General features: G+C 42.4%; 53 protein-coding genes (1 of these 53 running past the window's edge). 11 read left to right on the forward strand and 42 right to left on the reverse strand.

Annotated elements, in window-relative coordinates:
• Window positions 1-37: 37 nt before the first annotated feature.
• From MHI20_RS18295 to MHI20_RS18335, 9 genes are all read right to left on the reverse strand, one after another.
• On the reverse strand, window positions 38-1348 hold the full coding sequence (locus tag MHI20_RS18295; protein ID WP_008342087.1) for an MFS transporter: 1311 nt from the start codon (window positions 1346-1348) through the stop codon (window positions 38-40).
• Window positions 1349-1393: 45 nt separating this feature from the next.
• Window positions 1394-2596, reverse strand: a complete 1203-nt coding sequence (locus MHI20_RS18300) for a CaiB/BaiF CoA transferase family protein (protein ID WP_017366576.1) — start codon at window positions 2594-2596, stop codon at window positions 1394-1396.
• A gap of 87 nt (window positions 2597-2683) precedes the next feature.
• On the reverse strand, window positions 2684-3064 hold the full coding sequence (locus tag MHI20_RS18305) for a cupin domain-containing protein (RefSeq protein ID WP_024718975.1): 381 nt from the start codon (window positions 3062-3064) through the stop codon (window positions 2684-2686).
• Window positions 3065-3087: 23 nt separating this feature from the next.
• Window positions 3088-4848, reverse strand: a complete 1761-nt coding sequence (locus MHI20_RS18310; RefSeq protein ID WP_072367511.1) for a thiamine pyrophosphate-binding protein — start codon at window positions 4846-4848, stop codon at window positions 3088-3090.
• A gap of 38 nt (window positions 4849-4886) precedes the next feature.
• Window positions 4887-5660 carry a type I 3-dehydroquinate dehydratase gene (gene aroD, locus MHI20_RS18315; protein WP_340940445.1) on the reverse strand — a complete coding sequence of 258 codons (774 nt, stop codon included), beginning with the start codon at window positions 5658-5660 and terminating at the stop codon, window positions 4887-4889.
• A 10-nt stretch (window positions 5661-5670) separates the two neighbouring features.
• Window positions 5671-7104 carry an aldehyde dehydrogenase family protein gene (locus MHI20_RS18320; protein ID WP_340940448.1) on the reverse strand — a complete coding sequence of 478 codons (1434 nt, stop codon included), beginning with the start codon at window positions 7102-7104 and terminating at the stop codon, window positions 5671-5673.
• Window positions 7101-7958 (reverse strand): citryl-CoA lyase, encoded by an 858-nt coding sequence (locus MHI20_RS18325; RefSeq protein WP_082136028.1) that lies wholly within the window; start codon window positions 7956-7958, stop codon window positions 7101-7103. The genes MHI20_RS18320 and MHI20_RS18325 overlap by 4 nt, the downstream gene beginning before the upstream one ends.
• 323 nt (window positions 7959-8281) lie before the next feature.
• A complete protein-coding gene (gene nadE, locus MHI20_RS18330) occupies window positions 8282-9103 on the reverse strand; it encodes an ammonia-dependent NAD(+) synthetase (protein WP_282900886.1) in 822 nt (273 codons plus the stop codon).
• Between the two features lie 195 nt (window positions 9104-9298).
• On the reverse strand, window positions 9299-9895 hold the full coding sequence (locus MHI20_RS18335) for a DUF1989 domain-containing protein (protein ID WP_041508297.1): 597 nt from the start codon (window positions 9893-9895) through the stop codon (window positions 9299-9301).
• An 82-nt stretch (window positions 9896-9977) separates the two neighbouring features.
• Here MHI20_RS18335 and MHI20_RS18340 point away from each other — a divergent pair, with 82 nt between their 5' ends.
• A complete protein-coding gene (locus tag MHI20_RS18340) occupies window positions 9978-11327 on the forward strand; it encodes an amino acid permease (protein WP_340940458.1) in 1350 nt (449 codons plus the stop codon).
• On the opposite strand, the gene MHI20_RS18345 is transcribed toward MHI20_RS18340, so the two are convergent.
• The 7 genes from MHI20_RS18345 to MHI20_RS18380 all read right to left on the reverse strand — a co-directional run bounded on the left by MHI20_RS18345 (window position 11322) and on the right by MHI20_RS18380 (window position 18298).
• Window positions 11322-12080, reverse strand: a complete 759-nt coding sequence (locus MHI20_RS18345; protein WP_039166353.1) for a YqcI/YcgG family protein — start codon at window positions 12078-12080, stop codon at window positions 11322-11324. The two genes, MHI20_RS18340 and MHI20_RS18345, sit on opposite strands and share 6 nt — an antisense overlap.
• 505 nt (window positions 12081-12585) lie before the next feature.
• The gene (locus tag MHI20_RS18355) at window positions 12586-12969 is read right to left on the reverse strand and encodes a UPF0715 family protein (RefSeq protein ID WP_045034612.1); all 384 of its coding nucleotides are present in this window, start codon (window positions 12967-12969) and stop codon (window positions 12586-12588) included.
• Window positions 12970-13088: 119 nt separating this feature from the next.
• Window positions 13089-13718 carry a LysE family translocator gene (locus MHI20_RS18360; RefSeq protein WP_039166356.1) on the reverse strand — a complete coding sequence of 210 codons (630 nt, stop codon included), beginning with the start codon at window positions 13716-13718 and terminating at the stop codon, window positions 13089-13091.
• A 125-nt stretch (window positions 13719-13843) separates the two neighbouring features.
• Complete coding sequence (locus MHI20_RS18365) at window positions 13844-15031, reverse strand: MFS transporter (RefSeq protein ID WP_041508209.1); 1188 nt, start codon at window positions 15029-15031, stop codon at window positions 13844-13846.
• Window positions 15032-15088: 57 nt separating this feature from the next.
• Window positions 15089-16135 carry a Gfo/Idh/MocA family protein gene (locus MHI20_RS18370; RefSeq protein ID WP_024718988.1) on the reverse strand — a complete coding sequence of 349 codons (1047 nt, stop codon included), beginning with the start codon at window positions 16133-16135 and terminating at the stop codon, window positions 15089-15091.
• Window positions 16132-16998 carry an HAD-IIB family hydrolase gene (locus MHI20_RS18375; protein WP_159145373.1) on the reverse strand — a complete coding sequence of 289 codons (867 nt, stop codon included), beginning with the start codon at window positions 16996-16998 and terminating at the stop codon, window positions 16132-16134. Before MHI20_RS18375 ends, MHI20_RS18370 begins: the two co-directional genes overlap by 4 nt.
• A complete protein-coding gene (locus MHI20_RS18380) occupies window positions 16973-18298 on the reverse strand; it encodes a DegT/DnrJ/EryC1/StrS family aminotransferase (RefSeq protein WP_326111455.1) in 1326 nt (441 codons plus the stop codon). Before MHI20_RS18380 ends, MHI20_RS18375 begins: the two co-directional genes overlap by 26 nt.
• 109 nt (window positions 18299-18407) lie before the next feature.
• Here MHI20_RS18380 and MHI20_RS18385 point away from each other — a divergent pair, with 109 nt between their 5' ends.
• On the forward strand, window positions 18408-19397 hold the full coding sequence (locus MHI20_RS18385) for a LacI family DNA-binding transcriptional regulator (protein ID WP_159145371.1): 990 nt from the start codon (window positions 18408-18410) through the stop codon (window positions 19395-19397).
• Window positions 19398-19450: 53 nt separating this feature from the next.
• On the opposite strand, the gene MHI20_RS18390 is transcribed toward MHI20_RS18385, so the two are convergent.
• From MHI20_RS18390 to MHI20_RS18400, 3 genes are all read right to left on the reverse strand, one after another.
• On the reverse strand, window positions 19451-21073 hold the full coding sequence (locus tag MHI20_RS18390; protein WP_041091225.1) for an L-lactate permease: 1623 nt from the start codon (window positions 21071-21073) through the stop codon (window positions 19451-19453).
• A gap of 43 nt (window positions 21074-21116) precedes the next feature.
• Window positions 21117-22064 (reverse strand): L-lactate dehydrogenase, encoded by a 948-nt coding sequence (locus tag MHI20_RS18395; RefSeq protein ID WP_007498309.1) that lies wholly within the window; start codon window positions 22062-22064, stop codon window positions 21117-21119.
• A 217-nt stretch (window positions 22065-22281) separates the two neighbouring features.
• Entirely contained in the window at window positions 22282-23712 is a 1431-nt protein-coding gene (locus tag MHI20_RS18400) for a YfcC family protein (RefSeq protein ID WP_007498311.1), read from the reverse strand.
• 153 nt (window positions 23713-23865) lie between these two features.
• On the opposite strand from MHI20_RS18400, the gene MHI20_RS18405 reads away from it, so the two are divergent.
• Window positions 23866-24993: a M20 peptidase aminoacylase family protein gene (locus tag MHI20_RS18405; protein WP_039166372.1), complete on the forward strand. Its 1128-nt coding sequence runs from the start codon at window positions 23866-23868 to the stop codon at window positions 24991-24993.
• A gap of 51 nt (window positions 24994-25044) precedes the next feature.
• Here MHI20_RS18405 and MHI20_RS18410 read toward each other — a convergent pair whose 3' ends face one another.
• The 15 genes from MHI20_RS18410 to MHI20_RS18480 all read right to left on the reverse strand — a co-directional run bounded on the left by MHI20_RS18410 (window position 25045) and on the right by MHI20_RS18480 (window position 40219).
• Window positions 25045-25767: an SDR family NAD(P)-dependent oxidoreductase gene (locus MHI20_RS18410; protein WP_039166374.1), complete on the reverse strand. Its 723-nt coding sequence runs from the start codon at window positions 25765-25767 to the stop codon at window positions 25045-25047.
• A gap of 85 nt (window positions 25768-25852) precedes the next feature.
• Complete coding sequence (locus MHI20_RS18415; RefSeq protein ID WP_340940479.1) at window positions 25853-26728, reverse strand: alpha/beta fold hydrolase; 876 nt, start codon at window positions 26726-26728, stop codon at window positions 25853-25855.
• 39 nt (window positions 26729-26767) lie between these two features.
• Window positions 26768-27649 (reverse strand): glycine betaine ABC transporter substrate-binding protein, encoded by an 882-nt coding sequence (locus MHI20_RS18420; protein ID WP_024718998.1) that lies wholly within the window; start codon window positions 27647-27649, stop codon window positions 26768-26770.
• Window positions 27649-28494: a glycine/proline betaine ABC transporter permease subunit OpuAB gene (gene opuAB / locus MHI20_RS18425; protein ID WP_024718999.1), complete on the reverse strand. Its 846-nt coding sequence runs from the start codon at window positions 28492-28494 to the stop codon at window positions 27649-27651. The genes MHI20_RS18420 and opuAB overlap by 1 nt, the downstream gene beginning before the upstream one ends.
• Window positions 28495-28504: 10 nt before the next feature.
• Complete coding sequence (gene opuAA, locus MHI20_RS18430) at window positions 28505-29773, reverse strand: glycine/proline betaine ABC transporter ATP-binding protein OpuAA (protein WP_045034621.1); 1269 nt, start codon at window positions 29771-29773, stop codon at window positions 28505-28507.
• Between the two features lie 400 nt (window positions 29774-30173).
• Window positions 30174-31268: a toxic anion resistance protein gene (locus MHI20_RS18435; protein ID WP_340940482.1), complete on the reverse strand. Its 1095-nt coding sequence runs from the start codon at window positions 31266-31268 to the stop codon at window positions 30174-30176.
• 14 nt (window positions 31269-31282) lie between these two features.
• Window positions 31283-32899, reverse strand: a complete 1617-nt coding sequence (locus MHI20_RS18440) for a YceG family protein (RefSeq protein ID WP_100325498.1) — start codon at window positions 32897-32899, stop codon at window positions 31283-31285.
• 70 nt (window positions 32900-32969) lie between these two features.
• Window positions 32970-33785 (reverse strand): HAD family hydrolase, encoded by an 816-nt coding sequence (locus tag MHI20_RS18445; protein ID WP_034647502.1) that lies wholly within the window; start codon window positions 33783-33785, stop codon window positions 32970-32972.
• Window positions 33782-34891, reverse strand: coding sequence for a cysteine protease StiP family protein (locus MHI20_RS18450; protein WP_144668480.1), 1110 nt, complete (start codon window positions 34889-34891; stop codon window positions 33782-33784). The genes MHI20_RS18445 and MHI20_RS18450 overlap by 4 nt, the downstream gene beginning before the upstream one ends.
• A complete protein-coding gene (locus MHI20_RS18455; protein ID WP_340940551.1) occupies window positions 34884-36215 on the reverse strand; it encodes a phosphoribosyltransferase family protein in 1332 nt (443 codons plus the stop codon). The genes MHI20_RS18450 and MHI20_RS18455 overlap by 8 nt, the downstream gene beginning before the upstream one ends.
• Window positions 36199-37392: an HpcH/HpaI aldolase/citrate lyase family protein gene (locus MHI20_RS18460; RefSeq protein ID WP_340940488.1), complete on the reverse strand. Its 1194-nt coding sequence runs from the start codon at window positions 37390-37392 to the stop codon at window positions 36199-36201. Before MHI20_RS18460 ends, MHI20_RS18455 begins: the two co-directional genes overlap by 17 nt.
• 82 nt (window positions 37393-37474) lie before the next feature.
• On the reverse strand, window positions 37475-38254 hold the full coding sequence (locus tag MHI20_RS18465; protein ID WP_008342130.1) for a TerC family protein: 780 nt from the start codon (window positions 38252-38254) through the stop codon (window positions 37475-37477).
• 140 nt (window positions 38255-38394) lie between these two features.
• A complete protein-coding gene (locus MHI20_RS18470; protein WP_007498343.1) occupies window positions 38395-38973 on the reverse strand; it encodes a TerD family protein in 579 nt (192 codons plus the stop codon).
• A 41-nt stretch (window positions 38974-39014) separates the two neighbouring features.
• The gene (locus MHI20_RS18475) at window positions 39015-39596 is read right to left on the reverse strand and encodes a TerD family protein (RefSeq protein ID WP_008342133.1); all 582 of its coding nucleotides are present in this window, start codon (window positions 39594-39596) and stop codon (window positions 39015-39017) included.
• A gap of 20 nt (window positions 39597-39616) precedes the next feature.
• Window positions 39617-40219, reverse strand: a complete 603-nt coding sequence (locus tag MHI20_RS18480) for a TerD family protein (RefSeq protein ID WP_008342134.1) — start codon at window positions 40217-40219, stop codon at window positions 39617-39619.
• Between the two features lie 417 nt (window positions 40220-40636).
• On the opposite strand from MHI20_RS18480, the gene MHI20_RS18485 reads away from it, so the two are divergent.
• The gene (locus MHI20_RS18485) at window positions 40637-41629 is read left to right on the forward strand and encodes an LLM class flavin-dependent oxidoreductase (protein WP_340940493.1); all 993 of its coding nucleotides are present in this window, start codon (window positions 40637-40639) and stop codon (window positions 41627-41629) included.
• 213 nt (window positions 41630-41842) lie between these two features.
• Window positions 41843-42883: an acyltransferase family protein gene (locus MHI20_RS18490; RefSeq protein WP_017358596.1), complete on the forward strand. Its 1041-nt coding sequence runs from the start codon at window positions 41843-41845 to the stop codon at window positions 42881-42883.
• Window positions 42884-42903: 20 nt separating this feature from the next.
• Here the strand turns inward: MHI20_RS18490 and MHI20_RS18495 are convergent, their stop codons facing one another.
• Entirely contained in the window at window positions 42904-43686 is a 783-nt protein-coding gene (locus MHI20_RS18495; protein WP_340940496.1) for a glucose 1-dehydrogenase, read from the reverse strand.
• 112 nt (window positions 43687-43798) lie between these two features.
• A complete protein-coding gene (locus MHI20_RS18500) occupies window positions 43799-44227 on the reverse strand; it encodes a cell wall hydrolase (RefSeq protein WP_008342138.1) in 429 nt (142 codons plus the stop codon).
• A 539-nt stretch (window positions 44228-44766) separates the two neighbouring features.
• Here MHI20_RS18500 and MHI20_RS18505 point away from each other — a divergent pair.
• Together MHI20_RS18505 and MHI20_RS18510 are read left to right on the forward strand one after the other, a co-directional pair.
• A complete protein-coding gene (locus MHI20_RS18505) occupies window positions 44767-45828 on the forward strand; it encodes a DUF4352 domain-containing protein (protein WP_024719008.1) in 1062 nt (353 codons plus the stop codon).
• A 231-nt stretch (window positions 45829-46059) separates the two neighbouring features.
• Complete coding sequence (locus MHI20_RS18510) at window positions 46060-46611, forward strand: hypothetical protein (protein ID WP_340940501.1); 552 nt, start codon at window positions 46060-46062, stop codon at window positions 46609-46611.
• Between the two features lie 56 nt (window positions 46612-46667).
• Here MHI20_RS18510 and MHI20_RS18515 read toward each other — a convergent pair whose 3' ends face one another.
• Both MHI20_RS18515 and MHI20_RS18520 read right to left on the reverse strand, forming a co-directional pair.
• Window positions 46668-47849 (reverse strand): ABC transporter permease, encoded by a 1182-nt coding sequence (locus MHI20_RS18515; protein ID WP_017366551.1) that lies wholly within the window; start codon window positions 47847-47849, stop codon window positions 46668-46670.
• A complete protein-coding gene (locus tag MHI20_RS18520; protein WP_041508193.1) occupies window positions 47849-48589 on the reverse strand; it encodes an ATP-binding cassette domain-containing protein in 741 nt (246 codons plus the stop codon). The genes MHI20_RS18515 and MHI20_RS18520 overlap by 1 nt, the downstream gene beginning before the upstream one ends.
• A gap of 160 nt (window positions 48590-48749) precedes the next feature.
• Here MHI20_RS18520 and MHI20_RS18525 point away from each other — a divergent pair, with 160 nt between their 5' ends.
• Together MHI20_RS18525 and MHI20_RS18530 are read left to right on the forward strand one after the other, a co-directional pair.
• Window positions 48750-49451 (forward strand): LytR/AlgR family response regulator transcription factor, encoded by a 702-nt coding sequence (locus MHI20_RS18525; RefSeq protein ID WP_135226913.1) that lies wholly within the window; start codon window positions 48750-48752, stop codon window positions 49449-49451.
• 11 nt (window positions 49452-49462) lie between these two features.
• Window positions 49463-50428, forward strand: a complete 966-nt coding sequence (locus tag MHI20_RS18530; protein WP_340940511.1) for a sensor histidine kinase — start codon at window positions 49463-49465, stop codon at window positions 50426-50428.
• 35 nt (window positions 50429-50463) lie between these two features.
• On the opposite strand, the gene MHI20_RS18535 is transcribed toward MHI20_RS18530, so the two are convergent.
• Window positions 50464-51393 carry an aldo/keto reductase gene (locus tag MHI20_RS18535; RefSeq protein ID WP_326111478.1) on the reverse strand — a complete coding sequence of 310 codons (930 nt, stop codon included), beginning with the start codon at window positions 51391-51393 and terminating at the stop codon, window positions 50464-50466.
• Window positions 51394-51891: 498 nt separating this feature from the next.
• On the opposite strand from MHI20_RS18535, the gene MHI20_RS18540 reads away from it, so the two are divergent.
• The gene (locus tag MHI20_RS18540) at window positions 51892-52932 is read left to right on the forward strand and encodes a DUF4352 domain-containing protein (RefSeq protein WP_326111480.1); all 1041 of its coding nucleotides are present in this window, start codon (window positions 51892-51894) and stop codon (window positions 52930-52932) included.
• A 48-nt stretch (window positions 52933-52980) separates the two neighbouring features.
• On the opposite strand, the gene MHI20_RS18545 is transcribed toward MHI20_RS18540, so the two are convergent.
• The 3 genes from MHI20_RS18545 to MHI20_RS18555 form a co-directional block, all read right to left on the reverse strand.
• A complete protein-coding gene (locus tag MHI20_RS18545) occupies window positions 52981-54072 on the reverse strand; it encodes an SEC-C metal-binding domain-containing protein (protein ID WP_251211056.1) in 1092 nt (363 codons plus the stop codon).
• A gap of 193 nt (window positions 54073-54265) precedes the next feature.
• Window positions 54266-55204, reverse strand: coding sequence for a response regulator (locus tag MHI20_RS18550; protein ID WP_072367535.1), 939 nt, complete (start codon window positions 55202-55204; stop codon window positions 54266-54268).
• Window positions 55205-55208: 4 nt separating this feature from the next.
• Window positions 55209-56495 (reverse strand): ATP-binding protein, encoded by a 1287-nt coding sequence (locus MHI20_RS18555; RefSeq protein ID WP_144679703.1) that lies wholly within the window; start codon window positions 56493-56495, stop codon window positions 55209-55211.
• Between the two features lie 517 nt (window positions 56496-57012).
• On the opposite strand from MHI20_RS18555, the gene MHI20_RS18560 reads away from it, so the two are divergent.
• A protein-coding gene (locus tag MHI20_RS18560; RefSeq protein WP_008342152.1) for a glutaminase crosses the window boundary here: on the forward strand, window positions 57013-57671 show its 5' portion. 322 nt of this gene lie beyond the right edge of the window; 659 of the gene's 981 nt are visible here — the first part of the coding sequence; the start codon lies at window positions 57013-57015; its stop codon lies off the right edge, out of view.

A 57671-nucleotide genomic window follows, 5' to 3' on the forward strand; every position in this document is an offset into this window, starting at 1 on the left:
AAGAGAACCCAATGAGTTCTCTTTTTCTTACTCTCTATTATTTTAATTGAATCCGTTCAATCTTACCTACAATAAAGATATACGACAACGCTCCGCCTAATGCCACTAGGCTGACGAATAAAATACCGCCGTTGTAAGAGCCTGTCGCCGATACAATGAATCCGATGATCAGCGGGGTGATGATGCCGGATAAGTTAGCAAAAAAGTTGAATACGCCGCCAGCCAGCCCGACCATTTCTCTTGGTGCTACCTCAGACAGCATGGTCCAGGAGATATTAGACAGTCCTTGCGCAAAGGACGCGATGGATAAAATAGTCAGCACAAGCGGGATATTCGTTGTAAAATTCGCTAAAACAATGGTACTTGTCAGAAGCAGACCGACCACAACCGGCAGCTTTCTCGCTACATTGACCGATACACCCTTTTTAAGCAGCCAGTCAGACACATAGCCTCCAAACAGCACTCCAAAGAATGCAGCGATGTATGGCAGGGATGCCGCAAAACCCACTTTGAGAAAGGCCATATTTTTCGCCTCTGCTAAATAGGTCGGAAACCATGTTAAAAAGAAAAAGAGGGTAGACGCAACAGAAAATTGACCAATATAGAGTCCAATCAATTTACGATATTTTAAAAGTGCGGCAAAGTCTGCCCATTTCAGTTTCTCCTGTGATGCCACTGTCAGCCCTTCGCCTTGACGGATCAATTCTAACTCATCTTCATTGATCTTTGGATGCTCTTTCGGTTCGTGATAATACTTGTACCAAAAGAAAGCAAATATAATACCGAGCGCACCAGCAGTGATAAAGACGGTTCTCCAATCGAAAGTTGTCATAATCCAAAAAAGAAGAGGTGTCGCAAATGCAAGCCCCACATACTCTCCAGCGGTATAAACCCCTGTTGCAAATGCGCGTTCCCGCCTTGGAAACCATGTGGTCACAATGCGATTATTCGCAGGAAATGCAGGAGATTCTGTAATTCCGATAAACAAACGGCAGCCAAATAAGAAGGCAAAGCTGTTCGCAAACGCCTGTAAACCGGTGAAAATAGACCAAGTAATGAGTGATATTCCATACGTTACCTTTGATCCAAACTTATCAAGAATAAAGCCGCCAGGGATCTGCATGGCTGTATAGGTCCAGCTAAATGCTGAAAAGATGAGGCCTAATAAGGCAGGGTTTAATTGCAATGAAGACTGAATCGCAGGTGCAACAATGGATACACTGGCTCGATCAATATAGTTAATAGCGGTAATAAAAAACAACAGAATCAAGATGCCGAAACGAGCTTTTGTTGGTTTCGCATAAGCAGGCCGCAAGTCGTTCCCCTTCAGTTCTGAATGCACTTTCATAACCATCCTCCTTTGTTTCCGCAGCGTGCGGATCGGTTGAGTGTCTTAAATGACCCCTTTTTCTTCTAACTGTTTACACTCTTCTTCTGTGAAGCCAAGCATTTTCGTTAAAATGTCATAATTATGTTCACCTAAATCAGGCGCAATATGGCGAATACGGCCGGGGGTTTTTTCAAACTTCGGAATGATTCCAGGCACCTTCACTTTTCCAAGACGTGGATGATGCACCTCGACAATATTTTCTCGTGCTTTAAATTGCGGATGCTCAAAGATATCCCGAATGCTTAGAATCGGACTCACAGGCACACCATGTGTATCTAGAATGTCTAGGACGTCATCTCTTGTTTTGGACGCAATCCACTGCGAGACGATCGCATCCATTTCATCGTTATGCTTCAGTCTGGCTGCATTCACAGAGAATTTCTCGTTCTCTAGTAAATCTAAGCGATTCATCGCCTCTGCCAATCGATTAAAGGTCGAATCTGTACTCGTCACAAGAACCAAATAATGCCCGTCCTTTGTCTCATAGGTACCGGCAGGGCTTGAATGACCGCTTAACCCTGGTGAACGCTCACGCACCTTCCCTAGCTTGTCATATTCTGCAACCAAAAATTCTAACATGCGGAACACAGATTCATAGAGGGCCAAATCTACCATTTGCCCTGTTCCTTCTGGATGTGTGTCACGGTAATACATCGCTGTCACAGTGGCAAACGCCACATAGATTCCTGCGATATAATCCGTAAGGGAAAAGGAAGGGCTGACTGGATGCCGATCTGGAAACCCTTGAATATATGTAAAGCCGCTAAATGCCGTCGCAGGTGTACCAAACCCCGCCTTGTCCTTAAATGGACCGGTTTGCCCATAACCCGAAACTCGAATCATAATTAAACGAGGGTTGATTTCTTTTAATACATCGTACCCAACGTCCCATTTTTCAAGTGTGCCCGGACGAAAATTTTCAATGATCACATCAACCTGCGCTGCAAGCTTTTTAAAAATGTCTTTTGCTTCTTCTTTGTGTAGATCGAGTGTAAGAGATTTCTTATTCCTTGAAAGCCCTGACCATCTCAAAGGTTCACCATCTGCAAAAGGGCCAACATGCCGCAGTGTATCCCCTTTTCCAGGAATCTCGACTTTAATGACCTCTGCACCGAAATCTCCTAGAAGCACCGCGCCGTATGGTGCAGCAATCATCGTTGAAACATCTAATATTTTGATTCCTTCAAGTGGTGTATTCTTATTCATTGCTTGACTCCCTTTCGTTCAATTGATAAAGGGCTAAAATGCTTTCTATTTTAGCCCCTTTTCTTCTTTCTCTCGTGCAAGGTTTCTTTAGTCCTTCGGAAGCTGCCCTTGCGGTGTATAGAGCCAAATCAGCCATAAAGGTTCATCCCCTGTGTTCACATGCTGATGCGAGACACCGTCTGGAATAAACATAAAGTCATTTTGTTTAAATGATTGTCTTTCTCCATCGCAAATGACTTCGCCAGACCCTTTAATCACATAATCAAATTCCTCTGAACCCGGGTGATTGTGCACTGAGCTTGCTTCTCCCGGCTCAAAAATAGTGAGACCTGCCATCATATGCTCTGATCCAACGGTATCTGGTGTGATCGTTTGAAACACCTTCCGAATCATGTTCTCTTCTGGATGATCTAAACCTAACCATAATGGATGACCGTCTTGAAATGGATTTAATACTTTAATTTTCATTGTTGATTCCTCCCTAGTCATGTTTAGTTCACACTGACATGTGAACGTTTTGTATTTGGTGAATAAATATCATTAATGTTCCAATGTCCATCAGTAGGCACAGGATCATTTTTCATCGCTACATCAATGACACATGGTTCCTGAGAAGCAATCGCTTCAGCCAAAGCTTCTTTGAATTCAGAAGCCGCCGTAATTTTGATCCCCTTCATCCCATAACCTCTTGCAATGGCTGCAAAATCAGGCGAATAGCTTTCTCCATCTTTTCTAAAAACAGTGCCGTATGTCGTTTCATAGTGTGCCATTTGCAAGCCGGCGATCGTCCCAAACGCACTGTTGTTCATCACAATCCACACGACAGGAATGTTTTCTTCCATAGCTGTTGCGAGAACAGATGGATTTTGACCGAATCCGCCGTCCCCGACAAGTGATACAACGACACGGTCAGGCTGGGCAATCTTTGCTCCAAGTGCAGCAGGAGCGCCAAATCCCATCGTCGCAAAACCACCTGGGGTTAAAATAGTGCCTGGGGTGAATACAGGAAATTGCTGTCCGACCCCATTTTTATTCCAGCCAACATCGGTTGTAATGAAGGCATCAGGCGGCAATACTTCCCGCACTTCCTGCAAAATACGTTGTGGTTTCATTGGGAAAGACTCGTCTTGAATATTCGTCAAATTGCTCTTCTGAAATTCCTCACGATATACCGCAATATCCTTTTTCAATTGAGGGCGATCCAGACCTTCTGGCAGCCTTTCTTTCGCCACACGATTGAGTACGGTCAGGGCCTGCTTGAGATCTGCTACCGCTCCAATTTCCACAGGATAATTTCGGCCAATTTCATTCGGATCAATATCAATATGAATGAGCTTGGTTGATTGGAAATTGAACGTATACTCCGATTCCCACGAACTCGCATCTGCTTCAGCAAAACGGGTGCCTAAAGCCAATATATAGTCCGCTGCTTTACACTGATCATTGATAAATTTCGTCCCCCAAAACCCTGTCATGCCAAGGGTCATTGGATGATCATCTGGCATCGCCCCTTTCCCCATCAAAGAATGGGCAACAGGGATACTCAAATGGTCAGAAAATGCCTTTAACTCTTCTGCTGCATCGGCTAGTAAAATACCTCCCCCTACATATAAGAGCGGTTTGTCTGCCTGCAGCAATCGATCTAATATCCGATTCGCTGTTTGATCATCAATAGATGGTTTTTCAACGGTGTGTGTATGATGAGCGATTTGTTCAAATAACGACACATCTAATTCTTTTGAGAACACATCCATCGGAACTGAAATCAGGACTGGCCCAGGGCGGCCGCTTTCAGCTAACTGAAACGCTTTTGATAGAATTTCTGGAAATAATTCTGGAATGTCAACTCGCCATGCTCTTTTCACAAACGGGCGATAAATTTCGTATTGAGAAGCATCGGAATGAAGATTGATTTCTTGGTGTGGGTGCTTTCCGTAGTAATGACTTGGAACATCTCCTGCAATAACAACCATTGGAATGGAATCGAGTGCGGCATTCGCTACGCCTGTTGCCGCATTGGTGAGTCCAGGACCTAAATGACTGAGCACAACAGCCGTCTGTTTTTTCGCTCGTGCATAACCGTCTGCTGCATGCGCCGCTATCTGTTCATGTCTGACATTCACAAATTGAATACGGCTTTTTTCTAGCGCTGATAAAAAAGCAATATTCGTATGACCGCACAGACCGAAGATATGCTCAACTCCTCGATTTTCTAAATACTGAATGACCTGTGTAGATATATTCTTCTTCATGTTTCTCTCCTCTCACGGTGCAGCTATGAATCTGCTACTCACTGATTCTTTGAAAACACAATCGATAGAACGGTATTCAAATCCTGTATCGCAACTTGTCCAGGTGCTGAGCTTTCTTTCCCTACAGCAAAGGTCATGATAGACCCAAAGAGTCCACCTACCATTCTTGTGAAGGCGCCATATTCCCCCATCGCCATCGAAATAACGGGGATGGACAGATGCTTGTTCGCCTTGCCCGTCGCAGAAAGCAGTGTCAATGCATCCTCATAGGAATGCGGCATGACGGCGATCTTTGCGATATCGGCGCCAACCGATTCTGCATGGGTGAATAGCTCCACAAGCCGATCCGCCGCAGGGGTACGCTGGAAATCGTGGTACGACACAATCAAGATGACCCCGTTTCTCTTAGCCGCCTGACTGACTTGCTGGATATGCGAGACATCATGCATTAATTCAAAATCAACGGCAGCCACAAGCTGAGTGGCACAAAGCTCGACAAGCAGGGAAACCTTTTCATCCTCTGAGAGTGAGATGCGTTCGCCGCCCTCTTTTTCAGAACGAATGGTGAATAAAAATGGGATGCTATCTGCCTTTTCGATCATCCCTTTTAGGGTGGCGATGACTTGTTCCTTGTCATTGAGGTGATTGAAAAAATCCGCTCGCCACTCTATCACATCAGGCTTCTTCTCAGCTAACACCTCAACTTCAAGAAACAATTCTTCCTTTGTTTGTCCAATGAGCGGCGTACAAATCATCGGCTGGCCGCCTGTCTGCTCACTCTTTACCTTTTTCTGAAAGACATTCACATCCATCCGCCCCCCTTTATAGCCCATTTGGCAGCACAACCATTTTGGTTTCGGTCATCTCCTCGATGGCGAAACGTGGGCCTTCCCTTCCAATACCGCTTCGTTTAATCCCGCCATATGGCCAGTGATCTAGTCTGAAATTCGATGTCCCATTGATGACTACGCCGCCAGTTTCAAGCTCTTTTGCTGCGTGTAACGCAATATCTAGCTGATTCGTAAAGACACCTGCCTGCAAACCATATCGACTATCGTTTGCTTCTTTGATTGCCTCATCCAGCTCCTCATATGGGAGAATGCTGACAACTGGACCGAACACTTCTTCACAGACGACCTTGGCTTGTTTTGGCGGGTTTAGCAAAATAGCCGGTGTGATGCTTGCGCCATTTCGTTGTCCTCCAGATAGAAGCTCGGCACCCATTTTCTCTGCCTCTTGTATCCAAGCCTCCACACGTTTTGCTGCCTGTACATCAACCATACAGCCGATATCACTTTCACTAGACAGCGGATCTCCAACGACGAGCTGTTCTACTTTTTGTTTAAGTGTCTCAGTAAATGTCGACAAAATTTGCTTGTGAACATAAATTCTTTGAACAGAAATACAGCTTTGACCAGAGTTGCTAAAGCCCGTTTTGGCACAAAGAGATGCGGCTTGCTCGATATCTGCATCATGATGAACAATCGTCGCTCCATTTCCTCCGAGTTCCAGCAGTACCTTTTTTAATCCAGCAGAGTTTGAAATATGTTCTCCGCCCACCGCACCGCCAGTAAAAGAAACAAGATTGGTTCTTTCATCAGTGACTAACTGTCTGCCGGCGTCTACTCCTCCAATCACAAGTTGCAGGCTCTTTTCAGGAAACCCTGCTTCAAGCAGGAGCTTAACAAACGCTGTGGCAACAGCTGATGTTTGCGGTGCTGGCTTTAAAATAATGGCATTCCCTGCCGCAAAAGCTGGACCGATTTTGTGACAAATTAAGTTGAGAGGCGCATTAAAAGGCGTAATCGCCAGCACAACCCCAACCGGTACTTTAAATGTCATCGCCATTGCTCTCTGTCCACGGGAAGATACATTGCCAGGAATGGTCTCACCGATTAGTCGATTGGCTTCTTCGGCTGACTGCGCCAGCGTTTCAATTGATCGTGAGACTTCATCTCTTGTATTTTTAAGCGGTTTGCCTAATTCTAAAGAAATGAGTTTTGCAAAATGCTCTTTTTGTTCTTCCAATAAGGCAGCTGCCTTTGTTAGAAGCGTTGAGCGTTCTAATGCTGATATTGCCGCTAATTGTTTTTTAGCTTGCTGCGCAATAGAAAGCGCCTGTTCTATATCTTCTGAGGATGCAAGATAGGATGTACCGATCATTTCCCCAGAGTATGGATTGATAATGTCTTCTTTGACATGGTTTGCATCCAGCCATTCGCCGTTTATATATGATAACGCTTTCAATTCACTCAAATTCTCTCACCCTCCTTCAAGTGACGCGTCCCGACCCCCGCATAACGAACAAGTCTTTCTTCATTCGGACAAGGACCTTTCACTAGGGCACCTTTTGTCAGCTCTTCATATGCATGCGCCACGATGCCCATTCCTCTGGATAAGGAAAAGATGCCTTTTGCCGCTTCAGCTGGAATGTTTAATTCACATTGGATCGCAGCAGATACACCATCTATGTTCATCGTAATTTTTTTCCCTTTTAATTGTTCAAGTTCATGTCTAATCGCCTCAGCTAACCGTAAGTACGTTCCGCTGATATCACCTTGCTGCACATATGTTTGACTCAGCTCATACAGCCGTCTCACTCTCGGATCATCATCATGCAGCTGATGACCGATTCCCGGAATTTTTTCCTTGCGAGCTAACCATGTCTGACATACTTGCTTTGCAGCAGACTTGATATCCTTGTGTTCATCGTAGGCTGCTTTGGCTTCGTATAACATACGCATCGCCTTTTCACCAGCTCCGCCATGAATATCACCTAATAGATTCACCCCTGTTGCAACAGAAGAATTAAACGAAATGCCGCACGTAACCGCCATTCTTGCCGCTGCAATAGACGGTGCTCTTGGCCCATGATCCGCACCTGCGACAAGAACACTTTCAAAAAGAGCTGCCTTCGAATCATCTAGTAATTCACCAACAAGCAGTAAATAAAGCATCTGCGGATACGACAATTCACCAATAAGCTCTTCAATTGGATAGCCCCGAAGTTCAATTGAATTTTTTTGAATATGACTAATCTCAGTCTCCCACCAAGCGCCTCCTTCTTTGTATATTTCCAGTGCACTTCGATTTTTCATTGTGTGAATCATTCCTTTAGCCACTTATTTGGAGATGAACGACTCCTTTATTCCGTCTAGTGGAATTCAATTTCACTTTTTGGAATGTGTTTTCATTGTAAGCGCATTCGTTTTTATCGTCAATCATTTTTTCTGAAAATACTGTCTTTTGATGAGAAATTAAGTGAATCGAACTAATTATTTCACCATTTATTATTCAATTTACCCTTTATTTAGTCAAACAGACTTATGTAGATCGTTCTACTAATTAATGAACCATTTTCGATTCATTCTGTCAAATTCAGCTGAAATTTGACATAAAAAAACCTCTCCATCTTCTGGAGAGGTCACTTATTTTATTTCCACCAGTCATCAAACATAGAAGCGGGTACTTGACGTTTATGTTCTGATTGAACATAACGTTTTTCAATCGCTTCTGCTGCTTGATCTGAAACTGGTTTTCCTTCTAAGTAATCATCAATTTCATTGTACGTAATACCAAGTTCTGTTTCATCCGTTTGCTGAGGCTTGTCATCCAGCAGATCGGCTGTCGGTTTCTTTAAGTATAATCGCTCCGGCGCCTGAAGAGTCTCTAGCAACAACCGTCCTTGGCGTTTCGTTAAACCTGTGAGCGGAAGGACATCTGCGCCGCCATCACCATACTTCGTGAAAAAGCCCGTCACAGCTTCGGCTGCATGATCCGTTCCAATGACAAGTAAGCCTTCCTGTCCACCGACGGCATACTGTGCGATCATTCTCATGCGTGCTTTGACGTTCCCTTTATTAAAATCAGACAGCGCACCGCCTGTTTCCTTTTGATATTGATCACTGAATGCTGTCACGGCAGGTGCGATGTTATATTTCCAAGACTTGTCCGGCTGAATAAATGATAGAGCCAGCTGCGCATCGTCTTCATCTTGCTGCGTGCCATGCGGTAGACGGACTGCAATAAAGACAGCATCCTCTTTTCCTTCTTGACGAAGCTCACTTACAGCGAGCTGAGCGAGACGGCCGGCAAGTGTTGAATCCTGTCCGCCGCTAATACCGAGAACGAATCCTTTTGCACCGGTCTTTTTCAAGTAAGCCTTTAGAAATCCAACCCGTTTTTCGATCTCCTGCTTTGGGTCAATTGAGGGCTGCACATGCAACTCTTGGCTGATCTTTTTCTGCAAACTCATACACTTTTCCTCCTAAGCATCCTCTACATGAAGAGAACAGGTTTTACTTCCATTTCAATTGATTTACCTACGATTTTAGCCACTTTATTATATCATGTTTTGAAAAAAGATATTTTTTAGACGTTCCCCTTTTTCATAAATGATCAAACATTCACAAACGAAATAGACCAAGCCGTTTTGACTGGTCTTTCCTTTTCAATCAATCTCCACCCGGATGGATGTACAGCTTGAGCCATTGCATTTTCCAATGTCGGCAGGACATGCAGACACCGCGACAATGAGGTCCATTTCTGCACGCAGACGAATGTAATCACCAGGGAGCGATTTTGGTAGCTCGACAGACAGTTTTCCTTTCTCATCAATGACTGTATTCATAAACGCATTAAAAGGATAATACATATCCTCCTTTGGAATCCCGAATGGCTCAAAAGCCGTTCTGAGATTATCGTAGCATGTATGCATGACCTCTAGGTGCGTCCTGCCGTATAAGAGCTGATACATTTCTTGCCGGCACGCAGGCATATATAAATCATGACATTCGACTGTATCTTCAATGACCGTAAACATTGGTTTATATAAATTAGAATAAAGCTGATCTCCCTTTTTCACCTTGGAAGAGAACAGGCTATCCATTGTAGCGCCTTGATCAAATTTTTCATAAAAATCCTTTTCATGATAGGCCATCACGTCTGCTACTTGCTGCCCTTCGACATCAACCACTCGCATACATTGTCCTTTTCCTAACCGAAAACCAAGCCCATCCTTTGGTAAAATCACGTATTCTCCGTTCATCACATGCACTCCTTTCCATGTTGACAGTATGCCCAAATCGTCCTCTTGATCATGTATAAAAAAAAGAGGCGGTCACAAGCTAATGCTATTGAATCGGAAAGGTGTTGCACACAAATTGAAAGAAGAACAATCTTTATCTTGGTGGCAGCTTTCTCTTATCGGAGTCGGCTGTACAATCGGCACTGGTTTCTTCCTCGGTTCCAGCATCGCCATTACAAAATCCGGTTATTCCGTCTGCATTTCATTTTTGCTTGCGGCAGTCGGCACATATCTCGTCTTTAAACACCTGGCTGCGATGACAGCCGAGAACCCAGATAAGGGATCATTTTGTTCCTATGCCCGAAAAGCCTATGGGCGCTGGGCGGGTTTTAGTAATGGCTGGGTGTATTGGTTTTCAGAAATGCTGATCACAGGGAGTCAACTGACGGCGATTTCTCTTTTTACTCGTCACTGGTTTCCATCCATTCCACTATGGGTGTTTTCAGCGATTTATTCCGCTCTTGCCCTGCTTGTGATTATCATTGGGCTTTCTTCTTTTCAAAAGACGGAAAATGTCCTTGCCGTGCTGAAAACCGGGGCGATCCTATTGTTTGTCGTCCTTGCCGTTCTTGTTTTATGCGGCATTCTCACAGAGCATAGGCCCACCCTCCACCTGCCAAATAAAGACCATGAATGGATGCCGCTCGGCCCACTCGGTCTATGGAATGGGCTGATTTATGCGTTTTATGCTTTCGGGGGAATTGAAGTCATGGGGCTGATGGCGGTTCATTTAAAAGACCCGAAAGACGCCGCAAAATCTGGACGTGTGATGCTGATCATTCTTGCTGTCATTTATATCGTCTCCATCGGACTTGCGCTTTTGCTTGTTCCAGTGACAGCCTTTAACGAGAATAGCAGTCCATTTATTACATCACTGGAACCATTTCATTTATCGATTTTCCTTCATATCTTTAATGGCATTTTCATTATTGCCGGGTTTTCCACATTGGTTGCCTCCCTCTATGCAGTCACGACATTGCTTGGCACGATGTCGGAACATCACGATGCACCTGCTTGTTTTAAACAAAAAGAACCATCTCATGTCAGATGGTCTTCGATCTTGTTAACTGCTGCTGGATTGATTGTCTCGATTTTGCTGGCACTCTTTTTGTCCAAACACATATATGAGCATCTCACAACAGCAGCCGGTTTAACTCTTTTATACACATGGGTGTTTATTCTGCTATCAAGTAAAAAGCTGTCAAAACCATCTACTCGTCAAACGTGTGAAACGGTTCTTGCCCTGCTCTTAATCGGTGCGGCCGTTACAGGCACTCTGACAGAGGCAAGCGGACGACCCGGCTTTTTTATAAGCCTTGGGATCATCGCCGTGATTGGCATCATGGTACTCTTTATGAGAAAAAAGTGGAAACAGGATCAGGCCGCATCATAATTTCATCATGTTTTTTAAAGCAGTAAATGGACATTTGGCGGAGGCTGGTTTCTCCGCCTCATCATCTGAGAGAAAATATTGTTTCCATTCATGATTTGTTGGATCACCGTACCATTTTAACGATGGATGGACGTCAACTTGATCATATGCTTTGAGCCGCTTGCGAACGAGCTGGCTCATTTTTTGTCCAAACTTGGTCGATCCATTCAATTTTTCGAACACCCATCTGGGCTGAAATGCCATCATGACATATGGAAAGTGGCGGCTCTTTCTGAGCTTATGAGCTGGTGTTGAACACAGAATAAAATAAGCCTCGCCATGAAAACAGTACTCCCATTCATGGTGATGAGGGTCCAGTGGAACCTCTTCAGGCCATGGCACTGCATCTTTTTGATGTAACCGTTGAAGCAATGACCAGAACTGCTGCTCAAATTCTTCAATCGGGCTTTCCTTTAAATCCTGCGGAGTTTCAAAAAAGCAGATAAATGAAGCGTATTGACCAGTTTGTTTAGCGCAGCCTTGATATTCTTTTAGCAGCTCTGCTAACTCATTCACTGCCCCGTCTCCCCGCAGATCACCGACAAATCCATAGCGTAAATGATCGAGAAAAAATCCTTGTCTGCCTGGTACACACGGAAATGTATCTGCCTCATCACCGACCATCTCTCCAAACTGTGTGAAAGCATCCTGCTTCCATTCTTCGAGTGATCGTAGATTTTGATCAAGGCAACTTTTTGCATACAGCTGGGCCATTTTCTTCCACCTCGTTTTAGCGTCTTCTCCATAGCCTATGAGGAGGAAAAAGCTGTGGTGACTGTCCTTCAACGACTTTCACTGGACATTCACAAGGTGATTGATTTGCCGGATGAAGCAGGAATTCACTTCCATTTATCTAATCATGTATGAGTATGCTTCTGCATATCATCATTTAGCCGCCTCTATCTAATAGAGTTGGTCATTATAAAAGAAATGGGTGAATGACATGCGTCTTCTTTTTCTCCATCCGATGTATCTGATCTTATTTACACTACCAGTGATGGCTTTCCTTTGGGGATTTGTTGGTTATCTGCTATTTAAACGGATATGGCCTGTCCTCATATTAACGTCCGTGATTTCGATGATTTTCATCTTCGCTTATACTGGATTTGACCTTAGCAATCTATATTGGGTCCTTCTGATGACGGCTCTTGCTTTTGTATCAAGCGGACTCTCGAAGGTCATACACGTTCATGTTCAAGAGAAAAAACGGGAAAAGCCTTTATGATTGTTTCTTCTTTAAAAAGACGGAATCAAGCAGCCAATAAATAAAGGCCGCGCAAAAGCTAAATAGATAAACTTTGTAGCTAATAAAGACGACAACACCATAATCAATCCATAATGCGAGCGCCGTACAAACCACCCACGCCCCGATAAAATAAACCAATAAATCACGGCGTCGAAACTTCTCAGGATGACGGTGTAAAACCATTTGGATAGGTGCAGCAAATAGGACATAAGCGATCAAAATGAAAAGACTGGTGACCTCCACATAACTGAATCTGGATTCAGGTGGGGCAAACAACATGGTATAAACAAATGTCGCTGTGATCACAGACAAAATCAGCATACACACATAGTTGAATGCTGGCAGGAACATACGCATGGCAAAAACTCCTTCAATTTTATGTATCTTCCATCATTATTGAAGAGTGTCCTATTTCTGTCAAATATGAAAAAGGGCTAAAATGATTTAGATTTTAGCCCTTTTTCTTATCAACCATTCTATCCAATGAGCGCCATGATCCCTTGATATCCAAAATAGGCACCGAAGCCAAGTAAAGAGAGACCTGCCAGAACGGATAAGCCGTGCAACATTCGTTCATTTAAATACCGTCTAAACGTACTGGCGAGCAGCGCCATACAGAAATCCCATAAGAGCATGCCGATGAAAATAGCGATGCTGTACATCAGCATTTGAGATGCTCCATACTTTTCAATCGTATTGGCCAAAATACTTCCATAAATTCCAAGCCAAAATAAAATACTAAGCGGATTGGAAAGAGAAATAAAAAATCCCGTCATGAACGAATGCCCGATCGACGTGTTGCCTCCATCCTTCTTCGGGCTTTCCTGCAAATTGATTTTACGAAGGCTTTCAATACCGGTATAGGTCAGAACGAAAAAGCCGAACAGCCACAAAAAGGTTTTCACAAGAGGTGCAGTTAAAAGTTGGGCGACACCAAAATAGATGAGGAGCATATAGACAATATCCGCAGCCATAGCCCCCACACCAAAAATCCAAGCGTGCCAAAATCCACTTTTAATCCCTCTGTCGATTTGGGCTGCATTGACTGGCCCAACAGGCGCTGAAAGTGACAACCCTAAAAAGATATAACCAAAAAACACCGCCACATAGACGTCCTCCTTTTGATGCTGACTTGTACATGTTATTCACGCTTTCGTTGTTTTAGTACAAGTCCTTCGTCACCTTTTCTGAAGATAAGCTATACAAAAGGAGGAGCCACCAGAGCAGCTGCTTATCGATCGGCTTTCATCGCCGGCGGCTGTGTGGGTATGGTTTCTTTTTTCCGAGATCGATTCATTTGAATGGCAGCCGCAAAAAGGAGAACAGCTAAAAAGGCGAAAACAAAGACGGCGCTTGCCGCACCTGCCCACTCAAGGCTAAACCCAATCAAAAAGGACAAACAAGCTCCACCTAAACTAGCGGCAGCAATAAAATAACTCGTGGCCTCGTCGATGGCATTTTCAATCATTAATGCAGAAGCTGTCAAGGCAATGGGGAACATGCCAGCTGCGCATAGACCGATGAAAAAGATAAGAATTAGCTGCGCGGCGATGTGGGTGGCTAGAGCAAATACGGCGAGCAGCACAATCATCAGCGCTGCGCTTAACTTTAAAAAACGAAGCGGATGCAGCTGATCGGCTTTTCTCGCAATGACAGTTCTGCCAATGACGATCGCTGTCCAAAAAGTAGAGACCGCAAAAAGACCCCAGTTGTCTCCCCCTTTTTCTAGCATGATCGACGGTAAAAAGTTCGCAAAGTTCGTTTCAATTCCTGCGTAGAAAAACGCAAAACAGATCATCAGCACCACAATCATTCGATTCCCTCGATCAAACAGCAAGGACGGTTTCTTCATGTCTTGAATAGGAGCCGCCATCTGCCCACGAGGGAGTTTATTCATAAAGGTAAGCCAGAGCATAAGGAAAAAAGTCAGTGCACCGACTTGAAATAAAAACACATAATGCCACGTTTCCTCTGTCACAGTCAGCAGAATCAATAGAGGAAATAATAGCGCACCTAATCCAAAAAAGACCTCCATGATGCTGATTCGCTTTGCACTGTTTGCCATTGAAATGACATACGCCCCGGCCGTCGTCTCAAGACTGCCTGCACCGCTCCCAAGGAAAAAACCTGCCACCACAAGAATCGTCCAGCCTGGCACCAAAAGGCCAAGAAGAAGCGCTCCAATCATCAGCAGCAATCCCATCGTCAGAACAGCGCCATAGCCTTTTTTCCTCACAAGAATGGGCGACAAAAGAACGCCTGTCAAAAAGCCAATAAACTGAAAGAAGATTAAAGAAGATAATTCCCCAGGACCCTTCTCATAACTAGACAGCAAATAAGGCGTTAAACTGCCAAAAAACACATGAATGGTCCCAATAAAAAAATAAAAGATACAGCCAAAATAAAACACCTTTTTCATCTTTTCACTTCCTCTAAAAAGGAGCGGAGTCATGATATCCTCCGCTCCACCTCTTCATTAATATGCGCGGGCAGAGACGACAGCCTCTTCCCTCTCGAAGCACGTATTCAGCGCAGCCTGCGCGCGATAACCATCTTCAAAATCAGCTACCTTCATATGAGATGGATATGAGTTTGTATTTACCCAATGCATCAGCTGATCACGGAATGTATCAGACCATCCATAAAATTCATTTGGTGGATCTGTCAGCAATGTTTGCGGCATTTGATGACGCTCTACACACAAGCCATCACTGATCTCATATTCGTTTTTCATGTTTGTATGGTATTTAAAAACCTTGTCATGCCCCACCACTTCTACACTAAATCCACATTCCTCCGGCTGCGTACTTTTGGACGTCACCAAATGAAAGAACACTTGATTCTCCATTTGCCCAAAAATTTCGGTATGGTCATCGACCTGTACCTTTTTCTCTTCCTTTTCCTTTACATGTGTCAGCATCTTCGTATTAAGGGATTCTTTTTTCATTTCACTGCCAAATAAGTACCACAGCATATCAATCAAATGAATCCCTAAATCTCCTAATGCACCGCTTGTACGCAGACTTTCGCCGCTGTCTCTCCACGAAAATGTCTTTCTTCTAAGGGCACTATTTTTCTTAAAATGTGTCCGTACTGTCAAAACGCGTCCTAATTCACCATTGGCGATCAAGTTCTTCAAAATATTCACAAAGGATAAATAGCGATAGTTAAAGCCCATACTGGCTTGAATCTGGAACTGTTTGGCTGTCTCCACCATTTCCTTCGCTTCTTTTAACGATACAGCCATCGGTTTTTCGCATAAAATCGGCTGTCCTGCTCTAAGCGCCTGAAGGGCATGGTCCTTGTGACAGAAGTTAGGGGAAGCAATGATCAATCCATCTGATGCATCCGCTAGTGTTTCGATACTGGCATACACCCGTCCACCGTACTGTTTAATAAATCCTTGTGCGACGGATTCGTGCAAGTCATAGACCCCAGATAATTCTGTACCTTTGATCGTTGATAATGCTCTAGCATGTGCTTTTGCAATATTCCCTGCTCCAACAATTCCAATTTTCTTCATGAATGTGCCTCCTCATGTTTATACATCACTGTTTTCAGTGTTTCATAGATTCCTTTTGCATACCCATGATGACAAATTTGATGATGATGCCGTTTGGCTTCGGCTGTTGCATTTTGGACAAGAAAGCCGTGCGTGACGGATTGAAGCATCCGCAGATCATTCCCACTATCACCAAAAGCAAAGCCCTTATCTTTTGACAGGTTATATTGATTCAGCATAAACCGAACGATTTCATCCTTTCCTGTTCCCACTGGTAAAAAATCAACGTCATAGCAATCCGCAGGGTCACCCGCAAGTGGGTTGCATTTGTTGATGTTCACCTCCACTCCCCGCTCCTTCGCAAGTGTTTGGATGAATGATAGATGATGGAGATCTGTTCGTTCATCCTGCTCCTGATAATAGAAATTCTTTTTATACCCAGAGCTGCCTAGCTGCGTTTGCGGCCTAAGGGTGATCCCCTTTTCACGTACGGCTTGCAGAATATCTTCAATTTTTTCGTCTGAAAAGCCCTGTGCATCAAGCCGTTTCATCCATTCTGCATCCGGCTGTCCAAATTTCCCATCTGATGTATACACGATTTCAGTTCCTAAATTCGACGCAATAAAATGCGGGAATTGATAGAAACCGCCTTTCTCCATTTTGCTCGTAACAGAATCAAGGCTGCTTCCCGTCACCCAGCCCAGCATGAGCTGTCCGGCTTCGCTCTTTTCTGCCACAAAAGCTTCCAGCCGTTTTACATCCTCTCTCTGCTCCTCGGTCATTCCGTGAGAATAATAGGTCTCATCGAAATCACAGAAGACGATCCACTGCGGATGTTGTGGTTGATGCACCAGCTTTTTATTGAATGGAAGATTTGATAACATGATGGACCCCCTCGATGACTTTCTCCTGATCTTGCAGCGGCATACCTGGATAAAGCGGCAAATGGAGTAATTGCTGTACGGCTTTTTCCGTATGTGGAAGTGCCGTTTGTTTATACTTTTGAGAAACAAGATTCGTTTGATGCTGATGCGATAAAATTGGGTAATAGACATCTGTTTCTATGCCCATTTCCAGTAATTTCTCTGCCAGCTCATCTCGGCTTCCCTTCACCACTCTGATCGGGAATAGATGCCATACATGATCCTCTGTTAGCTTCGGAAGCTTTATATAGCCCTCGTCCTCCAGCGTTTGCAGCTGATCTATGTATCTCTTTGCCAAGTAAAAGCGTTTAAAGTTTTGCAAACCTAAATATTTCATTCGTTCTAGCCCGATTGCGGCCTGTAAGTTATCAATCTTAGAATTAAAGCCATAGTCACTGCGCTTCACGTTTTTCTTTCCTGGTTCAAAACCGTGATAGCTGATTTCCATGCATTTTTCGGCTAGGGCTTCATCATTTGTCGCGATGGCTCCTGCCTTTCCGCAAACTCCAAGGTTTTTGTAAGGATTAAAGCTGAGAACAAGTCCATCCCCAAATTCCCCAAGCCCGCTACTGCCAATCGCCTGACAGCCATCCTCAATGATTGATAGACCATGCCGTTTCGCAATCGTCGAAATGGCCTTCATATCCGCTTGCTTTCCATACAAATGAACCGGGAGAATACATACTGTCTTATCTGTGATATGCTTTTCTATTTCATTCGGCGCTAGGCAGTAGGTGTCTGGATCAATATCGGCATAGACTGGAACCGCACCAATCGCAAGCACTGCATTTTCTGTTGCAGCAAAGCTGTTGGCAGGTAGGATGACCTCATCTCCAGAATGGACGCCTGCTGATATTAAACTGATCATCAAGGCATCTGTTCCACTTGATGTGGCAATGACATATTTTTTCCCTAAGTACGCTGCAAGCGTCTTTTCAAACTTTGGAATATAAGGCCCTGATGTAAAACGGCCTGAACTTAATACTTCTTTCAGCACCTGCATAATATCATCAATCTCATCCTCTGAAATCAGTTTATCGACCGGCAGGAACGGTATCTTTTTTTCCTTATTTTGTTTATAATGGAAGAGAATTTTTTCCAAACCTGTACGCGCAATATCTTGCTCAAGGAACGCAGCAAGCTTATCATTCGCTAGATTCTTTTCAACTGAATCAGCCTTTACTTGAACACCTTGATTGATCATATCCAGCAACGGTAGATAATCCTTGCTTTTACCTGATATCTTCGTCAATATTTGCATTCCATTCCCTCCAATTAATCAATTCCATTTGTTAATATTTAACTTGTTTCACATTGTAAATGATGTTATCGATTTCAGAACAATAACTTTGTGTAAAGGATTTGTTAATATGTGTACAATTTATGAAATTGCCAAACGCTGCGGGGTTTCAACGACCACTGTTTCTCGGGTGCTGAACAACCATCCATATGTATCCGAAGAAAAGCGCCAGCACATTTTACAGGTGATGAAGGAAATGGAGTATACACCAAGCTCAGCGGCCCGCACCCTTCGGTCACATCAGACAAAAACCATTGCTGTGTCTGTTCCAGCTGTGGACCATCCTTTTTTTGCACAATTGATTAAAGGCATTTCAAAGGAAGCGCTGGATCAAGGGTATAAAGCCATCGTGCTACAGACGTTTTATCAAGAATCAGTAGAACTTGAAGGGCTTCAATTATTAAAAAGAAAAGAAGTAGATGGTGTCATATTGGGGGCGTTAGAAAATAAGTGGGCAACAATCGAGCCATTTTTAGCAAACGGCCCGATCGTCATGGCAAATGAGTATCATCAAACAGCAGACATTCCGATTATCGGATATGATGAGCGGGAAGCTGCTTATAAAGCGGTTGACTACTTGATTCAATCAGGGCGTACATCCATTGGATTTTGCTTTGATACAGAAAGCAGTGAAGCGCAAAAACAAAGAAAGCAAGGCTATCTTGATGCGCTTTCTGATCACAGTTTGCCGCTTAAAGAAGATTGGCTGTTCGGCGAGGCTTTTACCATTGAAGACGGCTTTCGTTTGATGGACTTAATCCACCGGATGCCGGATGCGCCGGATGCGATTTTCACCGGCAATGATCAAGTGGCAGCAGGCCTCATTAAACAAGCCATTTCATATGGATATCACATTCCTAAGGATTTAGCGGTGATCGGTTATGACAATCAAGACATTTGTGAGGTGACAGCACCAACGATCACGACCATCGACATCCCCATCGTCGAGCTCGGCCAGCAGTCTGTAAAACAAATGATTCAGCTGCTCCAAGATCAAAAACCATTACAACGTGAACATATTCAGCTACCTACTCGGCTTGTCACACGAGAATCCACATAAAAAAAAAGACTGAGAAATCTCTCAGTCTTCCATTTTTCAATCAATCGATCAACCTATATAAATTGAGCAAGAATGAATGTCCATATACATACGATGCCGAGCAAAATGAAGCTGTACTTCACTGTTTTTTGGAAGAGCTCAGATTCTTTACCTGTTTCTCCAACAGCTGCTGTTGCAATGGCAATGGATTGTGGAGAAATTAATTTCGCCATCACACCACCGGTCGTATTTGCCCCGATTAACAAACCTGCCTGAGAGCCGATTTGAGAAGCGGTGACCGCTTGAAGGTTACCGAATAAGGCATTGTTACTCACAACAGATCCCGTAATAAACACGCCGATCCAGCCAAGCACTGGGCTGACAAGCGGGAATAAATCGCCTGTTTTAGCAAGCGCTAGTCCGATAGCAGAACTTAGACCTGCAAAGTTCGCCAAGTTGGCAAAGCCCATGACAAAACAAATCGTAAGAACAGGGACCCAAAGCTCTTTGACCGCTGCATTTAAGCAGGTAGCCCCTTCTTTTAATGTAATATGTCTGCTGAACAATCCTGTCAGCATCACTGCAATTAGAATGGCGGTACCTGTTGCACTAATAACATCAATTTTAAAGATCGCATCAATCGGTGTTTCTGTTTGAGCAATAGGTGGTAATTTCACAATTTGCTGATGCAGAAACGGCATTTTCACTAAAATGGTTGTCCAGTTAAGCGGTCCTCCTTCAGCAAATAATGCTTTAAAAGCTGGTAGGCTCCATACAGTAATGACGGCAGTTAAAATATAAAACGGAGACCATGCTTTCAGCACCTCAACCCCGCTATACGTTTGTTTCTTCTCAATGGCTGGTGCCCCTTCTTCACGATAAATATGTTTCGGCTGCCATTTTCGAAGAAATAAAGCCAAAATTCCCATACTCGCTAAAGCTGAAATAATATTGGCAAGCTCAGGGCCCATCGTGACCATTGTAACAGCCTGCAGAATCGCGTAGCTTCCACTCACAACAAGCAAGGCCGGAAGCGTTTCTTTGATCCCTTTAAAGCCGTCTACAATGAGAATAAGCAGAAACGGGATACAGAAAGAAATAAACGGAATGGTGTACACAAGGGTTTGAGACAGCTCAAGCGGCGTCATATTCCCCATTTGTGCTCCAGTAATAACCGGGATACCTACTGCACCAAAAGCGCCAGACGCAGCATTTGCAATCAAGCAAAGCATGGCGGCTTTTAGTGGTTTAAACCCAAGCTCTGTTAAAAGAGCGGCACTAATCGCAATCGGAACACCGAATCCAGCGGCTCCCTCTAAAAATGCGTTAAAACTAAAACCAATTAATAAGAGCTGTAACCGTTGATCTTGAGAAATTCCTGCAATACTAGAACGAATGACATCAAACTTTCCAGACTTCACAGCAATTTTATAGAGCCACACGGCCATGATGACGATATACCCAATCGGCCACAGCCCATTAGATACACCGAGCACCACAGCAGATAATGCTTTTTCAATTGGCATATGAAAGAAGAAAACAGCTGTTACAAAACTGACGATCAAGGTAAAACAAGCGGCTAATACCCCTTTTAACTTAAATACAGTTAATGCTAGTAGGAAAAACAAGATTGGAAGCATGGCCACCAATGCACTGACGAACTCATTACCAAACGGATCATATATTTGCTGCCACATAGTGATTCATCCTTTTCTGCTCAGATAGGTTGCCTTTGATTGATTAAAAATGAGGAGCTAAAATTTCTTTTAACACATTCACACTGTGTGCGAATTTTTCTTTTTCTGTGTCATTCAGTGCAAGCTCCATCACTTCTGTTGCACCATTTCGGTTCACGAGGGCAGGTACACCAATGTAGACATCTTCTGCTCCGTATTCTCCATCTAAATAAGTGCTGACAGTCAAAATGCTGTTTTCATTGTGTAAAATGGCTCTAGTAATACGGGCTAAACTCATCGCTACGCCGTAATAAGTCGCACCTTTTTTCTCAATGATTTGGTAAGCAGCATGACGGACATTTTCCATGATATCGTCTAAATCTTCTTGTTTGTATTGGTCATTTCTCTTCATTAATTCTGTGATCGGTACACTTCCGATATTCGCATGGCTCCAAACAGCAAGCTCTGTATCCCCATGCTCTCCAATGATGTACGCATGCACATTGTGCGCCGCTGCTTCAAAGTACTCACTAAGCATGTATCTGAATCTTGCCGTATCAAGCGTTGTTCCACTACCAATCACTCGTTCTTTTGGCAGTCCACTGAATTTCCAAGTCGCATATGTCAAAATATCAACTGGGTTCGTAGCAACTAAGAAAATACCATCGAATCCGCTTTTCATCACATTGTCTACAATGCCTTTAAATATATTTAAATTTTTCTCAACAAGATCAAGTCTCGTTTCACCTGGCTTTTGGTTTGCACCAGCGCAGATACATACAATGTCAGCATCCTGACAATCCTCATAATCTCCATACCAAGTATTCACAGGATGCGGGGCGAATGCTTTCCCGTGGTTTAAATCCATGACATCACCCATTGCTTTGTCTTGATTCAAATCGATGACTACCAATTCATCTGTGATCGCTTGATTTATTAATGTAAAGGCATAACTGCTGCCGACAAAACCTGCTCCAATAAGTGCTACTTTGTTTACTTTTTCGTTTGTCATTTATCTCATCCTCCTGAGTAAAACTAGGTTGTTTTTCTTATGTGAAGTATTTCACATTATTATTGTGCAATACTTCACAAACTTTTGCAAGGGGATTGCTCAAAAAAATAATGTAGCCATTTTGTGAACACTCTTATTGTGGTTTTAAACCGCTGTCCCCATACATTTTCTCATAAGAAAAAAGCCGCCAAACACTCTTTGGCAGCTTCTTTCTTATTTAATAAGGTCCCCAATTGATCATGACACCGATACAAATAAAGACAAGGCCGATGACGAACCAAATGAGCGCAAGCGGCACCATAAAACGCAGCCATTTCACGTAAGGAATCCCACTTGCAGCCAAGACAGCCATCAACACACCTGAAGTCGGATTCACGCAGTTGACCACCCCTTCACCGAGCATTACTGCTTCTACTGCTACTTGTCTTGTGATACCCATTAAATCAGCAAGCGGCGCAAGAATCGGTATAAAGACAACCGCTTCTCCTGATCCTGATGAAATCAAAAAGTGAAGGAGCGCACTGGCGATATACATGCCGATCGCACCAGCGATTGGACTAAACCCTGTCAGCATACTTGCAAGCCCATTCACCACAGTATCAAGCAGCTTGCCGTTTTCCAAAATGACTGAAATGCAGCGTGCCATGCCGACAATGAGTGCGCCGTATACAAGGCTTTGACAGCCGACAATAAACGTTTTTGCAATATCATTGGCAGCTAATCCCCCAAGCAGGCCAGCAGCAATTGCCATGAAAATGAATACACCAGCCATTTCCTTATCGGTCCAGCCGAGCTGAAGCGCACCATATAAAAAACCCCCAAGCGACAAACCGCACACCGCTAAAATCAGCTTATGTCTACCGGTGAATTCAGGCTTGTCCACAGATTCCGCATCAGCTCCTCCTAGCCCTTTAGCTGGAAACCACTCGTCACCAAGCAGGCTTCCCTTTTCTTTATTTTTCAAGCGTTTTGTATATAAATAGATGTACACAATACTAGATAGGAGAAAACAAAGATAAATGATGACACGCAGCCCAATACCAGAAAAAATCGGCAGTTCTGCAATCGTTTGTGATAAACCTAAAGGAGATGGAGACAAAATGGTTGCGTTAAAACCTGCATAACAGCCGATGTAAATAACCGCCGCTCCCGCCACTGCATCCCACTTTAAAGAACGTGCCACAATGATCCCAATAGGAATAAAGCCAATGACTGAGTTCACCACAATTCCGGTCGTCCCAAGTACAGAAAACAATCCGCCAACAATACAAATAAACAATAGCTGTTTCGTTTGGAACCGGCTGATGACATTGTGAATCATCCCGTTAATGGCACCTGTCTTTTCCAAAATCGCAATGGTTCCGCCAGTAAAAAGAATCAGAAAAATAATAGAGGATGAACCAACCATCCCTTCTTGAATCGCTGTAAAAAAACCAACCGGACTAACTGGTGATTGATCAATACGGTGATAACTGCCAGGAACAGCTGTTGTGATCTCTCCTGACGTTTTCCGATCAAATTCACCGGCTGGTACAAAATACGTTGCGATCGTACAAATTAAAGCAATCATAAATAAGAGTACATACGCATCCGGCATCTGAAGTTTTCTTTTTTGTTTCTCAGGTGCTGATACTGTTGCTGTTTTCATCTGTCAAAACCCCTTTGTCCCGATCGGAATTTCACTTAATTTTCTGAATAATCAAATGATGTGTTATATTATAAACACTGATGATATTTAAGATCAATATTATTTCACTAAAAGAATGTTTTGGCAGATTATCTGTCAGCAAGGAGGCTTCTCATGACAACTTTGACAAACGAGATGAAACAAACCGTGACAGACATCTTTGAACATCTGCACGCCCATCCAGAAATCAGCTGGGAAGAGACAAATACGACAGCTTATATTGAAGCTCTATTAAAGAAATTAGGCTGTAAAACGAGAACATTTGAAGACTGTACAGGGGTAATCGGTGAAATTGGGGAAGGCGCACCAGTGGTTGCTGTGAGAGCCGATATTGACGCACTGTGGCAGGAAGTAGATGGCGTATTTCAAGCCAACCATTCATGCGGACACGATGCACATATGACGATGGCACTTGGGACATTCATGGCATTGAAAGAAAAAGAACTTCCAAGTGGCACGATCCGATTCATTTTTCAGCCTGCCGAAGAAAGAGGCGGCGGCGCTTTAAAGATGATCGAAAAAGGTGTGTTAGCTGACGTCGATTATTTATACGGGGTGCATGTGCGCCCAATTCAAGAAACCTTAAACGGACGCTGCGCTCCTGCCATTTTGCACGGATCAAGTAATCATTACGTCGGGACCATTCTAGGGGAGGAAGCACACGGTGCACGCCCGCACCTTGGGGTCAACGTCATCGAAGTTGCATCTACGCTTGTGCAGAGACTGGCACATATCCATGTCGATCCACGAGTCGCCCATTCTGTGAAAATGACCAATTTAAATGCAGGCGGCGGCAGCTCCAACATCATACCTGGCAAGGCCTCTTTTACACTCGACGTTCGGGCACAGACAAACGAAGTGATGGATGAATTAGAAAAGGAAATTGAAAGAGCATGCCATTCTGTAGCGGATGCTTTTGGCGCCTCTATCACACTTTCAACTGATCATCGTCTTCCAGCTGCGACATTAAATGAAGAAGCTGTGGAGATCATGTCACATGCTATAGAGCAAGTGCTAGGTAAAGAACAGCTCGATCCACCGATCGTGACGACAGGCGGAGAGGACTTTCACTTTTATGCAGCAAAGCTTCCTCATATGAAATCGACGATGCTCGGTTTAGGCTGTGATTTAAAACCTGGGCTTCATCACCCTTATATGACATTCGATCGCTCCGCCATTTTTACCGGCATTGAGATTTTGACGGAAGCTGTATACGAAACACTTCAGCAGCATTCATCGTAAAATAAAAAAACAACCACCCGTCTTTTCTTTAAGCGGGTGGTCTCCTTTATTTTACGCATTCACATCTGTCATTGCCGGGACATTGATTTCTTTCACACAGGACACCCTTGATAGATGAATGACACATCTCGCCAGCTCGACAATATCTTGTACAGGTATTCTCGTTTCATCATACAGAGCAATGGCTTTTTCAGCGCCATCTTCGTACGGAACTTCTGCCGCCAACTCTCCTGGATTGATACAGGTAACGGATATTTTATCTTTCCTCACGTGCTCTCTTAGTGCGTTCACAATACCACGAAGCCCAAATTTAGAAGCAACAAAAGAAACCTGAGACAAATTCGTATGGTCAAGTCCCGCAGTAGAACCAATGACGATGATCTTTCCATTCTCAGATGTCCTTACGTGCGGAAGCAGAGCTTGGATGTAGGTAATCGTTGAGGTAACGTTCACATTGATTAAATGAGCGATATCCTCCGGTTGATCAAGATCGAAAGAATAATCATCTTCAAAGCCGCGTTTTTCCCATAAACCGACGTTATAAATGAGTACATCAATTGTTTGATTCTTCAATGCTTCGAGCATAAAAGGGATATGGGTTTGGCTTGATAAATCGATCTTCAGCCAAATTCTACGCACCCCATCGTCTATGTTCAAACTGCTTGGTTCACTTCGTGACACAATCCATACTGTATCTCCACTTGAAGGAAGACCTTTTACAAAGGCATCCCCTAATCCTTGACTCGCACCAAATATGATATAGTTTTTACTCATGCTTCCTCCTTCATGGCTCACTTACGAGCTTCCAACCATACACCCATTCATCTGTAAGCGTTTTATACCTATATCATACAATGTCTTATACATGCCTGCCCCTTTTATGCTCATCTTCACTTTCTAAATGGCCTAGCTTCCTTATTTCCTTTAATTCCGCTGGTAACGCACGCGCTTCTATAAAGCTTTTGATCATGTCGACAAAAAGTTCTTTCTTTTCAAAAGTAAACGTATGTCCAATGTTAGGAACGATGACCCCCGCTGCATTCGGGTGTGCATTCGTGATTTTCTCTGCTGACCTAGTCATAATTCTCTTTTCCTTTTCTCCCACTGTCACAAGAATCCGTGCCTTCGCTTGTTGAAATGTGTCTGGGAGCTTGTAATGAAGATTTTCTTGAAACATCGTAAGCAGCGTCTTCTTCTGCAATTGTTTGGAATCCGCTGCATAATGATCCAATACATCGTTTGGAAGTCCCATCTTCTCTGCTTGCAGCTGGATGAACCAATCTTTTTTTAATAACGGATATGTAAGAGGTAAAATGGGCCTTACCATCAAATAGAGCCATGGTAATGGCAACACAAGGGCGCTATTGATAATGGCGATGTCTGCGATGTCTGGCTCTCTCGATAACACATCAACGGCTACCTGTGCACCTAGAGAGAAGCCAATTAGAATGACTGTACGACCATGTGCATGCTCCTTTATCCATGAAATGATTTCGAGAGCACTTTCTCTCATGGAAAACGACGTTTCATTTGCTCTTGTCCCGTGACCAATAAAATCAGGGGTATAGCATTCATACGTTTCCTTGAATATTTCCATATGCTCCTGCCACATCCAGCTGCTTACGCCTCCACCGTGCAGGAAAATCATCATTGGTTTTTCCACCATCGACAACTCATCCACCATCCTTATATATAAGAAAAAGCAGTCGCTTTTTGAGCAGACTGCTTTTTCCATATGCTCCCTTCTATTATAAGGGAACTGTTATACAATTGGCTATTTTTTCAAATCTTCGATCGAGTTGACGTTTTTCATATAAGTCGGAACAACGAGACCCATGCGAAGACCCTTCATACTTGTACCGAGGTCATCATATTTTCCTTTAAACTTCGCTGCATACGTTTTATGCGTATTTGGAAGCCATGCAGATAATGATGCATCAGCACTTCCGGTTGCAATTGCTGTCCACATTGGGCCCGCTTCAACCTGAGTCAAGGTCACTTTAAAGCCAAGTTCACGCAATACCTCTGCGGCCACATTGGTACTTGCAATCTCACTATCCCACGCAACGTAGGCAAGATTGATTTTGTCACCGTTCGACTTTTTCACGCCTTTTGTCCATTTTGCTACTTGATCTTTATGCTTTTTCACATATTTAACAGCAGCATCCGTCGGTTTGACGCCATCTTGAATATCAAGCATCACTTCACCCATGTCATCTTGAGACCATTTAAATTGACTGAGCATTTTGGCTGCTTCCGGCTGATCCTTCGCAAATCCTTTACGTGAAATGGTGTGAATTTCTTCTTCCTCACCATATGATTTTTTCGGATCATCTAAATATTTTAAATCGTAGCGGGAAAACATCCAGTGAGGATTCCAGCCAGTGATGATAATCGGTTTTTTACGGTCATACGATTTCTTCAATGTCGCTGTCATCGCTGCACTTGAGGCAGACACAACCGTCCAATCCTCTAAACCGTAGTCCTTTTTCGCTTGATCCGTCAGCGCCATAATACCTGAACCCGGATCAATACCGATAATGGTTTTATTCACTTGCTGTGCTGCACTCGCATTTGAGTCCGACTTTGCACCACAAGCAGCTAGTAAAAAGACAAGCAGGGCGGTCATCCCAATGTAGAGAGACTTTTTCCACATTAAGCATTCCCCCTGGTTTTTTTCGTTTTAATGTTTTGTGTAATACGATCCAGTGTAATCGCCACGATAACAATGGCAATACCTGCTTCAAAACCAATCCCTGTTTTCAGCTGTGTTACCGCACTATATACTTCCGAACCAAGTCCTGGTGCACCAACCATTGCCGCAATAACGACCATGGATAGAGCAAGCATGATACTTTGGTTAATCCCAGCTAAGATGGTTTTTGTAGCAAGTGGAAGCTGAACTTTGAACAAACGCTGGAATGTCGTAGAACCAAAAGCTTCTGTTGCTTCAATTAAATCAGATGGTACTTGTTTAATACCGAGAATGGTCATACGAATCGTTGGCGGCATAGAGAAAATAACCGATGCCACAACCCCAGGTACTACTCCGATGTTAAAGAAGAAGATTGCTGGTAAAAGATAAACGAATGCAGGCATTGTCTGCATTAAGTCTAAAATAGGTGTGACAATTTTACGCACCGTTTCCTTCTGTGATGCCCAAATACCGATCGGAACCCCGATCACGATAGAAATGACCACAGCTGTCAGAACGAGCGCAAGTGTTTGCAGCATTGGTTGCCAGTAGCCTAAATAGTCAATCAGTAAGAATCCAATAAGTGTGAAAAGAGCAACTCCTCTTGTACTGATCCACCAAGCAATTCCGGCAAAGATAAGCGTTAAGATAATGGATGGAATGACGCCAAGTGCAGCCACAATTCCATTTACTGTTCCAGCTAATCCATTTGTGATGCCATCAAAGAAACCACCAAAGGTTAATGTTAACCAGTCAACAAATTGATCGATATAATCCGCGAACGGAATTCTAGGTAAATCACTCATACTAAACATCTTATTCTACCTCCTGTGCAGAAGGCTCTTGTGCTTTAATTTCCTCTAGCTTGTTAGAAGACATGTTGATATATTCATCATTTCCTGATAATGCACCAATCAATGCACCTCTGACCACAATACCCTTCATTCTGTTTTTCTCATCTACAACGGCAATTGGAATATTTGCCGCATCAGATACTGCATCAAAGATCTCTGTTAAATACGTTGATTCCAATACTGTCGTAAATTCTTTATCAAGAACAGTTTCTAGCGACGCACCCGTTTCTGCCGCTTTTTTCGCTGCTTGTGCAGAAATAACACCTAATAAATGCTTTTTCTTATCTACTGCATAGATAGACGAAATACCAAGGTTCTTCATGAGCGTGAGCGCAACACGTGCCCCTTTATCAATCTGAACTGTTTCTGCACGTTTCATAATATGACCAGCGGTTAATACTTTAGAAAGGTCTACATCTTCAACGAAACGTTCAACATACTCGTTCGATGGGTTCATCAGAATCTCTTCTGGTGTTCCGATTTGAACGATATTCCCGTCTTTCATGAGGACAATGCGGTCGCCAATACGAAGCGCTTCATCTAAATCATGCGTGATGAAAATAATTGTTTTTCCTACAGACGTATGAAGCTCAAGCAATTCATCCTGCATGTCTTTACGAATTAATGGATCTAGTGCGCTGAATGCTTCATCCATTAACAAAATATCAGGGTCATTAGCTAGTGCACGTGCCAATCCAACACGCTGCTGCATACCGCCACTTAATTGATTTGGGTACTGCTCTTCAAAACCTTCAAGTCCAACAAGCTTTAAAGATTCAAGCGCTTTAGAGCGGCGCTGTTCTTTCTCTACACCTTGCAATTCAAGCCCGTATTCTGTATTCTCCAGAATGGTACGATGCGGGAACAATGCGAAGTTTTGGAAGACCATGCTGATCTTTTTCCGTCTGACTTCACGCAATTGATCCTTTGACATATTTGTTATCATATCCCCATCAATATAAATTTCGCCGGAGGTTGGTTCGATTAACCTATTCAGCAGCCGCACAAGTGTGGACTTTCCGCTCCCTGATAGCCCCATGATGACAAATATCTCGCCGTCATACACATCAAAATTTGCTCGATTGACACCAACTGTTGCGCCGGTCTCTTTTAGGATTTCTCTTTTTGTCTTCCCTTTTTCAAGCATTTGAGATGCTTTTTTAGCATTTTTACCGAAAATTTTAGATACATTATTTATCTTGATTTTGATCTTTCTCTCTTCAGAATTCATTTTTTCCCTCCAAATTAGCATCTTTATAACCGTAACATAAGCGTTATGATGCGAACAATCTTTAGAATTCGCTTATTTCCGTACAATATGTATGAATTCCATATAGAGGTCTGGTGATTACAGTTTATACGCCGTATTACTCGTAAATCCTATAGAATGCTTCATAAACTACATATTTTACGGGGTATTTTCTCTCACCAGACAATATTTTACTGGAAATTCCTTATTGTGCTAAAAAATAAGTCGAATCCTTGTGGTAGCGGGCTTTTTCTTTCATGGGTGAACCATGCCCCTGAACAGGATTTACCCGAAAAAGGTCACATAAAAACCTTTTTTCTCAAATTTTAATCAAATTCATGAAAAAACTGCCTGCAACTTTCGTTACAGACAGCCTGTTTTTTTAGGACTCTAGGGCAGCTCTCTTAATATTATCTTGAAGTTCAAGCATACGTTTTGTTCCGTCCTCACGTAATCGTTTGTTTTCTTCTTCAATCTGCTTCGTCTCTTTCATCCCTTGTACAATCGTATTAAAGGATGATTCGATCGTTTCAATGTCGATGCTTGGACGACCTGATAATTTAGCAATCTCAACACTTTGACTTGAGATATTTTCAGCATTTCGTTTCAGCATTTCATTCGTTCTTCTGTCCAGCTCACTCATGGAATCAGCCACAAGCTTTTGTCTCTTCGCTGTTACCGCTTGAATGATTCCATTTTTGAAAATTGGAATCGTAATGATGAAGGCAGAGTTAATTTTCCCAATTAATTTCGTATTACCACGCTGCAGCAAACGGATTTGCGGTGCCGTTTGAAGTGCCACCATCCGTGCCATATCAAGATCATATACACGTTCTTCAAGCGCTTGAATCCCATTCCGAAGCGTATCCAGCTCCATTTGTGCCAGCTGGTTTCCCCCCGCCGCTTTTTCTTCATAAGAAGGAACCAATTGTTTTAATTCTTCGATCTTGATTTGCCCTGCGACGACATACTTTTCAAGCTCCATATAGTATTGAATGTTATGCTCATACATTTCTTCAAGCGTAACCGTCGATTTGGTCATTTCATCTTTGTATTTACTAATTTCCACATTGATTTTTTCAATTTCTGCACCGAGCGTTTGATATTTGCTGAAAATCTTCTCGATCATGCTGCCGCCGCGTTTAAAGATTTTTGATAACAAACCGCCCTTTGGCTCGTCAAAATCATTTTTATCAAAACGATCCATGATCTTTCCAAGCTGTGTAAGCATCGTTCCTGAGTCTGTGACACTTGTTGAACGCATCATAGAGAGGATACGGTCAGAAAACTTAGAGATTTCGACAGCCGGCTGTTTTCCGTATTCAAGCAGTTCAAGCTGATTTTTGGCATCAATCTGTCTCGCAATGTTTTGGACTTCTGGTTCATTGCGCAGTTGAACGCGAATATCGTCTGCCTTTTCAATCGTGATTTCCTCTTTATCAATTGAAATGATGTCATTTCCGTTTGTATTTGTCATAAGCTTTGATCTCCTTATCGGTTTTTAATGGATTGAAATAACTTTCTCACAATGGACGGCTCTTTAAACTCTTGGTTCATGACCATTTCATCAAGCCAATGTGTATCAAATAATTGATCGTCTATATACCGCTCTATACACTGATAGCCGGCGGGATGATACACGAAGAGATCCACACCCATTTCATTTAGGAAAATCAGGGCAGCCGCATCAGAACGAGTCAGCTCACCATTATATTCCGTATGGTATAAAATCACTTTCGGTACAGTCTGGGCATAATCAAAGGTTTGAATGAGTTCAATTACATCTTGGTTCATATGCAAAAGCTGCTTGAATAAATAAATACGCACATCTAATTCGGTCTCATGACCTTCTTTTAACAGCTTCGGATGCTGACAAATTCGAGAAATGGCCTCTGCGATCGCACGCTGCGTGCCCTCATACAAATGCGAGAACTGCCACACATTGCTTTTCATTAACAAACCAGGGTCAACCTCTCCTGCTTTAGAAAGTGCATGCTGATAATGAAATTGATAATTCGAAGACACTTCTTGTGTGAAAGGGAAATGACGAATCGTTTTCGTTTCTTTCCCCTCCATTAGCGTATGGATACGGTCCCAATATTCTCGCTTGTCTCTCGTCACCCCCATCATCTTCGCAAAAAGATTCGGAATCTGTATGGTGTCACGGTCTGCTTTGAAATTCGGGCGGATAAACGACCGTTCCTTTGCAATTAAAAACAGCTCATCATACGTTGTCTTTAGCGTAATAGAATGAGGGGTATGATCTCTGAATTGCCATGGCTTATACAGCATGGAATCTTCTGTGTGAAGTACCTCTTCAAGCTCTCTTGTCGAACGGTACGCCACCGTTGATTTCCTCTCAGGCTTTTCAGTAGGGAACGGTTCAAGCTTTGACGTCCCTGGATACTGATCAATAAAAGTCAGCTTTTCTTCTGGATCTAATTCACGAAATTGATCCTTGCCTTCTGGATGAAACAGCACCACATCACAGCCAATCAGCATGACATAGTAAAGAAAATAAAGCTGACTTTTATTCGCCTCTCCATACCAAATGACAGCTGGCATTTTTTCTTCCAAATTGCCTTCCTTCAGCCATGGTCCTAGATGATTATTTGAAAACTTCACTACATCTAGCAGCACGCGGCGGAAATCAGGATGCTGGAATCCCCCTTCATGCAACTGCTTGAAATGTTCAAACACCTGGATTAACGAAAGGCGGATATGCCGGTTCATCACTGGGTTTGGATGACGGACAATGAGCTGTTCACCGTCTAAGAAAGCCACAAATCGATTCACGGACAATCCCTTTTCTTCCTGATTGATCATATGAATCCGCTGGAGCGCTTGAAAGTGCTCCGGCTCAATATGCCGGTTGAGGGTTTCACTTAAAATATGCATGCCGTCAGTTTCGTATAATTCATGCAAATAAATAAAATAATCGGTTGCATCATGCGGAGTTCCAAGGACACGGGCGGCGAGACGCGGCAAGGATAAGGTGTGCTCGTCCTTGACGTAGCCGTCTCGTTCAGGGAGCGGCTTTTTCAGCAGGTTTTTCCAGGCTTCCTGTTTCGCCCGTGTCTGGGTTACGTTGATTTCTTTATAGCTCACGCCGCTCCTTCCTTTCTCCTATATTTTCTCGAAAGCTACTACTATCATATCATTCAGCCTTCTACTTCTGCTATCGAATCGAAGGCTTTTTTGCTGTGTTCATCTTCTTTGCGACAGAAGCGGCGATTTCGTCTGCCGCCGCCATGCCAGAGGCTGTCGTCGGTTCAAGCGATAGATCAACATCTAAGACTTCCCCATGACTCGGAGCGAAGCCTTTATCCGCTTGACGTATGAGATCAGCATCTAACAAGGAGTCGCCCGCACCATATACATATTCAAGGTGTAGCCTTTCTTTTAGAAAAGCAACAGCAGCCCACTTATTGAGCGGCTTTGGAATAAAATACAGCTTTCGACCCTGAAGGGAAACTTGCCAGCCTCTCTCCTCACCCCACAGCCTTAATTCAGCGAGCGGAATATGAGAAAGAAACTCGTCTTTCATAATTAAATAAAGAAATCTTCCCTCAGCTGTTCGAGTACGTTTCACCCAAGCGGCAACCGGAAGTTCAGAGATCGCCCGCAGCATATCTCTCACCGGCATACACTCTTGCAGTCTCTCATCTACAATCGCCTGCCACTCCTCAAGCGGCTTACCGTGATGAAGGATACAGCCGCCGTTTGTCGTGACGGCATACTCTGGTTTGATCTCTTGCTGAAAGAGAGTGATTCGTTCAAATTGTGCTGTCGTTCTTGTCGTCACTGGGATAAACCAGCCTGCTTGATGAATTGCCTGTAAGGAGGCTTTCGTTTCAATAGACATGTAGGAAAGCGGCCGGTCGTCCAGCACCTCAATTAATTCGTATGCTCCCTTGTATGCATACTGCTCCAGCATTCGATGTGAGTATATCAGTGTCCGGTCTAAATCACTGGCAAATGCGATATTCTTCATGACGATTGCTCCAACGGGCGGATGAGTCCGCAGCATGTGTAGGACATGTTGGCATATTCAATGACGGGCACGCCTCTGTCCTCTGCGAGTAGTAAAATGTGCTTGAGCTTCTCCCGAGATCCAGGCTGAATGAGTATTTTCCAAGGGACTCTTCTGAGCAGCACACGGGTCGTCTCACCGACGCCCGGCTTAATCAAATGTGTATTGTCTATTTTGAACTCCTGACCAATTGCTTCAATGGAGGTCATCCCCCGCCAATCAGGAGGCGTTCCTTGTGAGAGCAGAGTCTCTGCTTTCTCTTGTACATTTGCATTAAGTTCAGAAAATGCTTCTTCAATTGTATTCACGTACAGATTAGAGACATCCTCATCAATGAGCTCTTCATAATACTTGGCCCCATGGAAATCATCGGCATGGATCCAGCGGTTGTTTAGCACCGTTCGACTAACTAGGCCAGAGACCGTTGAATTCAAGCAGGCACTTGGAATGAGGAAATCCTCTCTCGTTCCGTAAACACTCGTACAATAACCAGGATCAGCAAGCACAGCTAGCTCACTCGAAAGACGAATTCCATATTTCTGTTCAAAATCAAGCACCGCTTTTTGAAGCTCTTTGGAAATAGCACCCTTTCCAGTCCAACCGTCAATAAAGGCAATCTCAAAACCTGGATGTTCTTTGAGGATATAATGCAGCGCGTTTTCATCTATTCCACGGTCACGAATAATAGAGATGCTATAATGCGGCAAATCGAGACCATACGTCTTTCTGATATACCGTTTAATGAGTACCCCGATTGGTGTCCCAGCCCGTGCCAAGCTGCACAGAACGGTTTGAAAGCCTCGCTTTTTCACAATTTGTTCTGCGACAACCGCTACGGCTTCCGCTACCTTTTGCTTACTTTCTTCAAGAGATTGATAGAATAAGTCCATATAAGATGCCGTCGGCTTATATTCAATTGGCAGCATTTCTGAGTAATGGGCACCGCTCTGAATAGAGCGCTCCCGCTCTTCTGTACTTTTCTCCATCTCAATCGACGATAAATCCTTGAGTAAGAAGGTTACGTCCTGCTCTGGATAGCTTCCCATCTTTGTATACACGTTAGCCATTCACCTTCACCTCATCTGATAAAGTCACAATATGCACATGCTTCACATGCCGCTCTGCAAATAAGTGGATCAGCGGCATCAAAGCTTCTTGAGACACCTTTTTCTCAAAAAACAAAAAGACATCATCGTACTGATCTTTAGGGATATTGTACACGTAGTGCTGAATGCGGGCATCCTCTGGACTCAAAAATGCGAATCCGTTTTGAACAGCGTACCCTTCCTTTTCAACCGGATGAATTGGACTTCTTGTCGTCGAATGAAAAAGGACACCTTCGCCCATATGAGCTGCAAGTCTCATCGGCACATACATCAATTCTCCTGTTCCTAAGCAAAGTGTCTGTTTTCCTTTTCGTTCTCGCTGAAGCTTCAGCCCAGCCTCAACAGCTGCTTGATCAATGGCGTCCGTGTCCGCTGCGCTTAAACCGAAACGACCTGTTTCATGGATATACGGCGAATGCCCCGCCGGATTGACTGCATGGGAAAGTGAATATGGCACTTGCTTAAAGAAGGATTGAAGAGAATGAAAAGAGAGTTCAGATCTTTTCTCTTGCGCAGCAATTTCATACGAATAAGCAGGCTCATCCAGCGTTGTCCCCCGAAACATCATCTGCCCTTTTAATAAAGATAATGATGTGATATTTACACCTAGCTCCTCTTGAAGCTGAAGCATCGCTTCCTCGTGCTCCTCTGTTCTCCAATCTAAAATGGATAGAATCGTATAAGAGGATCTAGGGTGCTTTGCGTGCAGATCCCGAATGATATTCATATTTGTCCGGCCTGTCGTGACCTCATCATCTACTAGCACAATCGGGCGATCCGTCCGAAGTAAAGCGTCGTCTGCGTAGCAAAGCTGATCTGTCGCATGAGAATGTTCCTCTTCAAATACGAGTGAAGGATCAAGATCCAACAACTGTTCACGTGTCGTATGAATGTAAGATGCTCCTTCTATGACGTCATACACACCATGACCAAGCGCAGTTGCCGTTTCAGCAAAGCCGATCACAATCGGCTCGTTTACCGCCGAAAGCTTCTCTTTTTTGAGCGCAGCATAGGCTTCGGTTAACTTAACATGATCATTCGTTTTTAGTGCTTCTACTACATCGTCTTGATGCGGGGGCGTCTTGCCTGTTTGTTCTTTTGCATAAGCCATTGCCAAAAGACCTGAGATGAGGAGTGGTTTCAACGGGTGAACAGGCATATGTTTCCCGAGCACCTTACTAACAAATAAAAAGGCTCTCTTTTTGTTCACCCGTGCCGCCATGTCAAAAAGATGTTCTTTTTCAAGCTGAAGCGTACCCTCTTTGAGGTTAAGCTCCACCTCCATATGTTCCAAGATGTTCAGCGTATGCGGCTTCTGATTCTGTGAGTATGTCGATATAGCTTCTATTTTCATGAAACACCCCGTAAATGTCTGACTTCATTAAAATGTTTTCCGCCCAGCGATAGTGCGGCTTCGTTTCGTTCATTTTATTAGAGAAGGTACTCTTCATCACCCCGACTGTACCATCTGCATGTTCTAAAATACTTAATGCATCCATGTACTCTTCCTTTGTGACAACGTACATGCTTTGAACTGGCTTGAGATGTGTTGGATGGATGACTGTCTTGCCATGAATACCGTTTACAACATCCAGCTTTGTCTCTTTGAGCAGACCTTGCATATGATCGAGTTCAGATGAGGAAGACTCACCGCTCTTAGAAATTGCACGGATGAATGGATTTTGTTCTTTTCGTGTCGGTCCAAAATGCTCCCATACAGCTCCTGATATCACAAAAGAACGACCAAAATAATTGATAATATCTGTGATCAACTCAGCAATGACTCTGATCTCATAAATGGTGGTCTCGCGATCACGGCGAATGCCGTATAATCCACACAGATCCGTTGCCCCAATGCGAATATTCAAAATATATTCCTCATCATTCAGCATGATCTGCTTTAATTCAGACAACACCTGATATCTCGTTTCTTTTTCTAGTAAATCTGGTGTTTCTAAAATGGGCATTCCGTATAGTGTTTTCTGAGTTTGTGCTGAAGCCTGTTTCAAACTGTCCACATATTCCTTTGCATTGTGAACGGAGCACTTTGGAAACACAAAACCAGTCAGTAAATGAAGAGAGGGACCGAGCAAATCTGCCATTTTGAGCAGCTGTTTGGGCGAACGAACTCGAATAAATAAAAGCGGCAAATGCTCGGCCATTTCTGGAGAGTGATGAATTGTCTCAGAAAGGCAGGTCAATTGTGCCACTATATTCTGTTCAGCCATGTCCACTTCCTGATCACCAATGGCGTCCTCCAAGCAAAACACAACAGAGCAAAGCGCTTCATATTTCTGCGAAAGCAGCATGTCTGCTACATCCTGCCTTGTCGCAGGCATATACAAAGTAGCACCTAATGCATGCGCAAGTACATGCCTTGGCGTCAATGAATGAACTGCCGCCGGCCGCTTTAAAAAAATATCGTGCTGCCTCGTCTCTGATAAAAAACGAAAATATCGCATGCAGTGCCACCTCCTGTTGTAATGACTTGATGATTCAAAAAAGGATGGAGCCGCTAGTCAACTCCATTCCTTTTTGATCGTCCTATTCTTCTTTTGAAGCCGCAGCTTCGTTTGTTACACCTTGATGCTTCTTCTTATTGATTTTATGAACAATAAACGTTCCGATAAACGCTAGGATAATAATCGCAAAGAATGCAAGATGCGGGATTTCAATATGAGCAGCACTTAAGCCCATTTTGATGGCAATAATTCCAATGAGAATAAATGCCGTATTCTCAAGCTCTGGTATACGGTCGATGAGCACAAGGAATAATTGTGCCACTGTACGCATCATGAGAATTCCAAGCATTCCACCTAAAAGAAGAATCCATACTTCCTCAGATACAGCGAATGCAGCAAGAATACTATCTACTGAGAAGGCAAGGTCCATAATTTCTACAGAAATAACAGTTGCCCAGAAGACGCCAAATACACGAATCATCCAGCCTTCTTTTTTCAATTCCTTCGCTTCGTCATCTCCGTCACCTAACCAGAAGTGCTTAATGACCAGCCAAGCTAAGTATGCAGCGCCTAGTACCTTAATCCACCAAAACTTAATAAGCAGCATCCCTACGCCAATAAATAGAAAACGGAAGAAATAAGCGCCAATTAATCCGTAGGTTAATGCCTTTTTACGCTGCTTTTCAGGTAAATGTTTCACCATAACAGCTAATACAAGTGCGTTATCCGCTGACAACAAACCTTCAAGCACGACAAGGGTCCCGATAAGCCCCCAAGAGACAGGGTCTGTTAATACCTCTGCCCACATATGCCAATCAAAAAACGAGGCATACGTGTCCAACATATGTTTCAAAATGTCCAACTGGTTTTCCTCCTATAAGTGTAGAAGCATCAGCAGGCTTTCGCCTGCTGTTATTCTTGATCGCTGTTTCTTTCTCACTTTGGAAAATACCCTCATATGAGTCATTGGCAGCGCCTCTTGAATGAAGTTGTTTCTTCTCTTTACACTTCTAACCCATAATTTTGACAAAGAGCTGCAAGTCCGCCAGAGAATCCGCTTCCGATTGCGTTAAACTTCCAATCGCTGCCGTGTCTGTATAGTTCGCATACGACGACAGCTGTTTCAATTGAGAAGTCCTCCCCTAAATCAAAACGAATCAATTCTTCCCCGCCCTCTTCATTTACAACACGAACAAATGCATTAGAGACTTGTCCAAAATTCTGGCTGCGCGCCTCTGCATCATGAATCGTAACTGTAATTCCGATACGATCAATGTTAGCAGGAATTTTCGAGAAATCAACGAGAATTTGCTCGTCATCTCCATCTCCTTCACCCGTACGGTTATCACCGGTATGAGTAACACTACCGCTTGGATGCTGCAGATTATTATAGAACACGAAGTCTGTGTCTTGCTGACAACGATTGTTTGCATCTACTAAGAAAGCCGAAGCGTCCAAATCAAATTCGGCTCCGCCTGAATATTTATTCGTATCCCAGCCAAGTCCGATCATCACTTTTGTCAGCCCTGGATTGGTTTTCGTTAAATCGACACGTTGTCCTTTTGAAAGCTGAATCGCCATATTCGTATCTCTCCTATCTTCTGAAAATATGAAAACGGGCGTTACCCGATATCTAAGCCGAAGTCTGTTGCAATGCGGGCAAGTCCGCCTTGATAGCCTGATCCAACAGCTGAAAATTTCCACTCTCCGCCATGACGGTATAATTCACCTACAATAATCGCTGTTTCAATTGAAAAGTCTTCTGCCAAATCATAGCGAATGAGCTCTTCATTTGATGCCGCATTTAAAATACGGACGTAAGCGTTAGACACCTGTCCAAAGTTTTGGCTGCGTGCTTCTGCATCATGGATTGTAATGACGAAGGAGATTTTCTCAATACTTGCTGGTACAGTTGAAAGATCAACATTGACCTGCTCGTCATCTCCGTCTCCTTCACCTGTACGGTTATCGCCTGTATGTACGATACTTCCGCCACCGCCAGTTGTTTGATTGTAGAAGACAAAGTCAGATGGAGAGTTTGCTTTCCCTGCTGCATCTAAAAGGAATACGCTTGCGTCTAGATCAAAGTCATGTCCGCCATCATACTTGTTTACATCCCAGCCAAGACCTACGACTACTTTTGTTAAACCTGGATTCGTTTTTGTTAAATCAATTTTTTGACCTTTCGCTAAAGAAATTCCCACTAGGAACCTCTCCCTTCTAATTAAATGTAGTTTCTCGTAATATCGGCAAGCTTCGCATCGTTTGTACCATTTCCTACAGCTACAAACTTCCACTCATTCTCGTGGCGATAAAGCTCTCCAACGATTAATGATGTTTTACCTGCATATTCATCTTTCAAATTATATTTCACTAATTCTTGATTGTTTGAACGGTCAACAATTCGGATGTAAGCATTTTGAATCATACCAAAGTGTTGGTTTCTTCTAAGTGCATCATAAATGTTCACAACGAACACCAATTTATTCACATTGCCTGGTACCTTGCTTAAGTTGACGAGGACTTGTTCATCATCTCCGTCTCCTTCACCTGTCAGGTTGTCACCTGTATGTTCAACACTGCCGCATTTGCTTTTCAAGTTACCAAAGTAAATCAAATCTTTATTTTCAACAAACTTATCATTTTTCAGCATCAGCACTGAAGCGTCACAATCAATATCAGCACCGCCGCCTCCGCCAAACAGCTTACCTAAAAAACCGCCGCCTTGTGATACAGGGTCCCAGCCCAGTCCAACTAGAATATTGGTTAGTCCTGCTTTTCCTTTTGTTAAATCAATACGTTGACCTTTTTCTAATGTAATCGCCAAATCAATCACTCCTCCAGCATAATAAAAATCTATTTATTAAGCGATGGACCCTATTAAAATCATCATACATGAAAATTCGACAAAATTCATGAAATGACATTGGAGCCTCTTACTCTTTTTTCTATTTACTAGTATATACGATCTATGTATAAAAGAGGTTTCAATATGATGATATTTTTTTAAAGAAAGATCCATGACAAAAATGATTCATGTCGTAAAAGAAGTGTTTCATGTGAAACATTGTCGAATGTTCCCGTTACACAGCCTCTCGCTTAAAAACAGGGCGCGCACCCACTTCATATGTTGATATAGAAAATTCATGTACATAGCTGTGATAAACCCTTTCATTTCCTTCCGTTCATGACTTTCTTTATACTTATGGATAGAATTCAACGTATTGAGGAAAGGGTGTTGATGATGCCATCACTTCATATATTAGATCAAGTCGCCATCCCTAAAGGCCAATCCGCACAAGAAACATTGGTTCATACGACAGAGCTGGCCAAGCTTGCGGAAACACTGGGGTATGAGCGGTATTGGTTTGCTGAACACCACAGCACGAGAGGACTCGCGAGTACAGCGCCTGAAATATTAATGGCACATATTGCTTCACACACATCGACTTTGCGCACAGGCTCTGGGGGTATTTTACTCCCGCAATACAGCCCTTTTAAAGTAGCAGAAGTCACCCGCCAGCTTGAAGCCCTTTACCCTGGGCGGATTGAGATCGGGGTTGGTAAATCCCCAGGCGGAATTGAACGGACGAGACTTGCTTTGACAGACGGCGTGAAGAAAGAACTATCTCAATTTGACCGCCAGCTGGAGGACCTTCTTTTTTACTTATCTGACAGCCTGCCTTCTGGTCATCGGCATGCAGGAGTGAAAGCGGCTCCGCTCGTTGATTCTTATCCGCCAGTCTGGCTGCTTGGACTCGGGGAAAACAGTGCCATCCAGGCGGCATCACTTGGAATCAACTATATTTTCGGACATTTTATTCATCCTGCACGAGGCCGGCAAGCTTTTGAAGCGTATCGGTCACACTTTTCTCCATCCGTTTTCTCACGTCAGCCTCAGTCTATGTTTGCTGTCTTTGTGATCTGCGCAGACACAGACGAGGAAGCAAGCCGCATTGCCACCAGTACAGATTTATGGCTACTTCGGGTTGAAAAAGGGCTGGACAGTCGCGTTCCTTCTATAGAAGAAGCAGAGAACTATCATTACACTGAGCAAGAAAAGAAAAAATTGTTACAAAACCGCCAGCGAATGATTGTTGGCTCAAAGCAAACAGTGAAAGAACAGCTACAAATCTTAATGGACCGCTATCAAACGGACGAGATCATGATATTAAACAATTCATTTGATCCAATGGAAAAACAGCGTTCCTTTGAACGAATCGCAGAACTATTTTGAAGCCAATCTTTCATTGGCTTCTTTTTTTACATTGTTATAAAAAATGGGAAATGTAACATCGAGATGTCAAAAAGCTTCCTTCTGTCATCTGATCGCAAATGTGTCTTCTAATCGTTAGCGAACTGTAAACGCATGGTAGGTGTACCTTTTATATAGTAGAGGTACATATGAAGTAACGGTTTACAATGCTGAGAAGGAAGGAGATGACTGGCCTTGAATAAGCGACTCGACTGGGTGGATGCGGCTAAAGGAATCGGCATTCTGCTCGTCGTTATGGCACATGTACCCATTCCTGATTCATTCAAGCAATTTATATATTCTTTTCATATGCCACTCTTCTTTTTACTATCAGGTATGATGTTTCGATCATCCTCACAACCTGCTATGTCATTTATACAGAAAAAAGCAAAAAGCTTGCTCTTACCTTATCTCTATTTCTCCATTATTACGTACGTTTTCTGGTTCACGGTGACCCGATTTTTCGCCTTTAAGGGGCAAACAGATATTGATCCCTTCGTTCCTTTTACAGGGATTTTCATTTCAAATGCCGATGAAGCAAGACTGACGCATAACCCAGCCATCTGGTTTTTAACGACGCTCTTTTTAGTGGAAATGTTGTTTTTCTTGATGCATCGTCTGACAAAAGGAAAACCAGCTGTATTGATTTTACTGACCGTCCTTTGCGGCGGAGCCGGATATGCTTCCACGCTATTGTTAAACCAGAGTCTCCCTTGGAATGCCAACGTTGCATTAACGGCTGTTGTGTTTTATTCAATCGGATTTTTAGCAAAACAATGGTTTGTGGAATTAAAAACAGATCCTACCCTTCTGTTATGTACAGGTCTGCTTGTACTGACTGCATATATGCAAAGCTTTAATTCACGAATTGATATGCGGGTCAATGACTATGGGGATCTATTCATTTTTTATGCTTGTGCACTGCTCGGTTCAGCTGCTGTTATTTATTTAAGCTTCAAATTGAAAACGTCAACGATATTGACGTATCTCGGACGTCATTCCATTGTGATTCTCGTCCTGCAATTTGCCGGAATCGATATCATGAAGGCATTTGTTTATTACGGACTAGGCATCAATATCTCTGATACAGCGCAGCTTTCTTGGACGCTCTTTTATACGATCGGTACATTGCTGCTCATGGTGCCATGTATCTCTTTCTTGAGCAAGTATCCTATGCTGCTCGGCAAACCAGCAAAGTCAGCACATCGCTACAAAGAAAAAACATCCGCCGGCTAATGGGGCGGATGTTTTTTCTATTATTCATCATTTATTTGAGATGGATAAAGTGTCATTCCTCCATCAACAAATAATGTAGTACCTGTAATATAGGCCGCTTCTTTCGATACGAGAAATGCAGCGGCGGACCCAATCTCCTTTGGCTCGCCAAACGTTCTCATTGGAATTTTCTCAAGCTGCTTTTGTTTTTTCTGTTCATCTTGAAGGTCGTCATTTGATTCCGTTGCCATCGTACCTGGTGCAATCGCATTGACCCGAATACCCGCTTCGGCATAATCAAGAGCCAGCGTCTTCGTCATCATATTCATTCCTCCTTTAGAAGTAGAGTAATGAACATTGAACGGACGCGGGATCTCTTGATGGACACTGGATATATTCAAGATTGATCCTTTCACATCATGCTCCATCATATAGGCGATTGCTGCCTTTGCTCCTAAAAATGAGCCTGTGATATTCACATCAATGACCTTTTGCCATTGTTCCAACGTCATTTCATGCGGCATTGCTTCTTCACCATTAAATCCTGAATTATTGACAAACACGTCTAGTGCGTCAAAATTCTCCAGCGCGGCATCCATTAACGCCTGAATCCCTTCCTCTTTGGAGACATCTGCGTGTACTTTCACCGCCCTACCTCCATGCTGCTGGATGGCTTGTACTGTTTCTTCAGCACCCTCTTCATCACCTTTATAATTCACAACCACGTTCATTTGTTCTTGTCCAAATCTCAAGGCGATGGCTTGTCCTATACCTTTAGAAGAACCTGTCACAATGGCTGTTTTCCCTTTTAAATCTTGATACATCTTCATTTCCTCCAATCACGTGCTTCATCTTGTTGATACACAATGGTTACCCATTTTGAAAAAAAGAAAAACACAATCCTCTTGAATACAAAGGATTGTGCTGTTCATCAAGCTAAAAGGTGTTATAAACATTCTCACATGTTTCAGCTGTGGGCTGGTAAAAGCAATGTGACTTATACCTTGCCACAAACGGCTGATTGTACCAAGTGGATGGACAATTTCCAGGCGGTTTGAAATACCAAAGGCTGAATTTCGCTGGCCAAAAACGTTCACCATTAATGTTCCTCCGTGCAAGTGTCTTTTCACTTTCTCGTGCTCGCTGATAAAAATAGCCATGCGTGACTGCCTCAAACGCATGCTCCTGATAAATCATTTGTGGAATCGTACGCAGCCCTTTAAAGTCAGAACAGTTGGCACGCAAACGATTGATGCCTACATTTCCTACAAGCAGCATCCCTTGTTTCCCTTCACCTTCCGCTTCGGCTCTCAGCAGTCTGGCCATTAAATCAATATCAGAGCTTGTCGCTCTTACCACTGCCATACATCCACCTCCCATTCATTTCTCTTTTATTTTATGTAGGGTTTCTGTGTAGATGACTGCCATTTTGAAGGGAAAAGACACATTCCGTGTCGAGAGCCTGTCTAAATACCTCAACATTTCGCTGGACAAGTGTCTCTATGTCAACAACACACAAACCTAGTGATCATACACATCACAGGAAAAAATATTCATTACTAACGACTCATTTACAAGTCATAAAAATCCTTCTATTTGCTACATCTTTTTCAAAAACAGTCATTTGAACCTATTCAATAATCCGACTCAAAACCTTAAAATATAAAATGTTGAGTTTTTACAGGAGATTTCAAACAATAAAATACACATTTCTCCTCTCAACATAGTGTCATTTTTACTACTTGAAGTGGATGAACGTTTCGAACGCACTGAGGTATTGACAGTACTTTCGCTTCATTCTACAGTAAAAAACATACAGTATTTTTCTTTTTGTGCAAAAAGAACGATATGAACTAAAGCTTTCCAATGAATTTCACCATAAAACCCGAGGAGGAAAACATCTCATGTTTAAAAAGAAATTATCCCTGTTTCTTCTGATTTTGTGTGTAACTGTTGTCGCTGCTGCTTGTAGTGGTGGAAAAGACAAAACTGCTGCGAAAGAAAGCGATACAAAAAAATCTCTTGATGCAGCTGAAGTAAAAGTAGAAAGTGCTGAGTACACTTTACCACCTCAATACGATACATCTGTTCAGGATGATCAATATGTCCTAAAAGTGAATGTATCTGTAAAAAACATCAGCAAAGAACCATTGAATGTGGATAAAAGCAACTTTACGCTTTACCAAGATGACGCTCAGGTGTCTACCATCTCTCCTGATGACTACAACGAAGTATTATCTTCAAGCTCTCTAAATGCAGGTAAAGTATCAAAAGGTGGTCTTTTCTTTGTGGTTGATAAAGAAAAAGACTATCAATTGGTTTACACAGAGCCTGGTACTGGATCGAAAAAAGATGACAAAACACTAGAATTCGATATTAAAGGAAAAGACTTGATGAAAAAGGCAGATACACTTCAAGCGTCTGCAAAAGCCCTTTCTTCTTATATTGATGTCATGATCTTTGGTAAGAAAAATGACGATTTCGAAAAACTAACAGGTGATAACAAATCAACTGTCGTAAACGAATTTGATAAATCATTCAAACAAGGCTACATTTCTTCTTCTGGTATTTCATCTAGCTCAGCAAAAGACGAAAACCTTGATAAGCTTCTAAAAGCTGTGAAAGAAACATTAGCTGAAAAATCAAAAGTATCAACGAAAACAAAATCAATCAGCGGTGATAAAGCTGTTGTGACTGTGACACTTACACCAATTGATGCAAGCCCGCTTGTCGATCGTTTAAAAGAAAAAGCAACTGAATTCTACAGCAAAAACCGTACAGCATCTTATGATGATGCTCAGAAATATCTACTTTCAATCTATCCAGATGAATTTAAAAAATTAGGACCATCATCTTCTGAAGAAACAGTAGAAGTGAACATGAAGAAAAACGATATCGACCAATGGAAACTTGATTTGAACGACTACAAAACAAGCTCATTGGTTGAAAAGTTCATCAAGAACTAAAGAAAAACCCCCGGTTCCCGGGGGTTTTTTGTTATAATTTATCATCTGGTTAGCGACAGACAAGAAGTATTGCAGCTGGAGCTAATACAAAAGGTACACGATTTAAAGAAGTAGATAAATACAAAAATAAGCCCCAAAAAGGGTATTATTATCACTGGCATCCCTATAAAAGGACTCCAAAAGCTCATGCTTTCTAAGGATGTCCTGTTAAATAGTAAATAGAGGTGAATCATGTATCATTACGAAAAGCTATATAAACAGTATTTATATAAAAAAGATCAATTGACTTTTACTAAAGAACAAGTCGTTGAGATGATAACGTCTAAATTTAAAGCTAGAGAATTTTCAAAAACAAAGATTTTAGATTTAGTAAATGATGATCACTTTGAATATACTAAGATATATAAATGTTTTGTCATTGATGATCCGAGTATATTGATTCAATTGTTTTCGAATGAGGAAAAAAAGGATCATCGTGAACAAGTACTTCACAACCGCCTCCATCCTTTTAATCCCAAAAAAGTAAAAGAATGGGAATATAATCACTTATTGCTTGATGAACAAGAAGGTAGAAGAATTGATATTATTTTAGAAAGTAAAGATGGAGTATATGTTTCAGAATTTACCGTAAGAGCTAGTTGCGAAAAGCTTGATAGGTATATAAATGCTTTAATTGTAGGTGCACTTATTGAAAATGAGTTAGAAGAATATCCAGTTGATATTCATGACGAGTATTTTCAATTTTATTTAGAGAACTTGGGTCAATTCGGCTTCCTAGACTAAAACATACGGTGATCGGCATTCACTTAAAAACACCCTCTATCATAGAGGGCGTTTCTTTATTTCGCAAGCATCCATTTCTCTTTCATAAACAAACTTCTCACGATGACAAACAAGATCATCACTGTCAGCGCCGAGGAGCCGAGCGTCAGGGCAATTGACATCGGGTCAACGATGCCAAACATCAATTGCTTGCATAGTGCGTGAATATTAAGGAATGGGATCGCAAAGTAATACGTATCTAGCTGCGTAGCGCCTGCTCTCATGGTGAAAAACATCGGAATCACACCTAGTGTAATGATCATGGACATGTACGATTGTGCTTCTTTCACTGAGCTTGAAACGACACTGAGCAGCAGTTCAATCATGGATACCATGAATGAGAAAATAATTAATGCCGCAAACATAACACCGATGATGCTCCACACTTGATCTCCGAAGTTCAGCGCTTGTTTCAGTTTTTCTGTAAAGAGCAATGTAGAGAGCAGCAGCATGCCAATCGCCACAATGCCACTTAATATACCAAACATAGAAACAGCTAGCCATTTTCCAATTAAAAGCTGAAGTCTGCTGGCCGGTGTCAGGAATAAAGCTTCAATTGACTTTCTATCCTTTTCACCTGCTACGATATCAAGCGCAGCTGGCAAAGCACCTGAGATCACAGACGTCACTAAAATCATTGGAAGGAGAATCGACAGCAGCATGGTGGTCACCCCGTTTTCTCCATCCCCGTCCTCTCCTTCTTGCACATCAACCGATTGCACCTCAAACGGATGAATCACTGACGATTTGATCTGATCCTGTGCCAAACGCTTTTCTACGACTTGATTTTGATATTGTTCCAGCAATGATTGCAGCATTTGAACCGCAATCACTGAATCATCATCTGTTGGATACCCATGGACTTTAATGGCAAACGATGTTTGATGCTGAAGCATATCGCCTGCATCTTTTGGTATTTCTAGATAAGCATTTGCCTCACCGTCTTTAACGGCTTGCTGCGGGTCATCAAATGTTTCAAGTTTCAGGTTTTTCACTTCTTTGATCATGTCATTCATATCGGACGGAAGCTTTTCATTGATTGCGACTGTATACGTTTTATCGCCTGGATCAGCGATCATGCTTTCGTAGAAAAACACGAGTCCGAGCATCGTCAAAAGAGGGATCAACACTGTTAAGAGCAACGTTTTCCTGTCTCTGAGCGAATCTGTCATTTCTTTTAAAAAGACGGTTTTCCACATTATGCATTCCCCCTTGCGAGCTTCGACATAAAGATGTAATTCAAGTCTTCACTTTGTTCCTGTGCATATAATTCTGGAAGCGTTCCTTTGTACACGAGCTCCCCTTGATGAATCATCATGACACTGTCACAAAGCAGGCTGACTTCTTCCATGATGTGGCTTGAAAATAGAATCGTTTTATTTTGCTGTTTCAACTGATGAATAAACTCTCTGAAAATATTACTCGATGTGATATCTAAACCTGTTGTCGGTTCGTCAAACAAAATAATGTCAGGGTCATGAATCAATGTTCTGGCAATCGCCACCTTTTGCTTCATCCCTCTTGAAAATCCTTTTACCTTGCGATCCATGTACTGCCTCATCCCGAATCGCTTTGCTAAATCCTCAATTCTTGCTTTGATTTCATGCTGATCTAAGCCATATAATTTCCCAAAGTATTCAAGGTTTTCACGAGCCGTCAAACGGTCATAAAGTCCCGTCTCACCGCCAAATAAGACCCCAATTCGCTTCTTCACTTCAGTTGCTTCTTTGACTGTATCAAAGCCTGCGACAGTGACTGATCCGTGCGTAGGTTCTAATAATGTGGCAACGGCGCGTAGTAATGTGGTTTTCCCCGCTCCATTTTCTCCTAAGATGCCGACGACTTCTCCTTCCTTCACGGAGAATGTCATATGTTTCATCGCCTTTACGACTTTTTTCTTATCTGTAAACCAGCAACTACAATCGCTGAGAGTAATCATTTGGTTCGCCCCTTTCGACTATCTACGTCTATGATAGAAAAAATACCGCCTGTCTGACATAAAAATGTCGCGAAACGTCCTTTTTCTGTCTTGAAATGATCCATTTTAAAAAACAAATGGTAAAATAGACAAATAATAAGAAGAGTCATAGGTGATTTTTATGATAAAAGTAGGTCTTGTCGATGATTACCGAGTGGATTTAGAAAAGCTGCATGCCATTGTCGGCAGAATGGATGCCGTTGACATCGTTTTTGTGACGCAGTCAGCGGAGGAGGCATATGAGAAGGTCAAACAGGGCGACATTGATCTATTGTTTGCAGACATTGAGATGCCTGGCATGTCAGGCTATGAATTAGCAGACCTTATTCACTCTCATGCACTGAATGTGGATGTTGTATTTGTGACGGGAAACAGTGGGTATGCTGTCCATGCCTTTGATTTGAATGTCCATGATTATATTATGAAGCCTTATCAAGCTGATCGAATCGCCAAATCCTTAGAGCGCTACATGTCCACCAAGCAGGAGAAAAGCATTCACGGACGGCTTCTCATCAAGCAGCAATCAAATATCCATGTACTGCAAAAAAAGGATGTCATCTTTGTTGAACGTACTGGCAGGTCGACGACCATTGTCACAACAACAGGAGATATTCAAACATACCAAACTCTCAACGAGTTAAAAGGTGATTTAGCTGAGAAAGACTTTATCCGCTCCCACCGCTCGTTTATCATCAATATTCATTACATTAAGAACTTTTCGGCGTATGCCAAAAATTCATTTATCGTGTCTTTTGAAGGGACTGATAAAAAAGCCATGATGACGAAGCAGCAATTAGAATACTTTAAGAAATACTACTTTTAAGGAGAACGAACGTGAACGCTTTCTATCTTGGATTTCGCATATATACGCTCATCTGGCTCGGTCTTGCAGTTCAAGCTGCTGCTAAAGCTGTTCTGCCTTTGTCATCAAGCATGGTGTGGCTTCTGACCTTTTGCATCATGTGCCTTTACACCTTTTTCATTTACAAAAGGTTTTGGCTAGGTATCAGTGGTTACGTGATATTAGGCGCTTTTGTGCTCATCACCTGTTCAGGCATTTCACTTTTTCTCACGCACGGAAATGGACTAAGCCATCTTTTAACTGTCATCATCATTTTGACAGCCGATCTCCTTTCCTTCAAGGTGATGCAAGCGGAGCAACGATTAAATGGACGGCTTCAAGAGCTGATTCATGCTGAGTCGAGAACCAATGACTTGCTGCTTGAGCTGCGAAGTAAACACCATGAAACAGCTAGACATTTAAATGCCTTTTCCGCATCGAATGACGAGCATGAGATCAAAGATTTGATTCAGCAATACGTGAAACATTTTCCTTGGATCAAAGGGGAAAATGCTTATTTGGCCTCCACCCTTCATTCCTTTTTCCAACGGGCTGAAAAAGAGGACATTGCCCTTTCACTAGATCTTCAAGCACCCTTTTCTTCTCTTCCTTTTTCTAAAGCGGATCAGGTGAGTTTTACTGGCAACCTGCTTGATAACGCATTAGACGCCGCTATTGAAGCGAAGCAAGCTGGGAACGAGGGAAGCATCTCGATCACGACTTCCATCCGGAGCGGGCTCTTTTTGATTCATTGTGAAAACAGTACTAAGGGCATGGAAAAACACGTATTAGATCATCTGTTCAAGACGTTTGGCCGCTCGACAAAAGGCGGTGATCATCAAGGTATGGGTACTTATATCATTCATCAGCTTGTTGAAAAGGCAGACGGCACGCTTGATTTTACGTATCGTTCTCCAAACCTGAGGCTCGTGATCAAGATTCCTCTCACAATGGCATAAAAAATAAGGTGCTACTTGGCACCTTATTTTTTATATTATGAAAAGATCTGATCGATTTCGTTGATTTCTTCTTTTGTTAATTGAACATCGTTTGTTTTCAAGTTTTGTAAGACTTGCTCGGCTCGTTTTGCACCAGGAATAATGGCATCAATGCCATCCTGCGCCAACAGCCACGCCAGCGCTACATGGGCTGTTTCGGCATGTTTTGATTGCGCAATGGTCTTCAGTTTGTCTACTTTTTCGAGGTTTTGAAGGAAAGCATCGCCTTGGAAAAGCGGGTCCTTTGCTCGAATATCATCAAATGTCGCATCCTTTGTAAACTTCCCAGTCAACAGGCCTGACGCCAATGGAAAATAAGGGATAAAGGAAATCCCATGCTCCACGCAGTATGGGAGAAGGTCTTGCTCGGCCTGACGTTTCAGCAGAGAATACTCTGATTGAAGCACGTCTAAGTATCCATCTCGATTAAAGGTTTGAAGCTGTTCAAAATCAAGGTTTGATGCCCCAATTGCCCGGATTTTCCCCTCATCCTTCAATTCCTTTAAAGTACCTGCCACTTCATCCAGCGGCGTGCGGCCGTCTGGGAAATGCATATAGTACAAATCAATATAATCGGTTTGGAGCCTCTTCAGGCTGTCTTCGACCTGCTGTCTTAAGAATTCACGGCTATTATCCAGTTCAATTTGCCCGTTTACTTCTTTATGAGCCCCTTTTGTCGCAAGAACCAGTTCTTTTCTGCCGCCTCTTTTGGCAATGATCTCGCCAATCAATTCTTCTGAACGGCCCAGCCCATAAATAAAAGCAGAATCTAAGAAATTGACACCATGATCAAGAGCATTTTCTACTAGCTCCCGCCCTGCATCTTCACTCAGATTCGGGAATAAATTATGGCCACCTACTGCATTTGTTCCAAGCCCTATCGGATTCACCTGTAAATCAGTTCGTCCAAGCGTTACTTTTTTCAAAAGCTCATCTCCCTTATCTGCTTAATCATCCTTATTTTCCCATGAATCATTTTCAACATTCAAGTATTCTGCTCTCTGAAAATCAATCTGAAGGTGGACGCTTTGAAAGAAAAAGATTCGTATGATGAAGATATACTTAAACGAAAAGTTTTGCGATGTGAATCCTAACACATCTTTTAAAATGAAAACTACCTCCGTTTCAAGATTTTTACACACAAAACATTTAAAACCCATGATAAATAGATAAATTAATTCTTATTAACTAGTATATTTTACTTATTAAATTCCGTTTTTTATAGGTATTTGTGTAAAAATCTATCAAAGATAGGGACTAAAACCTATTCCTCATCACGAATGAAATTCGATAGAATGAATAGTGCAAATCGTCATTAGGAGATTTTCCCCTTTAACACCCGAATATACCATTCTATCTGTTTCTTTTTTCTCAGTCAGATAGCGGGAAGAAAATGACGAAAGAAAAGCAAAGGAGCATCAACTGTGAATCTTAAAAAAATAAGTGCACTCCTCATGATTTCATTCGTGATGATCATCTCTGCAGCCTGCCAGAGCTCAGCAAAATCAACAAAGGCTGACCAAAAATCAACAAAAACAGCAGAGGTAAAAGTGAATAGCTACGAATATACGTTACCAGAAGACTCAACCACTACCTTGCGAGACAATGAATTGGTGTTAAAAGTCAACCTGACGATCACCAACAAAGGTGACAAAGCCCTTTCACTATATAACTCTGATTTCACCCTTTATCAGGACGATGCCAAAGTCTCTGATTTAAAATTCTACGGCAGTAAAGACCGCCTTGATCTTGGGTCATTGAACAAAGGGAAATCACTATCAGGAGCTCTTTATTTCCTAGTAGATAAAGGCAAAAAATATCAGTTCGTGTACCAAGATAGCATCAAGAAAAACAGCGATTCGATCGAAATTGAACTAGATGGCGAAAAGATACTGGACACAGCGAAAAAGCTAGATAACCCAGCAAAAGCACTATCTGCTTATACAGATCTCATTGTTTTTGACAAAAAGAATGATCAATTCTCAGAATTAACAGGTGACAATCAATCAGATGTCGTTAATAAATATCACGAAATGTTTGTGAAAGACTTTAAAAGAAGTGCAGGCATATATGGAAACGAAGTCAGTGACCGCGATATTTTATCCATGTACAAACGCATGCAAAATACAATGCAGGATAAAGCGAAAGTGGAAACAAGTGTGAAAACCATCTCAGATGACGAAGCGAAGGTTGTCGCTCAAGTAACCGGTATTGATGCTTCTAACTTAAAAGACAAACTAGACAAACAAAGAGATGAGTTTTACAACGGCAAAATCCGTTCGAAAGAAGAATTGTATAAGAAAAGCTTGAATATGTACGCATCTGAGTTTGAAAAGCTTCCTCCAGTCTCAAGCCCTGCTGAGTATGAAGTGAAAATGAAACGTAACGGAGATGGTCAGTGGAAAATTGACCTCAATGATTATAATACAGAGCAATACATGAGTGGTTTTATTAAAACAAGATGATGAAAAAAAGACGCTGGCTCCTTGAAAGGTACCGCGTCTTTTTTCATGCTATGATACAGTCGTCTCTTGCTCTTCTTTGACCGCTTTTTCAATATCTTTAAATCGGCTCGATACAGTAGACGCACTAATGCCATACTTTTTAGCAACTTGTGCTTGAGAAAGCGGGGCATCGCTTGCAAGTGAATGAATATAATATTCGATTCCAGCAGCAAATGACGCCGCTTTCCGGATCACAGGTGCTTTCTGATCACAGTAAGCTTTCCAAACTGTTAAAGCGCCATCTGTCAGGCTTTGGTCACCGTGCTCTTTCATCCCGTCTTCAATCAGCTTGGCTGTTTCCAACTGAACGTCACTAGCCCAGTCCATCCGATCTGCTGATAGTCCTACTGTACTTCCTTCTGTTTGAGCAGGCGCTTCTATTTCTTCAGCTTCTTGCTTCGCAAACATACACTTCAGCACTTCAGGGAAGGCTTCTCTCATAAATGTGCTACGTGCTCCTCCGTTTGCCTCATGTGCTTCAACGAGCTGGCGAACCTGAAGAAGAAGCGTATCAGTAAACTCTTTCGCGAACATCGTATATTGAATGAAAAACTCTGCTTTTTCTTCAAACTGAACAGGGAAACCTAGAACAAGACTACCTTTCTCAGGGAGCACGGTTTGATCCGGCTTCACATCAACTTCAACCTTCTCAGCTGTCACCATATTCTCAAAGTAAAGAGACTCGTCCGTTTTTTCATTTAATAAAAGCAAAGATGGCTCCATGTCTGTCCAAGATTCAACCACTTGTCTTGTTTTAGGACGGGTAATATCTTCTGCTTTTTTTGTCAGGAATTCTTGGAAGATAGTCTCTTTCTTATCTGTTAATGGGCGGAAGAAAATGCCCCATACACTCAAATGAAAGACTGAGATTTGTTGCGTTTCTTTATCCATATCTGCTAGGAAAGAAAACTCATTAATGAATTGATTGATCGCTCTCTGATGCTTAGAGAACGCATAATTCATTAAATCCTTTTGAACTTGTACAGCTTCCTTAAACACAAGCTCAGACGTTTGTTCTCCGCCTGACTTTTGACCACAGCAATGTTTATATTTTTTTCCGCTTCCGCATGGGCAGAGCGCATTTCGTTTAATTTTTCCCAAAATAAAACCTCCGACATTCTAGTCTAACCTCACTATTTTAACAAACGATTGCACAGGAGAGTTTTATTTTCAAGAAAAAAGAAAAATCAGAATGATCAGATAAATAACAAAGACGTCTAAAAGAGCAAGGCGGCTCATAGTCAAAAGCACTCTGTCTCTGTTTATTTTCTCCAATCATTCCAATAGATTTCCCTCAGCTCATCCCTTCGAATAGCTGCTTTGCTTCAAAATAAAAGATTTGCACGAACTTTTTCGTATTGACTCTGCCTGTTGACCCTGCAGATGAAGAAGTCTTCTGCATTTCTTTCATCCTTTGGCTGACATCAGTGAAATCAAAAAACTTCGACGCATAGTGCTCAAATTTAGGATTTGAAAAATCTGTGAGCCCAAGTGATGCGAAATGATTTAAGGAATGATGGATGGCTCGTCTAATTCGCTGCTCTGCTGCTTTCACTTCCCGCATCACTTCCACATCCGCCGCACCACGACCAAGCTTTCGTTCCGCCGTTTTGATAAATAGCTGCTTTAATGGCGGAAAATTCACCTCATGAGAATTGGCTGTCTGCGTTTCATGTAAGTAGATCAATATCTCTAGTAAATCCTTAGAGCCACTCTCTCCGACAATTCCTAATTCAGATAGGAGGAATTCCCCTGCCTCTTTCATCGTTCTTCGCTTTGATCCAGTACCTATCTCATGAGAAATCACTGGCTCTAATGGCAGCACATGCCGAAGAGAAGCTTGAATATCGTAAATTGATTTTTCGAGCTTGATCCGCTCCATGACCTTTCGAATGACACTGACAATCTCAATTCGATTGACGGGTTTATGAATATAATATTCAATTCCAAGTTCATAGGCTTCTGCCATCATCTCTTTTGCTTCTACTTGAGATATCATGATGACCTTGCCTTTGAATTCAGGGTGAATATGGCGTATGGTTTGAATGCCGTCTCTAGCTGGCATTAAAAGATCAATCAGAAGGATGTCTACTTTTTTCAGGTTCAATGAATGCGCTTCTAATCCAATGCCGTCATCAGCTTCATCCACGACCTCTCCTAGATCCTCATCCTCAATGATCTGACCTAAAATCGAGCGTATTGCACGATCATCATCTGCAATGAAAAATCGCATACACTCACCCTCTCTGTATTAAATTTTTTATCGGAAGGACAAGCTGAAAAGCTGTTCCTTTCGTTTCTTTCTGCTCAATCTGGATTTGACCGTCCAGCTCTTGAACCAGCTCTCTCACATAGGATAAGCCAATCCCAGTTGACGGTGTTCCATATGCATCAAATTTTGAGGTATATCCAGGATCAAATACAATCTCTCTCAATTTCTCAGGGATACCCGGTCCATCATCCTCGACCCGAATCTCTATTTTATCATGACTGCCTTTTAATACGAGTGAGATGGCTCCATCATCCTTGATTGCTTCAACTGCATTTGCCATTAAATTATTAATCAGCGATAAGAAAATGAACACATGATACTCATGCAAGTGAATGCCTTTTATATCAGATGTAAAGGAAATGTTCTTCCCGAGAGATAGCGCATATTTCTCTTGAATGCGAATCACGATTTGAACAAGATCCTCTGCCCTCATATAATCTTGCATGTTTTCCTTTGAAATCAGCTTTGAAAGCCCAGCGTATATACGCTGATTGTCCTTTTTAACTTCATGTATTTCCCCTGCAAGCTTCAGCAGCTCCTGACTCACTTTCTTTCCTGCCTCATGTTCATTCAGCAGACGATAGAGCCGATAGGATTCTTGCGTTATGTGCTCTGTATGATTTAGCGTTTTCTTTAGATGAACTGTTTCCTCATATAAATTTGAAATGACCATCATCATATGCTCATTTTGCTTCATGATTTGTTTCTCTCTTGATTGTGCCTCATACAGCCTCATCATATTAAAAAAGCTGATGACCACGAAGCTGTGAGCAAATGCAATGAGGATCATATCACTCAGCTTTGAGAAAGTCATGGTTGTATCAAACACTAAAAATTGTACAAACAGCTCAACAAAATCAGCAAGCAGTTCAATCATCAGTCCGATCAGCCCAATAAAAATGGAACGCTGCTTGAAACGTCCTGTTTGGACAACAAAGAAAAGAAAAGCATAAGTAAAGTAAAAAAAGAAGCTCGGAAACTGCTGATAAAATGACAGAGCCAGATCAGCTTTTTGCTGAATAAGATCTAAACCTACCCGAAATAGGACAATGGCTGCGCCTGTTAAAAACCCTGGCAGCAATGGTCTTGATTTTCTTAAAAGTAATAAGCAAAAGAAAAACGCAGGTGCCCCAAAACTAATACGAAATGTTTCATTCACAGGATAAAACTTCAGCTCTCCCGCAAGCGGCACAATGACGATCATAAAAATCAAAATAAATGCGTCTTTTTTGACAAGCTGGTTTAAACTCAAATGACTGACATCCCTTCCCCTGTTTACATAGCCACAGTATACAAGGAGACTCTTTGCTTCACAATGAGCAAAAAAATTATTTTCACGGCTACTTCTCTCTTCAAAATCATTTTTTATGACTATTCTCCGAGAAGGCATGGTGACCTTTCAGCTATTCTACGATTTGGAGATTGTCTACAATAATGGGAATTGTTTAGACAATTACATGCAGACTGATTTTTATTTGTAAGTTTTTCTGTAGATTTTCGTCAGATTGTGTAGTTTCCAAGATAAATTGAATGAACAATTTTAGTGAAACTATATGTAAGCGTTTTCTGAATTTTCACTAAAAACCCTTTTTGTTGTTTCGCCGCCAAAGCCTTCATTTGAACATATATTTAGGTGTAAAGGAGTGGTACAAGCAGCGCATGACAAGTTCTTTGAAGATGTGTAACATGTTTTCGTGCCTATTTGATCGCATTTTTTGTCATCCGCCAATTCAATAGGGTACTTTTTGATTTTTGATTGGAGGAATCGTATGAAAACAGCAATTTCTAATAATACACAACACGCATGCCAGTCTTCTGTTGATCAATGGGCAGAAGAAATACGTCCGTATTACAAAAACGGGCAGAACGCTGGCTACATTCCAGCACTCGGAAAAGTAAATTCCTCTCAACTTGGTATCAGCGTGATAGGCCCAGATGGATCATCTGTACGTTATGGTGATTGGGACGTTCCCTTTACCCTGCAAAGTATCTCAAAAGTCATCAGCTTTATAGCTGCCTGTTTAGGAAGAGGCGTTCCGTACGTCTTGGATCGGGTAGATGTAGAGCCAACTGGTGATGCATTTAATTCCATCTACCGCCTTGAGATGCATAAACCAGGGAAGCCCTTTAATCCAATGATTAATGCTGGAGCTATTACCGTATCCTCCATCCTTCCTGGAAAGACTTCTACAGAAAAGCTAGCATATATTTTCGATTTAATCGAAAACTTAATAGGGAAGCGTCCTTCTGTTAATGAAGAGGTTTATCAATCAGAATGGGCAACTGCACACCGCAACCGGGCACTTGCTTATTATTTAAAAGAAACCAATTACTTAGAATCAGATGTCGAGGACACGTTAGAAGTGTATTTAAAGCAATGTTCCATTGAGGTCACAACAGAGGACATCGCCTTGATTGGACTGATTAT

The organism is Bacillus sp. FSL K6-1106, from assembly GCF_038005245.1.
Lineage (GTDB): Bacteria > Bacillota > Bacilli > Bacillales > Bacillaceae > Bacillus > Bacillus altitudinis.

Coding starts and splice junctions, on each gene's coding strand:
- MHI20_RS18295 (WP_008342087.1), bottom strand. CDS start 1,348: ATGAAAGTGCATTCAGAACTGAAGGGGAACGACTTGCGGCCTGCTTAT.
- MHI20_RS18300 (WP_017366576.1), bottom strand. CDS start 2,596: ATGAATAAGAATACACCACTTGAAGGAATCAAAATATTAGATGTTTCA.
- MHI20_RS18305 (WP_024718975.1), bottom strand. CDS start 3,064: ATGAAAATTAAAGTATTAAATCCATTTCAAGACGGTCATCCATTATGG.
- MHI20_RS18310 (WP_072367511.1), bottom strand. CDS start 4,848: ATGAAGAAGAATATATCTACACAGGTCATTCAGTATTTAGAAAATCGA.
- aroD (WP_340940445.1), bottom strand. CDS start 5,660: ATGGATGTGAATGTCTTTCAGAAAAAGGTAAAGAGTGAGCAGACAGGC.
- MHI20_RS18325 (WP_082136028.1), bottom strand. CDS start 7,958: ATGATTCACACAATGAAAAATCGAAGTGCACTGGAAATATACAAAGAA.
- nadE (WP_282900886.1), bottom strand. CDS start 9,103: ATGAGTTTGCAGAAAAAGATCAGCCAAGAGTTGCATGTGCAGCCCTCA.
- MHI20_RS18335 (WP_041508297.1), bottom strand. CDS start 9,895: ATGAACGGAGAATACGTGATTTTACCAAAGGATGGGCTTGGTTTTCGG.
- MHI20_RS18340 (WP_340940458.1), top strand. CDS start 9,978: ATGCTATTGAATCGGAAAGGTGTTGCACACAAATTGAAAGAAGAACAA.
- MHI20_RS18345 (WP_039166353.1), bottom strand. CDS start 12,080: ATGGCCCAGCTGTATGCAAAAAGTTGCCTTGATCAAAATCTACGATCA.
- MHI20_RS18355 (WP_045034612.1), bottom strand. CDS start 12,969: ATGCGTATGTTCCTGCCAGCATTCAACTATGTGTGTATGCTGATTTTG.
- MHI20_RS18365 (WP_041508209.1), bottom strand. CDS start 15,031: ATGAAAAAGGTGTTTTATTTTGGCTGTATCTTTTATTTTTTTATTGGG.
- MHI20_RS18370 (WP_024718988.1), bottom strand. CDS start 16,135: ATGAAGAAAATTGGAATTGTTGGAGCAGGGAATATTGCAAAAGCACAT.
- MHI20_RS18375 (WP_159145373.1), bottom strand. CDS start 16,998: ATGTTATCAAATCTTCCATTCAATAAAAAGCTGGTGCATCAACCACAA.
- MHI20_RS18380 (WP_326111455.1), bottom strand. CDS start 18,298: ATGCAAATATTGACGAAGATATCAGGTAAAAGCAAGGATTATCTACCG.
- MHI20_RS18385 (WP_159145371.1), top strand. CDS start 18,408: ATGTGTACAATTTATGAAATTGCCAAACGCTGCGGGGTTTCAACGACC.
- MHI20_RS18390 (WP_041091225.1), bottom strand. CDS start 21,073: ATGTGGCAGCAAATATATGATCCGTTTGGTAATGAGTTCGTCAGTGCA.
- MHI20_RS18395 (WP_007498309.1), bottom strand. CDS start 22,064: ATGACAAACGAAAAAGTAAACAAAGTAGCACTTATTGGAGCAGGTTTT.
- MHI20_RS18400 (WP_007498311.1), bottom strand. CDS start 23,712: ATGAAAACAGCAACAGTATCAGCACCTGAGAAACAAAAAAGAAAACTT.
- MHI20_RS18405 (WP_039166372.1), top strand. CDS start 23,866: ATGACAACTTTGACAAACGAGATGAAACAAACCGTGACAGACATCTTT.
- MHI20_RS18410 (WP_039166374.1), bottom strand. CDS start 25,767: ATGAGTAAAAACTATATCATATTTGGTGCGAGTCAAGGATTAGGGGAT.
- MHI20_RS18415 (WP_340940479.1), bottom strand. CDS start 26,728: ATGGAAAAAGCAGTCTGCTCAAAAAGCGACTGCTTTTTCTTATATATA.
- MHI20_RS18420 (WP_024718998.1), bottom strand. CDS start 27,649: ATGTGGAAAAAGTCTCTCTACATTGGGATGACCGCCCTGCTTGTCTTT.
- opuAB (WP_024718999.1), bottom strand. CDS start 28,494: ATGAGTGATTTACCTAGAATTCCGTTCGCGGATTATATCGATCAATTT.
- opuAA (WP_045034621.1), bottom strand. CDS start 29,773: ATGAATTCTGAAGAGAGAAAGATCAAAATCAAGATAAATAATGTATCT.
- MHI20_RS18435 (WP_340940482.1), bottom strand. CDS start 31,268: ATGACAAATACAAACGGAAATGACATCATTTCAATTGATAAAGAGGAA.
- MHI20_RS18445 (WP_034647502.1), bottom strand. CDS start 33,785: ATGAAGAATATCGCATTTGCCAGTGATTTAGACCGGACACTGATATAC.
- MHI20_RS18450 (WP_144668480.1), bottom strand. CDS start 34,891: ATGGCTAACGTGTATACAAAGATGGGAAGCTATCCAGAGCAGGACGTA.
- MHI20_RS18455 (WP_340940551.1), bottom strand. CDS start 36,215: ATGGAGGTGGAGCTTAACCTCAAAGAGGGTACGCTTCAGCTTGAAAAA.
- MHI20_RS18460 (WP_340940488.1), bottom strand. CDS start 37,392: ATGCGATATTTTCGTTTTTTATCAGAGACGAGGCAGCACGATATTTTT.
- MHI20_RS18470 (WP_007498343.1), bottom strand. CDS start 38,973: ATGGCGATTCAGCTTTCAAAAGGACAACGTGTCGATTTAACGAAAACC.
- MHI20_RS18485 (WP_340940493.1), top strand. CDS start 40,637: ATGCCATCACTTCATATATTAGATCAAGTCGCCATCCCTAAAGGCCAA.
- MHI20_RS18495 (WP_340940496.1), bottom strand. CDS start 43,686: ATGTATCAAGATTTAAAAGGGAAAACAGCCATTGTGACAGGTTCTTCT.
- MHI20_RS18500 (WP_008342138.1), bottom strand. CDS start 44,227: ATGGCAGTGGTAAGAGCGACAAGCTCTGATATTGATTTAATGGCCAGA.
- MHI20_RS18505 (WP_024719008.1), top strand. CDS start 44,767: ATGTTTAAAAAGAAATTATCCCTGTTTCTTCTGATTTTGTGTGTAACT.
- MHI20_RS18510 (WP_340940501.1), top strand. CDS start 46,060: ATGTATCATTACGAAAAGCTATATAAACAGTATTTATATAAAAAAGAT.
- MHI20_RS18515 (WP_017366551.1), bottom strand. CDS start 47,849: ATGTGGAAAACCGTCTTTTTAAAAGAAATGACAGATTCGCTCAGAGAC.
- MHI20_RS18520 (WP_041508193.1), bottom strand. CDS start 48,589: ATGATTACTCTCAGCGATTGTAGTTGCTGGTTTACAGATAAGAAAAAA.
- MHI20_RS18525 (WP_135226913.1), top strand. CDS start 48,750: ATGATAAAAGTAGGTCTTGTCGATGATTACCGAGTGGATTTAGAAAAG.
- MHI20_RS18550 (WP_072367535.1), bottom strand. CDS start 55,204: ATGCGATTTTTCATTGCAGATGATGATCGTGCAATACGCTCGATTTTA.